This is a genomic window from Megamonas sp., from assembly GCF_986095205.1.
This window is the reverse complement of sequence record NZ_CFQVBI010000071.1, coordinates 1-57,671: the sequence shown is the minus strand read 5'-3', so window position 1 is coordinate 57,671 and position 57,671 is coordinate 1. Positions and strand designations below refer to the sequence as shown.

Here is a 57,671-nt window from a genome sequence, read left to right as displayed (position 1 = left end):
AATTTTTTTTTGCGTTTTTTCTTGAAAGAATTGGAATAACGTTCTTCTTCACTGAAGATACAACCACAATAAGGTTGACGATATAATTCTAAATCAATGCTTGTTTGTGTTCCTTCAGCAAATCCTGGTCGAAAATCTTCATAGAAGAAAGGAATACCTACCGCTTGAGAAATTTTTTGAGCGACATCTTTCATCATTTCATGGTTTTGATAAGGACTGACAAATAAAGTTGATGAGAATGCATCAAAATTATTTTCTTTAGCATAGATTGCTGTTTGATGAAGTCGCCAAGCATAACACATACGGCAGCGTCGATTATCTAAATTAAGACCATCTGTATTTTTTTCGATAGTTAAAGCACGTTGTAAAAAATCTCGTAATTGATAATTTGTATCTACGATAAGTTTTAAATCAACTTTTTGTGCATATTCTTGTGCAGTTGCTAAACGGTGCTTAAATTCTTTATAAGGGTGAATATTAGGATTGAAAAAATATCCTGTAATATCATGACCTTCTGAGCGAAGTTTTGGCACTGGATAACAAGCGCATGGACCACAACACATATGAAGTAATATATTCATTTATAAACTCCCTAAATAAATATAAATTATTCCGTTTTTGTTAAACCAAGATGTTCATAACCAAGCTTGGTAACAACTCGCCCTCTAGGAGTGCGATTGATAAAGCCTAATTGAAGTAAATAAGGCTCATAAACATCACCGATAGTATCTGTTTCTTCGCTTACTGCTGCAGCTAATGTTTCAAGACCAACAGGGCCACCACCGAATTTATTAATCATAGTGAGTAAAATATTGCGGTCGATATGGTCAAGTCCCATCTTGTCAATTTCAAGCATAGCTAGAGCTGTATCTGCGATTTCATCAGTGATGATACCGTCGCCTTTTATTTGAGCGAAATCACGAACTCGTTTTAAAAGGCGATTAGCTACTCGAGGTGTTCCACGAGAGCGACGCGCGATTTCCAAAGCTCCTCTATCTTCGATAGGTATATTTAAGATTTCAGCGGAGCGCTTGATAATAAAAACTAATGATTCAGGCGTGTAATATTCTAGGCGAGAAATAACACCAAAGCGATCACGTAGTGGAGAAGCCAAGGCACCAGCTTTAGTAGTCGCTCCAATGAGTGTAAATGGTGCAATGTCAAGACGAATAGAGCGAGCGCTTGGCCCTTTACCGATGATGATATCCAAGGCAAAATCTTCCATAGCGGAATATAAAACTTCTTCTACGCTGTGAGAAAGACGGTGAATTTCATCAATGAATAATACATCTTTTTCGGTGAGATTCGTAAGTAGTGCCGCTAAATCGCCAGAGCGTTCAATAGCTGGCCCAGAAGTTACACGGAAGTTTACTCCCATTTCATTAGCGATAATATTGGCAAGTGTAGTTTTACCGAGTCCAGGAGGTCCGTATAAAAGTACATGGTCAAGAGCTTCATTGCGATTTAAAGCTGCTTGAATGAAAATAGATAAATTATCTTTGACTTTATCTTGTCCTATATATTCTTGTAATTTCTTAGGGCGTAGAGAATACTGCCAATTATCAATATCCATCTCGCCACCAGAAACTATGCGTTCATTAAAGTCTTCCATTAAATAAAATTTGCCTCCATAAATAAAATTTTAAAAGATTATTTTATAAGTGGTTTATTTAAAAAATCTCGACCAAAGACTTTAATTGTATAGTAAAAACCAATGAGGAAAGGTATATATTCAGCGATTAAGCGCCATGTAACAGCTACAATACCGACAGTACCTTCTGGCAACATAGAGTTGAACAATAATATAAAGCCACCTTCGGCGATACCAGAACCCCCTGGCGTTGGAGAAAAGTAAAGTAAGATATTTAAAATTATCATACGTCCCATGGCTAAGACACCATCAAAATCATCAGTTAAACTAAACATTAAAATTGGTACGATAGCATAGATAAAAAGTAAACTTAAGCCCGACGTAATATAGACTTTAAGCATTTTTAAAGGTGAAGCTAATAAAAGTTTTATAGCTAATTTATTATCTCGATAAAAAGAAAGAAATGCTTTTGCTTTTTTATAAGAAAGTCGACGAACAAATTTAATTACTAGATAATCTAAGTAATTATGCTTGAAACACCAAATCAACATTAAAATGACTAAAAAAGCCAAACTAGAGATAATCATTAAAGTTTCATCAGAAATCCATGGGATTATACCTGCATCATGCATAAAGATGAATGGCATGCACATGATTAAAAACATGATAGATAAAATTGTGCGGACAATGACAATTATAGTGGCCTTTCCGACAGGTATTTCAGCATGACGTAAAAAGAGTACTTGAGCAATTGCACCACCGCTGAAACCAGGTGTTAGCAGTGCTAAGAAATAATTGCCAAATACTACATGTAATGCTTGTGAAAATGAGATTTTTTCGTTGGAGATATTAACTAACTGGACAAGTCTTAAACCATCTAAAAATAAACCAAAGCTAATGGAAATCAAAGCTGCGATTATTGCTAGAGGATTGAACTGTGTCAAACTAGATAAAGTATTAATATCCACTGTGAAATAGATGACTCCAGCAGAAATCACAGATACGAAAAAAATTAAGACACAAAGTCTTTTATGGAATTTGTTCATTAATATAAACCTCATTAATATGGGATAATTTGATAATCATTATGTTATATTGTACCATTTTTTTAGATGAAGTGTAAAGCAAAGCAATAAATACTAATCTAATAAATAGATGATAAATATTGAGTAAAAAATAAAAGGACAAGCACTTATTAAAAATAAATGCTTGCCTATAATTTATCTTTTAGCTTGATTTTTGATGCGATTTACAGGGATATTAGCTAATAATGCAACAGAATTATCATCATTTTCTAGCGAAATTTCCATTTCATTTTTATTTATATCCATGTAATGAGAAATTACCTCAATTATATCGTTTTTTAAAGCTTGCATAACTTCAGGAGAAATATTAGCACGGTCATGAATTAATACAACTTTTAATCTATCTTTAGCAATTTCTTTAGATGTTTTTTGATTTCTATTTAATAATTTCATTACAACCTCAAACATAATATTATGCTCTCCTTAATTAAAATAATTTTTTTAATCTATCAAAGAAAGACTCTTTAGTACGGAAAGTCATAAATGGAACATCTTCACCACAAAGACGTCTAGTGATATTTTGATAAGCTATACCAGCTTGAGATTTTGTATTAGCGATTACAGGTTCACCACGGTTAGTAGAAGATACGACCATTTCATCATCTGGAATTTGACCGATACATTTTATGGCTAAGATATCGTTGATATCATCAAGGTCTAGCATTTCACCTTTAGCTACCATATCAGGACGAATTCTGTTGACGATTAATAAGATATTTTCTTTATCAGCGCGGTTCAATTCACCAATAATTTTATCAGCATCACGAACAGCAGAGATTTCAGGCATAGTAACAACTAAAGCGATATCAGCAGCAGCTACAGCTGTTTTGAAACCTTGTTCAATACCAGCAGGGCAGTCAATCAAGATGAAATCAAAATCTGCACTCATTTCTGAACATAAAGCGACAACTTGTTCAGGAGATACGGCGAGTTTATCTTTTGTCTGGGATGTAGGCAATAAGAATAATGTCTCATATTTTTTATGGCGAACAAGGGCTTTTTTGTAAGGAATTTTACCAGATGTTACATCTACTAAATCATACATAATGCGATTTTCTAAACCTAATAATAAATCAAGATTGCGAAGCCCTGTATCTGTATCAATAAGTGCGACTTTATATCCTTTCATGGCAAGACCAGCACCTATATTGGCTGTAGTAGTAGTTTTGCCTACACCACCTTTACCAGAAGTAATAACAATGATTTTACAATTTGTATTAGTTTGGGTCATATAAGATTACTGTTGCCTTTTTGCACTACAAGACAAACAGAAAAGCACCTCTCTTTACAATTATATACTTTGTGCAAATTAATTTTCTCGATTGAATGGCTCTAGGATAATGGTATTATCACAGATAATAGCTTTTTCAGGAGTTGATGATTTTTTATTATCAGTAATGTTTTCACTATTATCTGGTGCTCTAGCAATTAAATGTGCTATGCGTATTTGCAGTGGCGATAATTTATCAGCAATTATATAAGAATTAATATCGCCATAGGCTCCAGCATAGACAATGCCACGACAATGACCATGAATATCAATATTTCCACCAGCTATGATTTTAGCACCAGGATTGACATTTCCTTCAATGACGATAGAGCCTTTAGAAAAAATTTCTTCGCCTCCACGTACAGTGCGTTTGATGATTAATGGCGGATTTTGTGCTGAACAATGTTGGTTTGTAGCTGTCTTATCAACAGCTACAATTTTTAAATTTAATTGATATTGTTTTAAGATATCAGCTAAGATATTTTGCTCTTCTTGAGAGAATTTATCATCTTTGAGCAATATAGTAGTATTAGCTTCAAAAAAATTGGAACAAGAAGCTAATTTTTTACTTAATGCTTCTTTAATTTGATTGAAATTAGCTTTTTTTGTTATGACTAAAATTAAGCCATCATTAGAACCTTTAAACGTTATTAATTCATTCATATAATCACTTCATTTTATTATTATTGTTGTGCAGGAGCTGGTTGATTTTCTGGAGTTTTCGGCTTATCTAAACCAAAAGCAGCACTTAGAATTTTATATCCAATAGGTACGGCAGAAGTAGCACCATAACCTGCATTTTCTACGATAACAGCTACAGCAATATTAGGATTATCAAATGGACCGTAAGCTACAAACCAACCATGTTCACGACCATGAGAGTTTTCGGCAGTACCTGTTTTACCAGCAATTGGCACAGGGAAGTCTTTAAACATGGCAGCTGCTGTACCGACAGTACTAACTTCATGTAGACCTTCTTGAACAAGACTGATAACAGATGGATCGATATTTAAATCACGTTCAACTACTGGATCAAAATGTTTGATTACCGTACCATCTGGAGCAATGATATCTTTTACTAAATATGGGCGATATTTTTTACCACCATTAGCAGCTTCACTCATAACTAAAGCCATTTGTAATGGTGTAGCAAGTGTAAACCCTTGACCTATGGAAGCGTCAAATGTTTCAGCAAGATACCAATCTTCATCAAATACCTTACGTTTGTATTCAGGGCAAGCGACATTACCTACAGCTTCATATGGTAAGTCTATGCCTGTTTTTTCACCAATACCAAAGATACGAGCCCATTTTGCTAATCTATCGATGCCTAAACGGTTACCCATTTCGTAGAAATAAACGTTATCAGAATGAGCTAAGGCTTGTTCAAAATTGATATAACCTAAAGCTTCACCATCAGCATTTGTTTTTGGAATTATCCAGTGCTGACCAGAGTCAAAAATCAATTCATCAGGAGTTACTACTTTTTCCATTAAAGCAGCGGTACCTGTGATGATTTTGAAAGTGGAACCAGGAGGATATTCACCAGTTACAGCTTTATTATCAAGAGGATAATGTGGATTATTATTTATAGCATTCCAGTCTTTAGTGGAAATACCAAGAGCAAATAAATTTGGGTCATAAGTTGGACGACTAACCATAGCTAATACTTCGCCAGTTTGAGGATTTAATACTACAGCGGCAGCAGCCTGCGCATTGATGCCAGACATTACTTCGTCCATGGCTTTTTCTGTAGCTTCTTGAAGATTGTGGTCAATAGTCAAAGTAAGACTTGCACCACTTACAGGATTTTTCATGCCTAGACGTTGAACAGGACGACCGGTAACGTCAACTTCGACTTGTTCACCACCAGGAATACCACGAAGGTATTTATCATAGTATTTTTCAAGACCGAATTTACCAATGATATCACCTAATTTATAGGAATCATCACCAGCTTTTTTCTTGTCTTCAAGTTCACTATCGCTGATTTCACTTACATAACCAAGAGCATGAGCTCCTTCATATTTATAGATATAATTACGTACTGGTTTTGTATCGATAAATACACCTGGGTATAAATCTTGTTGTTCTTCAATGATAGTTACTATTTCAGGTGGCACATCTATTTTTAAGGTAACAGGGTCAAAACCAGAGTGATGAGCAATTTTTTCATTTATTTCATCAACACTGATATTTAATAAAGTAGCCAAACGAGCCACTACTTCAGGAGATACAGGCTCTAAAGATGGCAATAATTCTACAGTAAAAGCAGGTCGATTATTTACTAATTGTACACCATTGCGGTCATAGATAATGCCTCGAGGTGCAGACGTGGAAACAAGACGAATGCGGTTACCATCTGCTAATTTAGAAAAATATTCGCCTTGATAGATTTGTAAATAAACTAATCGACTAATGAGTGCAACAACTATAAGTGTTACAATAGCAGCTAAAATTTTTAAACGTTTATCAAGAAATTTCAACTTTAATTTACTCCTATAATAAATTAAGACACCCTTAGGTGTCTTAAAGTCATTTAATATCGTATAGATATAAAAATATGCTTACCTAAAAGTTAATATAATTATATCATACTCTTTTAGATTTTTTATAAATTATTTATGATTGTGAGCTATTCATCACTCTAAAATTAATTGCTAACCTAAGGTTAGAATTGTTCAGATCTTTTTATCCAATATTGAAGTTTAGCGTCGATTTTAACAACGATAAAATATACAGGATAAGCAAATACTAGATTATAGATAAGAGCGATAATCATATTGTTTATGACAAGCCAGATATTATAACTATAACCTAATAAAAAGATGAATAAAGCAATGATAAAATAATTTAAAAAAGTAGAAAATACACTAGCTACAATAGGTAAAAATATATTTTCTTTGTAGATTAGTTGAGATATCTTATGGATTAAGATACAGATGATAACAAGACTTAGAGTATGAATACCAAGGAATGTACCAGAAGCTAAATCTTGAAATAATCCTGCACAAAATCCATATAAAATAGCATATTTATCATAAATAATGCTAAAGAAAATAACTAATAATAAGATTAAATCTACAGAAATTCCATCATAAGCAATAATGTTAAAAACAGATGATTGTAGAATATAGGCAATGAATATTAATAAAAAACATGGTATTACTGTTTTCATTTTGTATCACCTGTAGTAGGTTGAGCTGGAGTTTGAGCATTTGCTTGAGCTGGTGCTGTAGGAGCTGGAGTTGCAGCAGGTTGAGCTACTTCACGATGGTTAATGATAACAGCAACATTTTCAAGTTTTTGAAAATCTACACAAGGGTATAAAGTTGCATATTGTAATAATCCACCAGAATCATTTTTTATAGCAGCTACAGAGCCGATAGGAATTCCTTTTGGATAGATACCACCAAAACCAGAAGTGATGATAGTATCGCCTTCTACGATATTAGCGTTTTGTGGGATATTAGTCATATTGATTGCTGAATTGGAATCAGCAGAACCTTTGACTATACCAGCTACTCGAGAATCAGCACGTTGAACAATAGAACCAACAGCAGAGCGAGGGTCAGTGATAAGTTCAACTTCAGAATAAGAAGCATAAGCTTCATGAATATTACCTACAAGACCATCAGGAGTAATGACAGTCATATTTTTTTGTACACCATCATCTGTACCACGATTGATAATGATATGACTGCTCCAAGTAGCACTATCACGACCAATAACGTTGGCAGGTAATAAATCAAATTGCAAATTAGCTTTTTTATAATTTAATAATTGACGCAGATTAGCATTTTCTGCTTCAAGCTCAGCTGTACGAGCAACCTTGAGTTTTAAATCATCGTTTTGAGCTTTTAATTCTCTATTTTGGTCGTAAACATAAAATACATCATAGACATAGTTACGAAAATCATTACATTTACTTGAAACTGCGCTAGTAACAGATTGAAATGGTGCTAAAACGTTTACAACAATAGAATTAGCAAGTGGTGCATTAAATCTACCAATAGCAGCAAAAAAGAGAATACAAATTATGCTTATAATGATAAATAAGACGATTAATGAACGTTTAGAGGGTGATTTCATTATTTATTCAACTTCTTATCACTAATAATTACATTGTTTAAGAGATTGATATTTTCTAAAGATTTACCAGTACCTTCACCAACACAAGATAATGGGTCTTCAGCAATGATTACAGGCATACCTGTTTCTTGAGAAAGTAATTTATCTAAATTGTGTAATAAAGCACCGCCACCAGTTAGCATGATACCACGGTCTAAGATATCAGCAGCAAGTTCAGGTGGTGTTCTTTCAAGTGTTACTTTTACAACATCAACAATTTTCTTAACTGGTTCTTTCAAAGCTTCAGTGATTTCTTCAGCATGAATTTTTAATGTTTTTGGCAAGCCACTAACGAGGTCACGACCACGGATTTCAAAATCTTTTTCCATGTCATCACTAACCATAGCATTACCGATAGACATTTTGATTTCTTCAGCAGTACGTTCACCAATCATGAGGCTGTATTTACGTTTTATATATTGAATGATAGCAGTGTCTAAAGCGTCACCAGCAACACGAAGAGAACAGCTTGTAACAATACCACCAAGGGATATAACAGCGATTTCTGTAGTACCACCACCGATATCAACTACCATACTACCAGTAGCTTCTTCAACAGGTAGACCAGCACCAATAGCAGCAGCCATAGGTTCTTCAATTAAATATGCTTCTCTAGCACCTGCTTGAATAGCAGCATCTATAACAGCACGTTTTTCTACTTCAGTTACACCAGATGGTACACCTACAACAACACGTGGTTTGCTAAAGGAAGAACCATTTCTAGCTTTATTGATAAAGTATTTTAACATTGCTTGAGTAACTTCAAAATCAGCAATTACGCCATCTTTCATTGGGCGAATAGCTACGATATTGCCTGGAGTACGACCAATCATGCCTTTGGCATCAGAACCAACAGCAAGAACTGCTCCTGTATCCTTTCTAATAGCAACAACAGATGGTTCTCTAAGCACAATACCTTTTCCTTTTAAATGCACAAGGGTATTGGCTGTTCCTAAATCGATACCGATATCTTGGGAAAAACCACCAAATAAATTCCACTTCATGTTAAAACATTCTCCCTTCAATTTTATAACAATCTGACTACTTATTTTATCATACCTTGTTGTTTTAAGCTAGTAAATTTATTATCTCCAACAATAATATGATCTAAAATTTCTATATCAAGTATTTTACTGCCTTCTATTAGCTTTTTTGTTATATGAATATCTTCCATACTTGGGCTAGGATCGCCACTAGGGTGATTGTGTACAAGTATCATAGATGAAGCAAAATGATTGATAGCACAGCGAAAAACTTCACGAGGGTGAACTATAGAAGCATTTAAGCTTCCTATAGAAATATCTGGAAAAGCAATGATTTGATTTTTAGTATCTAAAAGTAAAATGGCAAAGTGTTCTTTTTTCTCATAGCGAAGTCTAGGCATTACATAATTTACTACATCTAAAGGTCTTTTTATCGCCAATTTTTGTGCAGAAGGTTTTTTTGCTAGACGCAAACCTAATTCAATAGCAGCTAACAGCGTAGTAACTTTAGCAAGCCCTAAACCTTTTATGGAAATCAATTCTTTTGGTGAAGAATTCACAAGAGAAGCCAAGCCATCTTCTTTATATTTAGCTAAAATTTCTTGAGATAATTCAAATACAGATTTTTTTCGTGTACCAGAATGTAATAATATAGCTAATAATTCAACATTGCTTAAAGCTTTGGCTCCAAGAGTTAAAAGTTTTTCGCGGGGTCGTTCTTCATCAGGTAAATCTTTGATACTTGTGCTCATAAATCAACATCAGCTTTTTTACATAAATTATATAAACAATTTAAAGGTAAACCTACTACATTAAAATAACAGCCATTGATTTTTTCAATAAAAATAGAAGCTAATCCTTGAATAGCATAAGCTCCTGCTTTATCTTGTGGTTCTTTTGTTTTAATATAATTTAAAATTTCCTCATCAGATAAATTTTTCATGGTAACATCAGTAGTGCAAACATCAGAAAATATTTTTCCATTTTTTATCAATGCGATACCAGTGCAAACTTGATGTGTTTTTCCTGAAAGATTTTTGAGCATACAAAAAGCATCATTATCATCTTTAGGTTTACCATAAATTTTGTTGTCTAAGGCAACTACAGTGTCAGAACCTAAAATTATTTCATCTTTATGATGGTTATCAATGCTGGCTTTTGCTTTTAAAATAGCATTTTGCATAACTAATTTTTGTGGATTGGGTTCATCGCGAAAAGTGAGTTCTTCACAACTGCTAGGACGACAAACGAATTTGCAACCGATTTGTGCTAATAACTCTTTACGACGCGGTGAAGATGAAGCTAAGATTAACATAAAAAATCCCTTCTATAAATAATTTTGTTTATTAATATGCTTTTACATATGAATACTAATCATACGATATAAGATAACTATTGTATTAGGATTTATATAAAAATAAAAAATAGCATATTATGAATGGTTAAGTTCATTATAGCAGAGAATATAAAGCTTTTCATCTAATTTTACTAAATTTTAATTTTGCATAATATTAAAATTAAACTGTATAAATATTCTGATTATCTATAATATTGGCTTGACTGAAACACAACCTCAATGGTATAATTCTGGATATAACTTGCAAATTTTGGAAATCGTTGTTATTTTCACAGAGGAGATAGTGCGATGGAGATAAATAATAGTAAAGAATTAGAAGAAAAAATTAAATGTCTAGATAAAATGACTGATGAAGAAATTGTAATGCAGATAAAAGAAAAGCATGATGATGTCGCACTAGATTATATCATAAAAAAATATCGCAATTTAGTTAGAGTAAAGGCAAGAGCGTATTTTTTAATTGGTGCTGATAGAGAAGATATCATTCAAGAAGGAATGATAGGACTATATAAAGGTGTCCGAGATTTTCGCAGTGATAAATTATCTTCATTTAGAGCATTTGCCGAAATGTGTATTACACGACAGATTATAACGGCAGTAAAGACAGCTACAAGACAAAAACATATACCATTAAATTCATATGTATCGCTAAATAAACCAATTTATGATGAAGAATCAGACCGTACCTTGCTAGATATAATTTCTGGCTCTGTTGTTATTGACCCTGAAGAGATGATGATTCATCGTGAAGAATTCTTAGATATTGAAGATAAGATGGAAAAATTATTAAGTGATTTAGAATGGAAAGTCTTAATTGCATATCTTGATGGTAAATCTTATCAAGAAATTGCTGTAGAATTACATAGACATGTAAAATCAATTGATAATGCGCTACAAAGAGTAAAGAGAAAACTAGAAAAATATGTAGACGGTCATGGTAACATAGACATAAAAGGCAGTATGAGTGATTTTGGTTCTGTAGGTAAATATTTAAGAGATATGTATTAATTAAAAAGCTGTAATTTTTAAGTTTTTATGCTTAAAAATTACAGCTTTTTTTAAATGTATTCGCCAATGAAAACTTTATCGCAATCGTCAGTATCAGTTAATTTTACTGCAATAGCTTCTTTTGTAGCAGTAGGAACATTTTTACCTACATAATCAGCACGAATAGGTAATTCACGATGTCCTCTGTCGATTAAAACAGCTAATTGAATTTTTTTAGGTCTGCCTAAATCAATTAGAGCATCTAAGGCAGCACGGATAGTTCTACCTGTGTATAAAACATCATCTACTAAAACAAGAGTTTTATTAGTGATATCTTCATCAATATGAGTTTCTTGAATTAGTGGCTGATAAGACATATGAGCTAAGTCATCACGATATAAAGTGATATCTAAAACACCGATAGGAATATGAACACCTTCGATATTTTCGATAATAGATGATAATCTTTCAGCTAAAGGCACACCACGTTTTCTAATGCCAACAATGATGACATCTTTAGTGCCTTTATTTTTTTCGATTATTTCATGTGCGATACGAGTTAAAGCACGTTCGATAGCTTTACCGTCCATAACAACAGTTTTTTCAATTAGTTTAGCCATTATTAATCACATCCTTAAATAAACTTCATGATATTGATGATTTAAATAAAAGTTTAAATGGTTTGACGAAAATATTTTAATAAGTTTTCCATATCTTCAGGAATTGGTGCAGTAAAAGTCATTTCTTCTTTTGTGCGTGGATGAATGATTTTTAAATTTAAAGAATGAAGAGCTTGTCCTTCGATATTGAATTTATTTTTACTATTGCAATATTTAGGATCACCGATAAGTGGGTGTCCGATATATGCCATATGAACACGAATTTGATGTGTTCTACCTGTCAATAATCGACATTGCACGAATGTACAATTTTTATAGCGTTCTAGTACGTGAAAAACAGTAGTTGCTGGTTTTCCGCCATTTGTTACAACTGCCATTTTTTTACGGTCAATAGGGTGGCGACCGATATTACCATTGATAATGCCTTTTTCTTCTGTGATATTACCATGAACTAAAGCTACATATTCTTTAATAGCTGTTTTACTGCCTATTTGCAAGGCTAAGTCATTATGAGCAAAATCATTTTTGGCAACGACCATAACGCCTGAAGTATCTTTATCTAGGCGATGAACAATACCAGGACGAATTTTGCCATTGATACCGGATAATTCATCATGACAATGATAAAGTAAAGCATTTACTAAAGTTCCGCTGTAAACTCCAGCAGCAGGATGAACTACCATACCACGAGCTTTATTGATGACGATAATATCGTTATCTTCATAAAGAATATCAAGTGGAATATTTTCTGGTTTTACTTCAATTTCTGTAGGTGGTTCAAATACCATAGTGATTTGGTCATTAGCTTTTAATTTATAATTAGCACGTTTTACTTCATTGTTGACAGTTATAGCACCATCAGTAATCATTTTTTGAATACTAGCACGAGATGGATTATCTTCTTGACCGGCAAGAAAAACATCTAATCTAGTGCCTATTTCATCAGAGATTGTATATGTTTTTATCATGAGTTTGTTCCTTTATCTGTAATAAATAATAGTTCGTAAATGATGATGATACAGCCACAAACAATAGCAATATCAGCAAGATTGAAAATAGGCCAAATGCGAAAATCGATATAATCGACTACTTTACCGATGAATATACGGTCAATCATATTACCGATAGCACCACTGAAAAGCATAGCTATACCTAACTGAAATAATTTATTTAGTTTTATGATTTTAGAATAAAAATAAACGATAGCGAATATCAAAATTACAGCGATAAGGATAAAAAAGAAACGCTGATTTTCTAAAATACCAAAGGCTGCACCTGGATTTAAAATATAAGTGAGATGCAATAAATGAGGAATAACAGGAATGGACTCACCTAAAAACATATTGTTTACAACTAAATATTTAATTAATTGGTCTAAGACGATGATTAAAATAACAAAAGAGGATAAAAAAAACACAAATAAGTCTCCCATTTTTAAAGATAACGTTTTAATAAAACAACAGTACGTCCTTTTTTTGTAGTTCCACGAACTTCAGCTACTTCTAGGCGACCACGTCCACGAATAGAAATGATATCACCTTGTTTTACCATTTGGGAGGCACTTTTCACAGTCTGCCAATTTAATTTGAGTTTTTCAGCATCGATCATAGAAGACATTTTACTGCGAGAAGCTCCAAATCCAGAAGCTGCGATAGAATCAATACGTAAAGAGGCTACAGTGGAAGTTATTTCTTTGCAACGTTCTTCACGAGGAGCGATAGTTTCAAGGTTATCTAATTCACAACTAACTTTAGCTGAATCGATTTGTGTTAAATTTTGTAAGATGAAATCAGCCATTTTAGTAGTGCAAATAATTTTTACCATACCTAAAGTTATCAATAAATCACCAATTTGCTCACGTTTGATGCCAAGTCCCATGAGAGCACCTAAAACATCACGATGCGAAAGGCGATAGAATTTATCATTCCATGTAGCTTTGACAACAGAGATATTATAAGAAGGTTTTCCCATAAAATCTTCATGCACAAAGTTAGCACATTGTCTTTCTGCACCGATATATCCGCCAAAGAAATCAACAGATATACCATCATAGTGAGCGACTACAGTTTCTGCTATTTCACAGCCATAAGGGTCAAGAAAATCTGTAGCACGGAATTTTCTTGTTTTGTTTACAGCTTCTACTGCGTCTATTAATTTTATAACAATTTCTTCGCCTTCAGTTCCTTTATAAAAGCGAATAATCTTTTCACGGTCTGCCATTATAAAAAAATCAATCCTTTTTGTTTATTCTTCCCAAGGCATAGTTGTTGAAGAAGATGGTTTTTTCAATTCTTCAGTAAAGTTAACACTAACATTATTTGGGGCACACATAAATACATTTTTACCAACTTTTTTGATATCGCCGGATAAAGCGTAAGTAGTACCACTGATAAAATCAATAATGCGTTTAGCAATATCGCTACTAGTGTTTTCAAAGTTGACTACAACTGGTTTATGGTTGCGAATGTGGTCAGCTACTTGCTGAGCATCGTCAAAAGAAACTGGTTCAATTACCATTACTTTTAATTGGTTATTTTTAGCTTTATTTTTAAAATCTACAACATTATCAGGATTTTGATAAGTTGTTGCTTGTAAATCACTATCATCAGTGTTATCTACTTCTTCAATATACTCTTCAGATTCAGGATTTTGTCCCATCTTATTGCGGATTTTGTCGACAATTTTCATAATATATATTTCTCCTTAATATTGACGTGGGCCGAAGATACCTGTGCCAACACGAACGATATTAGCACCTTCTTCAATAGCTATTTGATAATCATGTGTCATGCCCATAGATAGATATTTTATTTCTGATGTAGCAAATGTTTTAGCTTGAACTTGTTTAAAGAGTTTAAACATTTGAGCAAACATAGGACGAACATCTTCTAAATTATCTACTTTTGGTGCAATAAACATTAGCCCCATAAGTTTTAAATTGCTTAATATATCAATTTTCGCTAAAAGCTCGTCTAATTCCTCTAAATAAACCCCAGTTTTTGAAGCTTCTTTGACTAAATTAACTTGTACTAATACCTGTTGAACTTTGTCGATTTTTTGTGCTTCTTTATTTAGAGCTTCAGCTAATTTGATACTATCTACTGATTCAATCATATCAAATAGTTTTACAGCATATTTAGCTTTATTAGTCTGTAAATGACCAATTAAATGCCATGTTACATCACGATTTAAAGTTTCATGTTTTTGCAAGGCTTCTTGTACTCGATTTTCACCGATTACATTAGCACCAGCATCAATAGCTTCTTGCATAGAAGCTACATCATGATTTTTAGTTACTGCTACTAATAAAACATCTTCACTAGCAGCATTATGTCTTTTTGCTATACTTTCTTTAATATGTTCTTGAACAGTTTTTAAATTTTCTTTAATCATAGAAATTCATCCCCTGAAAATCTTATAATCTATTTAATAATATAATAATTTATGAAAATTATCCATAGTTTAGGTAAAATTATTTATTTAAGTGAAATAATCGAAGCTATTCTACCTGTTTTGCCATTATCTGCGCGATAAGAGAAAAATACATCTTTGTTACAAGATGTGCAAGTATTAGCCATATCAATATTATCAGCTAGAACTCCTGCTCTTTGTAAGATAATAGCATTTGCTTGCCAAAGGTCTAAATGATATTTTTTACTATCGTGATTAAAATGCAAGATTTTATCGCTATCATTTTGGAAGACTTCGTTAAACTTTGCAACTACCTCATCACCTATTTCATAACAACATGCTCCTATAGATGGACCTATGGAAGCTAGGCAATCACTCGGATTAGTGTGATAATGTTTAGTCATTTCTGCTACTGTATGCTTGGCAATTTCGCCTACAGTGCCACGCCAACCGCCATGAGCTACGCCAATAGCATTATTTTTAGGGTCATAAATCATAATAGGTGTGCAATCTGCAAAAAACAAAGTGAGTGGTACATTTTTTAGATTGGTAATTAGGGCATCTGTATCGTCGATGGAATTTGTAAAAGAAATAGCACCACTACCGATATTTTCTTCAGTGATACAAGCTACTTTATTGCCATGAACTTGCTTACAAGTAGTCATTTTATGACTATCTAAATTTAAACCTTCACAAAATAATTGGCGATTGGCGATGACATCATCTGGGTTATCATTTACATGAAGAGCTAAATTTAAGCCATCAAATGGTGCTTTACTATGACCGTTAAATCTAGTAGATATGGCATGAATTACTTTATCTTGAGGAAAAATAGAAAATTGTCCATACCATAAATTATTTTGAGCGTGAATTAATTTGAACAAAAATATCAACTCCTAAATATACATATAAAGGATAAAAGATAATAGATATGGATTATTTGCAGACACCACAGCGCTTGCAACCATCAAAACATTGTATAGTGTGTTTTTCTTGAAGTGCTGTTTGCAATTCTTTCCATAAATAATCTTTAGTAAAGCCCATATCTAAGCTATCCCAAGGAAGTAATTCTTCTTTGTCAAAATTGCGATATAAATAATCATCAGCATTGATTTTGAAAGTTTTTAAGGCACGTTTAAATGCTTTGCTACCGCCATTTAAATGAGCTTCATAAATTACTTGAGAAATTTTTCTATCTCCTCTAGCTAATATACCTTGGATAAATGATTCTTTAGTGGATTCAAATTGAACTTCAATATTTTTATATTTTTTTAGTTCAGATTTTATATATTTAAAATATTTTTCCGTTTGTTTTAAATCTGCCATAGCACTCCATTGAAATGGTGTGCATGGTTTAGCGATAAATGGATTGATACTCAAGGTTAAAGTGCCTTTAGAACCAAGTTTTTCCATATATTGTTTTAAGCGAATAGTCATATCGACAATGGCTTTGATATCATTTTCATCTTCATTAGGAAGACCTACCATGATATATAAGCGGTAATTTTTAACGCCAGCATTTATACCCATAGAGATGGATTTAAAGAGATGTTCTTCTTCTATGCCTTTGTTGATGATATGGCGGATTTTTTCACTGCCTGCTTCAGGTGCTAGCGTCAATGTTCTTTGTCCACTTTGAGCAAGAGCATCTACTAATTCTTGTGTTACAGAGTCAGCACGAAAAGAAGCGACAGACATAGGCATATCTTGGCTGCGAATATGTGAGCAAAGTTCATTGATTTGCGGATAATCGGATATTGCAGGGCCCATTAGACCTACTTTTTTATTCAGATTTTTTGCCTGTGGTAAATATGATAATAATTTATCTAAACTGCGATGGCGAGGTTTTCTAAAGCAATATCCTGCCATGCAAAAACGACAATGACGACCACAGCCACGAGATGTTTCGATTAGAAATAAATTGAATTCTGTATTTTCTGTAGTGATGACAGTTTTACCATCATAAGCATCTAAATCTCTTATCCATTGACGAGAGACTTTTTGAGGAACGTCATCATTTGTTTTGATGGCGGAAAGTTTATTATTTTCATCATATATATGGTCATAAAAACAAGGTACATAGACACCTGGCACTTGAGCAAGTTTAAATAATAATTCTTTGCGGGATAAATTTTCATTAGATGGATCATTATATACATCTAAGAAATTATTGATAGTTTCTTCACCTTCGCCAATGATGAAAGCATCGATAAATAATGAGAGTGGTTCAGGATTAAATGTAGCACAAGGGCCACCAGCGATGACAATTGGGTCTTTTTCTGTGCGTTCGTTAGCTAATAATTTTACTTTACCTAAAGAGAGCATTTGTAAAATATTGAAATAGTCCATTTCAAAAGAAATAGCAAAGCCAATTAAAGCAAAATCATGGAGTGGTGTTTGTGTTTCCATACTCATAAGCGGAGTATGAGTACGTGTGTAATCATCTATTAAATTTTTATCAGGCAAAAAGAAACGTTCACAAGCACTGTCATTGCGGTTGTTTATTTGGTCATAAATTATATGAAAACCTAGATTAGACATACCAACAAAATAAGAATTTGGATAAGCTAGGGCAAATCGTTTGCGAAAGCCACCAGGAAAGATTTTATATCCTTGTTCTTGTTTGAGCATTTCTTGTAATTGTTGTTTTAATTTCCAATTCAAAGTGGGCGTATTCTCCTTTATCTTATAGTTAAATTTATGATAATAAATAAGAAAAAAGCTCACAAAAGTGAGCTTGAATAAATTTATTTTAGTTTATCTTTATTCATAGAATTAAGATTTTCTAATTCTTGCTTGAAATTATCGATATCTGAGAATTTACGATAAACAGAAGCAAAACGAATATAAGCAACTTTATCGAAAGTCTTGAGATGTTTCATGACGATTTCACCAATAATCTTGCTGGGAATTTCATGTTTCATCGTATTGCAGATTTCGCGTTCAATATCATCAGCTAATTTGATGATTTTTTCAGTAGGTATATCTCGTTTATAACAAGAGCGAATAATACCTTGAAGAATTTTTTCTTTAGCGAATACAGCACGACTACCATCATTTTTTATGACCATTAATGGTACTTTTTCCACAGTTTCATAAGTGGTAAATCTTTTCCCGCAAACTGTACATTCGCGGCGTCGTCTTATAGAATTACCATCATCAGTAGTACGGGAATCTACTACACGGCTGTCGGGAGCTGCACAGAATGGGCATTTCATAATATCACCTCTAAGTAAGTCTGTAAATTTTTAATTATTTTGCTTGTTGCTGAGTAGCATTTTGAGCATTGGCAGCAGGTGCGTTTTGTGCATTATTAGCAGGAGCTGGATTTTGTGGTTGAGCTGTAGCTGGTTGCTGATTTTGAGCATTTTGTGCATTTGGAGCAACGAAGGACTTAGTTACAACAGCACCGATATCACCTAATTTGCCAACTGGTTGATTGTTGAATGTAATATCAATAGCACCAGCATTACCTACAGTAATATCTATTTGATTATTACCTTTCCAATTTAAATTGCTACCTTTTTTTACAGTTTCAGAAAGAACAACGTTACCATCAACTTTTACTTCAGTCCAACAATCTTCATTGAATACAGCTGTTACTTCAGCGCCACTTACAACTGGAGCTGGAGCAGGTTGTTGAGCTTGTTGCTCTGGTTGTTGTGTAGATTCCTGCTGTGTAGTATGTACAGGAGCTTTAGTATCAGAAGTATCTTGGCTAGATAAAAAGAATACTGCACCGCCGATTATAACAATTAAGATGATAATAACGAGAAAAATATTTTTTTTGCTATTGGATTTAGTTGGTTGCAAATATGCTTGATTGCTAGCAAAAGAGTCTATTTTAGGAATGTTTTTTTCTTTAGTTGGTTCAGCAGTTTTTTCAGTTATTTTTTCTTCAACTTTTGGAGGTTGAGCAGGAGAAACAGGTTGTTCTTGAACTTGATTAGTTGGTTCTACTTCTTTTTCAGAGGTAGACGCATTTTTTTCTTTTTTGTATTGCTCAATAAGTTCTAGGCTGTTTAAACCTAAAAATTTACCATATGTTTTGATAAAACCTTTTAAAAATACTTCACCTGGAAGCTTATCATAATCACCATCTTCAATGGACTTTATATATAATTTACGTATATTAGTACCTTGTTCTACATCTTCTAATGATAATTTCTTTTGTTCACGTGTTTCACGTAATAAATCACCTAACATCATGGTTCTCCTTCTCTAAGTGTAATTTAATTATAAACATTATACAATAAGCTTGTTTATAAATAAAGTTCTTCTTTACGAATATATTGCTGAACTTGTTCTGTAGTTATATATTGTATAGAATATCCTTTTTTTATACGTTGTCTAATATCTGTAGAAGATATTTCAAGTTCAGGTGTTTCTAGAAGTGTTATATTGAAATTTTTAAAGTGTTGTTGAATGGTAGTTAAATCTAAAGTATAGCTTGGTCGTTTTGTAGCAATGAATTTGCAACTTGCAAGCAGTTCATCAATTTTATGCCATGTAGGTAAATCGTTGATACAATCAGCACCGATAATAAAATAAAAATCAGTATCTTCACCATAGATAGTTTTAAGTGCTTTTATCGTATCTATGGTATATGATGGACCAGAACGTTCCATCTCAATAGAAGATACTTCAAAATGAGGATTGGAGCAAGTTGCAAGTAATGTCATATTAAAACGATGTTTAGCCGAGGTCATTACACTGTGTTTATGAGGGGGATTAGCTGAAGGAATGAAGATAACTTTATCTAGTTTAAATTCATCCCAAACAGCTTCCGCTATCATTAAATGTCCGACGTGAATTGGGTCGAATGTACCACCCATAATACCTATTTTTTTCATGATAAATATCTCCAAACTTTAATAGTTTTAATAGAAAATATATATTAAAATAAGGGAAAAAATTATAGATAAAAATATAAATAAGAAAAAAGCACGACTATAATCTAAAATATCATGATGACCTTTTGGAGTGGAATAATATTGTTTTAATAATTTTAGACAATTAGATAAATATTTAAACATTAACGAATTTGACCTTCACCATAAATTAAATATTTCATGGTAGTTAAAGCTTCTAGTCCCATTGGTCCACGTGCATGGAGTTTTTGTGTACTAATGCCGATTTCTGCACCAAAACCAAATTCATTTCCATCAGTGAAACGTGTAGAAGCATTTACATATACAGCAGAAGCATCTACTAATTTTTGGAATTTCAAAGCGTTATTATAATTAGTTGTGATGATGGCTTCAGAATGACCACTGCCATAAGTATTGATATGAGAGATAGCCTCATCAATATTTTCAACTATTTTTATAGAAATGATTAAATCTCCATATTCAGTAGACCAATCTTCTTTGGTAGCTGTTTTTAATTCAGGGCAAATAGCCAAACATTTTTCACAGCCACGAATTTCAACTTTAGCCTCTGATAATTTTTGACAAATCATAGGAAGATATTCGTTGGCAATTTTTTGGTCAATTAAAACTGTTTCTATAGCGTTGCAGACTGCAGGACGAGAAGTTTTGGCATTGAGAATGATTTTTGTAGCTAATTCTAAATCAGCAAATTCATCAACAAATACATGACAAATGCCTACACCAGTTTCAATTACAGGAACAGAACTATTTTCAACTACACGTTTTATTAAGCCAGCACCACCGCGTGGAATGATTACATCAACGTATTTATTTAAACGCATCATCACATCTACAGCCTCATGTTCTGTTATGCTGACAAATTGAATAGCTCCATGAGGAATACCTGCACTATAAGCAGCTTCAGCTAAGATGGAAGCTAAGATTTTATTTGAATGAATAGCTTCTGAACCGCCACGTAAAATCACAGCATTACCAGATTTTAGGCAAAGTCCTATAGCATCAGCTGTAACATTTGGACGAGCTTCATAAACTATGCCAACAAGACCAAGTGGTACACGAATACAGCGAATATCTAAGCCATTAGGACGACGGCAAGACATGATGCCATTACCAACAGGGTCGTTTAAATTAGCAATTTGACGAAGACCATCAGCCATTTGAGCAATTCGTTCTGTAGTCAAAAGCAATCTATCTAGCAAAGAAGCAGATAAGCCTTTTTGGCGACCATTTTCCATATCAATATTATTTTCTTCTAAAATAATTGGAGTTTTTACTTCTAAAGCATGTGCCATAGTGAGCAATGCTTTATTTTTTTCTAATGAAGATAATGTAGCCAATTTTTGAGAGGCTTTTTTGGCCATCATTGCTTGATTAGTAATGATTTCTTTTATATCTATTTGTGCATTTGAACTCATATAATCACCTTTTTTTAATTAGACCATAATAACCATATTATCACGATGAACAGCTTCATCAAATATTGGTGAATTGTCCAATAAAATATTTTTAAATTCGTCGGAGTGTAAACCTTTTAATTTTTGTAGCGTTTGAGAACTATAATTTACACTGCCACGAGCAATTTCACGACCAGATTGAGATAAAATACGTACAGTATTTCCCTGTTTAAATTCACCTGCTATAGCTAAAATGCCTACAGCTAGTAAACTAGAACCAGAAAGCACAGCTTTTTCACAGCCTTTGTCGACAATGATATCGCCAGCTATTTGTTTGCCAAAAGCAAGCCAAGATTTGCGTTGTTTAAGATGAGTTTCTTTAGCAGGGAAGATAGTGCCTAGCTCTTCACCTTTTAATAAACGACGTAAAACATCATGTTCTGAACCAGAAGCGATGACCATTGTACAGCCGGAATTAATAGCTATTTTAGCTGCTTTGATTTTAGTACTCATTCCGCCTGTTCCCATAGATGTACCAGCACCACCAGCCATATTTTCAATTTCAGGAGTGATATGTGGTACTTCATGGAGAAGTTTTGCGTTTTTATCTTTGCTTGGATTAGCAGTATATAATCCATCAATATCGGATAAAATTATTAAAGCGTCAGCATCTACTAAAGTTGCAACAGTTGCAGACAAAGTGTCATTATCGCCAATTTTTAATTCATCAACAGCAACAGCATCATTTTCATTGATGATAGGAATTACCCCCATGGATAATAAAGCCATCAAAGCGTTGCGTGAATTTATATATTGAGAATATTGACGAGAATTTTCTTTAGTCAATAAAACTTGAGCTACTATTTGGTCATATTCTGCAAATAATTTTTCATATATATGCATCAATATTCCTTGACCTACAGCAGCCATCGCTTGTTTTTCGGGAATACTTGCTGGTCGAGTATTTTTCTTCATACGTTCAAGACCTGCACCTACAGCTCCTGAAGAAACGAGAATTATTTCTTTTCCTTGATTAGCTAAATCGGAAAGTTCACGTACTAGATGTTCTATTCTTGAGATATTTAATTTTCCTGTATCATAATTTAAAGTACTAGTGCCGACTTTGATTACAATACGTTTGGCTTTAGTTAATTCTTGACGAGGTAACATAATCTTTACTCATTTCATTATTTATATTTTTATTTGTTAAATTATATTATTTAGGAAGTTCGATTTTTGGTTTTTTGAAATTGCGACGCCATAAAAGACCGTTACGACCAATGACTTGAACTAAATCACAATTAGTGCGTTCTGCTAAAGTAGTGATAGCAACTTCAATATCTTCTGGGCAGTTTTGAAGAACACGAACCTTGATGAGTTCACGTTTTTCAATAGCTTCATCAGCACTGTTTACAACAGCAGGAGTGATGCCTTCTTTGCCGATTGGAACGATTGGCTCTAATGTCATACCTAAAGAGCGTAAAAATCTTTTTTGTTTACCTGTGAGTGTGTTTTTTATCAATGAAAAATCCTCCTATAAATAAGTTTTAAAATTAAATAATTTTTTAGTGGGTATAATTAAGTTTTTACCTAATTAAAATACCCACTAAAATAAAAATTCTTTATGTGATTTGCTAATTTAGAAATTTAAATTAAAACAATAGCGATATATTATTGTCTATATTCAAATTCCATTTCACCAATATATACAGTATCGCCTTCTTTAATACCTTTAGCGCGAAGTTTTTCATCGATACCTTTTAATCTCCAAATATATTGGAAACGACGAATTGCTTCATCATTGCCAAAGTTAGTCATGGCAACGAGTTTTTCTAAAGATTTACCAGAAACGATAAAGCCTTGACCTGTCATATCACGTTTGATAGTGATATCATCAGCGTCATCTTCTTGAGCATTGTAAATTTTTTCTGCATTATCTTCTTCATCTACTTCTTCAACATAATCTTGAAGCATTTGATATACATAACGCATTAAATCTTGAAGACCTTCTTTAGTTGCTGCAGATACAGGGAAAACTTTTAAGCCTTCTTTTTCAGCCATTTCTTGAATTCGAATTAAGTTTTCACTAGCTTGTGGTAAATCAAGTTTATTAGCTGCGATTACTTGACTGCGTTTAGCAAGTTTTGGGCTGTATAAAGATAATTCTTTATTTATTTTGTAGAAGTCTTCTACAGGGTCGCGTCCTTCAATGCCAGAAGCATCTAAAACGTGAATGATAACTTTTGTGCGTTCAATATGACGTAAGAAATCATGACCAAGACCAACGCCTTCAGAAGCTCCTTCGATAAGACCTGGGATATCAGCCATGACAAAGTTTTGAGCATCTCCAAGACTTACTACACCTAAAACTGGAGTTATAGTAGTGAAGTGATAATCAGCAATTTCAGGGCGAGCTGCTGATACACTTGCGATGATACTAGATTTACCAACACTTGGATAGCCTACTAAGCCGACATCAGCTAATAATTTTAATTCTAAAAGAAGTGTTCTACCTTCACCAGGTTCACCGAGTTCAGCAAATGTAGGAGCACGATTAGCACTAGTGGCGAATTTAGCATTTCCACGACCACCGCGACCTCCTTTAGCAACGATTGCTTCATCACCTTCATTTACGAGGTCAGCTAAAACTTCACCTGTTTCAGCATCTTTGACTAAAGTACCAGCTGGTACTTTGATAATGCATTGAGGTGCATTTTTACCATATTGATTTTTTATATCACCATTGCCACCGTTTTTACCAACGAATTTGCGATGATAACGGAAATCTAAAAGTGTATTCATATTGCGGTCAACTTTTAAAATGACGTCAGCACCACGACCGCCATCACCGCCACTTGGTCCACCTTTAGGTATGAATTTTTCACGGCGAAAAGCAGATTTTCCGTGTCCACCATCGCCTGCTTTTACAATAATTTTTGTTCTGTCAATAAATTGCATTTTTTCCTACCTTATTAAAATAAAATTAATATTAAATTACCAAAAAATATTCTATGGCACTAAACATACCAAAAAAATAATAATTTGTAAAGAGTATAGCAAATTTGTAGTATAATATAAATAGGATAGGTTTTGCAAGTATAATTGATAGATATTTCATTGATGTATATAATTCTTTATGCTAAAATATATATTTGTGAATTATGGACTTTATCATAAAAAGTTATAAAAAAGGAGAGTTTCTCTTGGAGTTTCGTAAAGCAGATATATTAGGAGTGAGAGTCGCAGCTTTGACCATGGGTGAAGCTGTGAAAACAGCTGAAGCTTTTATGGACAGTGAAAAACCGCATTTGATAGCAACTGCTAATGCAGAGATGATTATGCGAGCAACACATGATACTGAATTGAAAGAAATTTTAAACACTGCTGATTTAGTAGTTCCCGATGGTGCAGGTACAGTTTGGGCTTCTAATTATTTAGGAGTGCAAATGCCAGAGAGGGTAGCAGGTTTTGATTTAGTACAAGCTTTATTTGCTAATGCTCCTGCGAAAAAAAGACGTATATTTTTCTTTGGTTCTGCTCCAGGTGTAGCAGAAAAGGCAAAAGCAAAAGCAGAAAAAGATTATCCAGGCATTCAAATAGTAGGAACACGAGATGGATTTTTTACAGCTGAAGATGAGGCTGAAATAATTGCTCAGATTAAAGATGCTAAGCCAGATTTATTATTGGCAGCTTTGGGCGTGCCAAAACAAGAAAAATGGCTAAAGGCGCATATGCAGGAATTGAATTGTCCACTATGTATAGGCGTAGGTGGCACATTTGATGTTATGGCAGGTGTTATGAAAAGAGCACCACTTTGGATGCAAAAAGCCAAATTAGAATGGTTATTTAGGGGTATGCTACAGCCAAAACGCATAGGCAGATTGATGGCTTTGCCACGATTTGTAATGGCGGTGAAAGCTTCTAAAAAATAATAAATAATTAATTAAATAAATATATAAAATATAAATAGTCTAGATAGACAAACATTTTAGGATAGCATATAATGTTTTTAAGGGTTTTTAGTAATTTTTCATAGGAGGGGTTGGAGTGTTAAGATTGCCCATTGTTAAAGAAGGGTTTCCGTTCATTGGTATTGGTGTAGTAATTACCTTTCTTTTGGGTTATTTTGTGCATCCTGTAGTTGCTGTTTTTCCTGCGGTATTAACGTTATTTTTCACGTATTTTTTCCGCAATCCACGTCGTAATATTCCACAAGGAAAAGATATTTTAGTATCTCCGGCAGATGGGACAGTGATGGAAGTATCAGATGTAGATAATGATGAGTTTATAAAAGCTCCAGGTCGAAAAGTAGTAATATTCTTATCAGTATTTAATGTACATGTAAATCGCAGCCCAATTGCAGGCGAAATAAAATGTCAGCAATATAGTTGTGGAAGATTTGACCCTGCATATAAAAAAGATGTAGGTTTTGAAAATGAACGTCATATGATAGGTATTGAAAATGAGGATTTGCGTATAACAGTAACGCAAATTGCAGGTATTTTAGCTCGCAGAATTGTTTCTTGGGTTACTTTAAATGATGGACTTTCTAAAGGCGAATTATACGGTATGATTCGCTTTGGTTCTTGCACAGAAGTTGTTGTACCAAAAAATGTAGAATTATTAGTAAAAAAAGGCGACAAAGTTGTCGGTGGAGAAACAATTATTGGGAGGATTAAAGAGTAATGAATTATAGAGTAATCATACCAAATCTGTTTACTTCTAGTAATTTAGTTTTTGGTATGTGTTCAATTATTTCCACATTTAATGGAAATATATTCTGGGGTGCTGTATTCATCTTATTGGCATTAGTAGCTGATGGTTTAGATGGTAGAACAGCTCGTTTTTTTGGTGTTAGCAGTGAAATGGGTAAAGAGATGGACTCTTTATGCGACTGTGTTTCCTTTGGTGCAGCACCAGGTTTTTTAGCATATAGTTTTGTTATTCATGAATTTAGTTATTTTGGTTGGATAGCTGTGATTTTTTACGCTGTGTGTGGCATGTGGCGATTAGCTCGTTTTAATGTAAATGCTTCCGTAATACATGGCTATTTTATGGGAGTACCTATTCCAGCTGGCGGTTGTTTAATCGCCACATGGATTTTATTATCCACTCATTTAGGTATTACACCAGCTATGCAAATTGATACATTGGGATATTTTTTACCTATTTTAATTATGTTTGTAGGATATTTATTGGTTAGTACTTTTAAATATCCAGATTTTAAGGGCAAAGGCGAAAAAATTAGCAAAGTAGCATTAGGTATAATAGCTATTTTTGCTATTTGTGTATTGTATTTTGGTCGCGATGCTATAGGATATGCAATTTTGTTTGATATCTTTATATCTTATGCATTGTTAGGTATTTTAAATACTATATTTTCTTTAGGTCGTAACTAAAATAAATAGCTAAAAGGGGATTTAAATGTATATTCTCGATTGGATTATGGTGCCAATTCAGATAATAATTTTCTTATTTACAGTTTATTATTTTTTAATAGGTGTAAATGGTCTGTGGCGCAAAAAGGAAAAGAAAATTTTAACACCACAAAAAACTTTTGCAGTAATTGTGGCAGCACATAATGAATCTGCAGTAATTGGTCAATTAGTGGATAACTTAAAAATGTTAGATTATCCAAAAGAACTATATGATATTTTTGTAATTGCTGATAACTGTACAGATAATACAGCTCAGATTGCACGCGATTGTGGAGCTATTGTTCATGAACGTTTTAATGATAAAGAACGTGGTAAAGGCTTTGCAATGGAATGGATGTTTGCTAGATTATTTGAAATGAAACGCAAATATGATGCAGTAGCAATCTTTGATGCAGATAATTTAGTAGATAAACGCTTCTTATTAGAGATGAATAATCGCTTATGTAAAGGGGATAAATTAGTACAAGGTTATCTTGATGCGAAAAATCCTTATGATACATGGGTTTCCGGAACTTTTGCGATTGCCTTTTGGGTTATTGACCATATTTGGCATTTAGCAAAAACAAATATTGGTTTATCTTCTGTACTTGGTGGTACAGGTATGTGTATTACAACAGACGTTTTGAAAAAACATGGTTGGGGTGCTACTTGCCTTGTTGAAGATATGGAATTTACCATGAAATCTTTAGCAGAAGGTATAAAAACAACATGGGCTCATGATGCGATTGTTTATGATGAAAAACCACTTACTTTTAAACAATCTTGGAACCAGCGTAAACGTTGGGCACAAGGTCAATTTGACGTGGCACATCGCTTTATTCCGAAGATGTTAAAAGAAGGTATTCGTCGTCGTGATATTCGTATTTTAGATGGTTGTCTACATTTATTACAGCCTCATTTCTTATTGATTTCCACATTCTTTGTCATCTTATCATATGTGCAGATGGGATTAGGTTATCCATTATTTACAAATATATATCAATTTTTACCATCTAGTTTGCTAACTGTAATTACTATGGGGCAATATATTTTACCTATTATTATTTTGGCAAAGATACATGTTAAATGGAAAGCATGGTTTTACTTAATTTTATATCCAGTGTTTATTTATAGTTGGATCCCAATTGTATTTTTAGGATTTTTAGATAGAAATAAACATGAATGGTCACATACAAAACATACTCGTGCAGTTAGTTATGATGAATTGACTCGTTAATTTAAGAAAAGAACTATTAGATTAAACTAATAGTTCTTTTTTAGCTATATAAATAAATTATTATAAAATTTTTATAGTAGATAAATATATGGTATAATTTTTATATTAATTTTATTAATTATTAAGGAGGAAATTTTTTTGTTTGAATTAGTAGTAAATGGAGCTTTTGAAGCAGCTCATCGCTTAGTAGATTATCCTGGAAAATGCAACAGATTACACGGTCATAGCTGGACTGTAGAGATGTCTGTCAGTGGAGATAAATTAGATAATATTGGTATGGTTGCAGATTTTAAAGTATTAAAATCTATGTTAATGGAAGTATTAGATGCTATGGATCATCAATACTTAAATGAATTACCTCAATTTAAAGAATTAAATCCTACAGCAGAACATTTGGCTAAATATATTTATGAAACAATTGAAGCAAATGATTTGTTTAAAACTAATTGTAAATTAAATTATATAAAGGTATGGGAATCACCAAAAGCAGCAGTTATATATAGAAAGGATGCTTAATTTGCAAGCAGGAGTATCAGAAATTTTTTCTTCTATTCAAGGCGAAGGAAAATATGTAGGTTGCAGACAATTATTTATTCGTCTTATTGGTTGCAATATGGATTGCCCTTATTGTGATACGGATAAATTGGCACATAGTAATTTAGTTCCATGTGTTTTAGAAAAATGTGAAGGATATGAAGGCGATTTAGAATTAAAAAATCCTTTGGATTTAAATGACATCATGCCTTATATCAATTATCGTTTACAACAGCCACATCATTCTATCAGTATTACTGGCGGAGAGCCGTTATTATATCCACAGATTATTTTAGAATTGGCTAAGAAGCTAAAGCCACTATCTATACCATTATTTTTGGAAACAAATGGTACTTTGGTTAAACAATTAGCTCAAGTTATTGATGAAATAGATATAATCAGCATGGATATGAAATTGCCAAGTGATATTGGTAAAGCTTATTGGCAAGAGCATGAAGAATTTTTGAAATTGGCTAGTAAAAAAGATGTTTATGTAAAAATTGTAGTTTCCAATGAGTCTACAGTTGAAGATTTTGAAAAAGCATTATCTATCATAAAAAATATTGATGAAAATATTTTATTAGTTTTACAGCCAATTACACCATTAGGAGGATTGCATGAAGCTCCTCCGGAAAAAATGCTCAAATGGCAAACTAGAGCAATGCAAGTATTGAAAAATGTTAGAGTAATACCACAAACTCATAAAATGATGAACCAATTATAATATTGATGAGGTTTTTATGAAGATTTTATTAGTTAACGATGATGGCATAAAAGCCGAAGGCTTAAAAGCTATAGCTAAAGAATTATCTTTAAAACATGAAGTTTTTATTGTAGCACCGATGACAGAGCAAAGCGGAATGTCGCAGGCTTTGACTATGGGTGTTCCTTTGCGTGTAGAAACTGTGGATATGAAGATGGAAAATGTAACGGCTTATGCTGTGGAAGGAACACCAGCAGATTGTACTAAATTAGCTTTGGAATTTTTATTAAAAGAAAAACCAGACTTGATAATTTCAGGTATAAATAATGGAGCTAATTTAGGAACAGATGTGCTTTATTCAGGAACAGTAGGAGCGGCTTTAGAAGGATATAATCATAAAATATCTTCTATAGCCGTTTCTGTATCTAGTAAATCAAATGTATCATTTTCAACGATTGCAAAAGTAATGGCAGATAGGATTAGTTTTTTTTATAATACTGATAAATTATTTATGTATAATATAAACTTCCCTAAAAGCTTGAAAGATAATAAAATAAAATTTGTATTTACTAAACATGGGCGTCGCATTTATGAAAATGAATTTGATGCTGTGATTTTAGATGATGGCTCTATAGCGTATAAAATGCAAGGGCGAGCTAAAGATATAGGCAATGATGAATTTACAGATATTGAAGTTGTAAAAAATGGTTATATATCAGTTACGCCTTTACAGATAGAGCGTACAGATTTTAGTAAATTAGAAACTTTAAATAATTTAGGAGGAATTCTTAATGGAATCAATGATTAGAGATATTAAACTTGCACCATCAGGTCATGATAAAATTGCATGGGTAAAAAACTTTATGCCTGTACTTCGTTCTATAGATGAAGAGTATAGCAAAACAAAACCTTTTGCTGGTAAAAAAGTAGTTATCACTATGCACTTAGAAGCTAAAACTGCATATTTAGCTTTAGTATTTAAAAATGCAGGAGCAGAAGTTATCGCTACAGGCAGTAACCCACTTTCTACACAAGATGATGTCGTAGCTGCACTTGTTGAAGACGGCGTAACAGTATATTCTTGGTATAATTGCACAAATGAAGAATATGATATGTTCATTGATAAAGCATTAGATTGCAATCCAGATATGATTATTGATGATGGTGGCGATTTAGTAGCACGTATTCATAATGAACGTCCTGAATTAATTGATAGAATTATTGGCGGTAGTGAAGAAACTACAACAGGTGTTATTCGCTTAAAAGCTTTAGCTGAACAAGGAAAATTAAAATTCCCTATGATTGCAGCAAATGATGCATATTGTAAATATTTATTTGATAATCGCTATGGTACAGGTCAATCTACTTGGGATGGCATCATGCGTACCACAAATTTAGTAATTGCAGGCAAAACAGTAGTAATTGCTGGCTATGGTTGGTGTGGTAAAGGTGGAGCTATGCGTGCTAAAGGTCTTGGTGCGAATGTAGTTATCACTGAAGTTGACCCAATTAAAGCTATTGAAGCAGTATTTGATGGTTTTAGAGTAATGCCTATGGAAGAAGCTGCAAAAATTGGCGATATCTTCTTGACTCTTACAGGCTGTGATAATGTCATCAATGAAAAACATTTTGCACTCATGAAAGATGGCGCAATGATGGCAAATTCTGGTCATTTTGATGTAGAAATCAACAAAGTAGACTTACTCAAAAATTCTGTATCTCATCGTCCTGTTCGTAAAAATATTGAAGAATATGTGCAAAAAGATGGACGCAAATTATATCTTTTAGCTGAAGGTCGTTTAGTTAACCTTGCAGCAGGTGATGGACATCCAGCAGAAATCATGGATTTATCCTTTGGTGTACAATTCTTCTCCGCACTTCATATTTTGAATCATCATCAAGAAATGGAAAATAAAGTATATTTAATGCCAGAAGAAATCAATACAAAAATTGCTCAAATTAAATTAAAAGCTCTTGGTGTAGAACTTGATGAATTGACAGAAGAACAAAAAGCATATTTAGCAAAAGCATAATTAAGAGGTTTAAATATGAATATTTTAATAAAAAATGCTAATGTTTTATTAGCTGATGGTAAAGTAAAAATTGCAGATATTGCAATTAAAGATAGTGAAATTTTAGCTATAGAAAATATACCAGAAACATTTAAAGCAGAAAAAGTAATTGATGGTACAGATAAATTAGCAACAGCTGGTTTTGTTAATGCGCATACACATGTATCCATGACTTTATTGCGTAGCTATGCTGATGATATGAAGCTTATGGATTGGTTAGAAAATAAAATATGGACAATCGAAGCTAAAATGAAAAAAGAAGATATTTATTGGGGTGCTATGCTTGGTATCGCTGAAATGATAAAGAGCGGTACAACTACTTTTGCTGATATGTATGGCGATATGGACCAAGTAGCACAGGCTTGTATTGATACAGATATTAGAGCAGTGCTTTCTCGTGGTATTATTGGTGTAGCTCCAAATGGCAATCAAGCATTAGAAGAAAATAAAATCTTATTCAGAGATTTTAACAATGCTAATGATGGTAAAATAACAGTTATGTTTGGCCCTCATGCACCATATACTTGCCCTCCAGATTTTCTACAAAAAGTAGTGAAAGCTAGTGAAGAATATAATGGAGAAATTCATATTCATTTAGCAGAAACTAAAGGTGAAGTAGAAAATTGTTTAAAAGAATATGGCAAAACACCTATAGCTTTAATGGAAGAAGTAGGTATTTTAGACCGTGGCGTATTAGCTGCTCATTGTGTTCATTTAACAGATGAAGATATTCAAATTATGAAAAAATACAATGTACGTGTAGCGCATAATCCAGGAAGCAATATGAAACTTGCCAGCGGTGTTGCTCCAGTTCAACAATTATTAAAAGCAGGAGTTTGTGTAGGTTTAGGTACAGATGGAGCTTCTAGTAATAATAATCTTGATATGTTAGAAGAAATTAATTTAGCAACTTTACTGCATAAAGTAAATACTTTAGACCCATTAGCTGTGCCAGCTCTTGAAGGTGTAAAAATGGGAACAGAATACGGTGCTAAAGCTGTAGGATTAAATAATGTAGGCTTAATCAAAGAAGGATATAAAGCAGATATCGTTTTATTTGATATGTCTGCTCCACAATGTTATCCACGTCATGATTTAGTATCTTTATTAGCGTATAGCATGAATGGCTCAATGGTTGATACAGTATTAGTAGATGGTAAAGTTTTATTAGAAAATAGAGCTTTTACTACTATTGATGAAGAAAAAATTAAATATGAAGCTAATCGTTGTGCCATGAATTTAACATTGCGTTAAAATTTTTATAAATTATAAGTTTTTTTTAATAAATAACCATAGTTTATTGATTTGTGCTATACTAAAACCATAAATAAAAATAAATAATAAAATATTATTTAGTATTTAGATAATGAGATGTATGTTTTTGATTACAAACAAAGCTACTTTTTATTTGCAATTGGGATTATTCACCCCATTATCCAATATTGAAAGGAAGCTTTGTATTATGACAATTAAATATAATATTTGCGAAAAAAGACATGAAAAAAAGATGACTCAGAAACAATTAGCTATGAGAGCAGGTATTAGTACAGCTATGGTTAGCTTTATAGAAAATGATAAACGCCAACCAACTTTTTTAGTAATAGCGTCTATTGCAAAAGCTTTAAATGTAAAATTAGATGAATTAGTTGAGATAAAAGACAATTATCATTACTTTAGACAATAAGATGTGAAATAGAAAACAGCACCTTTTAAGGTGCTGTTTTTTTGATAATAAAAAGGAGTTAGTTTTAAACTAACTCCTTTTGTTATTTGATTGATATATCTTTTATTATTTATCAAAGATATTTTTGAGAGCTTGTTTATTTACATCACGGTTTAACTGAGCAAGGTAAGTAGTTAATTTGATGTGTTTTGGACAAGCTTCTACGCAGTTTTGGCTGTTACCGCAGCTAGTGATACCGCCTTTTTCCATAAGAGCATTAAGACGTTTTTCTTTGTCAAATTTACCATATGGATGTAAATTGAAGAGATAAGCTTGAACTGTTGGAGCAGGTCCGATGAAGTCAGACTGAGGACCAACGTTAGGGCAAGCTTCTAAGCAGCAACCACAAGTCATGCAGTGGGAAATTTCATATGCTGTAGCAGCAGTATATGGGTTTTGAATTGGAGCTTCACGATTTTCCCAGCTACCATCAACATTAATCCAACCTTGGATACGTTTGAGGCTTTCAAACATAACGCTACGGTCGATTAAGAGGTCACGGATTACAGGGAAAGTACGAGCTGGAGCAATGCGGATTGGTTGAGGAAGTTTGTCGATAAGAGAAGCACAAGCTTGACGTGCACGACCATTAATAACCATCATACAAGCACCACATACTTTTTCTAAGCAGTTGCATTCCCAAACTACAGGAGTAGTTTTTTTGCCATCTTTAGTTACAGGGTTTTTCTGAATTTCCATTAAAGCTGCAACTACGTTAAGTGCAGGACGATAAGGAATTTCAAATTCTTCTGTGTAAGGTTTGCCAGTAGGGCTATCTTGACGTTCAATAATCAAATGAACAGTTTTTTTAGTATCTGCCATTATTTTTTGCCTCCTTTAGTAACATCATAACGACGTGGACGAGGTTTAACTAAGGAGTGATCAAAATCGATATAGCTGATTTCTGGTTCACAAGTTTCAGGGTTCATTCTAACAAGTGTAGTTTTTAAGAAATGCTCGTCATCACGGTTAGGGAATTCTGGTTTGAAGTGAGCACCACGGCTTTCATCACGCATACGAGCTGCTTTACAAATAGCAAGAGCGTAGATGATCATGTTGCGAAGCTGACGTACGAACATAGCTTCTTGGTTAGCCCAGCGACTAGTATCAGTAAGACCGATATGATCCCATTTTTTGAGGATTTTCTTAACTTCTTCATAGCAATATTCAAGGTCTTTGTTAATACGTTCAATTGTGCAGTAACGAAGCATGAGTTCGCCTAATTCCATATGGAGTTTATGAGCGTTAACGTCGCCTTTCATATTCATGATTTTTTCAAATTCATCAACAGTCTGTTGTTTTGCTGCAGCAAGTTCTGCATCAGTAAGAGCAGCACCATTGTCTTCAGCAATAGTTTTACCTTCAATTGTCCAAGCGGAATCACCGTTAGCCCAACGAATAGCTTCTGGACCAGAAATAGTACCAGAATGAGCAGCGGAAAGAAGGGAGTTAGCACCAAGACGGTTAGCACCATGGTACTGATAGTCACATTCGCCGGAAGCGAATAAACCAGGGATATTTGTTCTGTGTTTACGGTCTACCCAAATACCACCCATGGAATAGTGAACGGAAGGGAAGATCTGCATAGGAACTTTACGAGGGTCGTCACCAACGAATTCTTCGTAGATTTCCATGATACCAGCGAGTTTACGGTTTAAGTAATCTGCATCAATGTGGGAAAGATCGAGGTATACACGATTTTCGCCATTGATACCAAGACCCATGTGTACGCAAACTTGATAAATTTCACGAGCTGCGATATCACGAGGAACGAGGTTACCATAAGCTGGATATTTTTCTTCGAGGAAGTACCAAGGTTTGCCATCTTTGTAAGTCCAAACACGACCACCTTCACCACGAGCTGCTTCAGACATAAGACGGTTTTTATCTTCACCTGGAATAGCTGTTGGGTGAATCTGAATGAATTCAACGTTACCGAGGTAAGCACCTTCTTGGTATACATCGGAAACAGCAGAACCGTTACAGATTGTAGAAGCTGTACATTTACCAAAAATAACACCAGGACCACCTGTTGCTAAGATAACTGCATCAGCTGGGAAAGCTTCAATTTCCATGGAATTCATGTTCTGAGCAGTAATACCACGGCAGATGCCTTCTTTGTTTTTAATGATGTGAACGAATTCCCAGAATTCGTATTTTTTAACTTTGCCTTTTACTTCAAGTTTGCGAACTTGTTCATCAAGAGCATATAAAAGCTGTTGACCAGTAGTAGCACCAGCGAAGCAAGTACGTTTATGTTTTGCACCACCGAAGTTACGAAGGTCAAGGTTACCTTCTGGTGTACGAGTGAAAGGAACACCCATGCGGTCGAACATTTTAATAAGTTTTGGAGCGTTTTCGCACATACCTTTAACTGCTAATTGGTCAGCAAGGAAGTCGCCACCATAAATTGTATCATCGATATGATCCCAAACAGTATCATGTTCACCTTTGGAATCCATACAAGCATTAATACCACCCTGTGCACAGAGGGAGTGGGAACGTTTTACTGGGCAATAAGAGAATAAGTCTACAATACCGCCAGATTCACAAATTTTAATCGTAGCCATAAGACCGGATAAACCGCCACCGACAACGATGATTTTTTTTGTAGATTTCACGTGAGTCTCTCCTTATATCAGAATTTATAGATTAAAACCAGTACATGCTCATGAAAGCAATTGTTAAAAGGGATAATACTACAAAAATTGCCATGAATACACGAGAGAAGAAAGTCTGGATACGAGGACCTTTTGCAATACCCCATGTCATAGTGAATGTAGTAAGACCGTTAAAGAAGTGGAAAATAGATGCAATCATAGCGATTGTATAAGCACCCCATACAAGCGGATTTTGGAAATAAGCTTGTAATAATTCGAAGGAAATAGGAGTACCGCCACCTTTTACCATAATGCGGAGATAAACAACATGCCAGATTAAGAAAAGGAAGATAATAACAGCAGTTATTCTTTGGAAATAGAAATTCCAGTTGCGAGCATAACCATAGCTTTTTACGTTGTTTTTAGCTTGCATTAAAATGTACAAACCATAAAGACCATGGAAAAGGAATGGAACTAAAATGAAGCAAATTTCCAAAGGAAGCATAATTTCATGTGGAATAGATGCAAGATGCTCAACTGCTGCATTGAATGGAGCTGGTCCACCTAATACCATAGAGTTTGTAAAGATATGTTCGAGTAAGAATAAACCTACAGGAACAATACCGCAGAGGGAATGTAATCTGCGAATATAAAATGTTGTGTGAATCATCCTTGAACCTCCTGTACTTTTTAATTTTCATAGGGAAAATTTACACACCTTATGACATGCTTAAAAAAGCTTCCATATATTAATTATATGTAATATAAATGATAGATGGCTATCCCCGTGTGTCCCACGGTTCGCAAAATAAACTGAGCTCCTCCTAGAAGATAATAAAGGAGCTCAGGATTTTGTTAATTATTAAAGTTTATCCATATCTAAAGTGCGATATGGAGCCTGACCCATTTCATAGAAATTATTACCTTCAGAGTCAATAACTACGATTGCAGGGAAATCTTCAACAGTAAGAGCTGCAAGTGCTTCAGGACCAAGTTCTGGATAAGCGATTACTTCATATTTTTTTACGCATTTGGAAATAAGTGCAGCAGCACCACCAACAGCGGCAAAATAAGTAACACCATTTTTCTTCATGGATTCGATAACAGCTTTATCACGAGAACCTTTACCAATCATACCTTTAATACCCTGTTCGAGCATTGTAGGAGTATAAGCGTCCATACGACCAGAAGTTGTAGGACCGCAAGAACCAATTGGATTACCAGGTTTAGCTGGAGTTGGTCCAAGATAATAAACAATTTGATTGTTCCAATCAATTGGAAGTTTTTCACCACGAGCAAGTGCTTCTGTCATAACTTTATGAGCAGCATCACGTGCGCTATAGATAACGCCAGAAATAAGAACGCTATCGCCTACTTTTAATTTACGAGACTGTTCTTCAGTCAAAGGTGTTGTAATGCGAATTTTATCAGCCATTTAAATGTACCTCCCGAATAAATTATAATACGCGTTTAGAATGACGGCATGCATGGCAACAAATTGTTACAGCCACAGGAAGGCCAGCGATATGAGTAGGACCCCATTCGATATTAACAGCAAGAGCACTTGTTGTACCACCGAGCTGTGGACCAATACCTGTCTGGTTGATTAATTCTAAAAGCTCTTCTTCAAGTTTTGCATATTCAGGATGAGCATTACGAACATTAGTTGGACGAAGTAATGCTTTTTTAGACATAACAGCAGCACGGTCCATAGTACCGCCAATACCAATACCAACAACCATTGGTGGGCAAGGATTGCAGCTAGCATGAAGGATAATATCCATAACTGCTTTTTTAACGCCTTTTACACCATCAGCTGGTACAAGCATTTTTAAGCCAGATTTATTTTCGCTACCGAAACCTTTTGGTTCAACTTGGATAGTTAATTTATCGCCAGGAACGATTTCTGTGTAGATAACAGCTGGTGTATTATCTTGAGTATTTTTACGATCGAAAAGTGGTTCAGCTACAACGGATTTACGTAAATAGCCTTCAGTATAACCTTTAGCTACACCAGCATTGATAGCGTCATTTAAGTTGCCGCCTTCAATGTGAACATCTTGACCTAATTCAACAAAAACAATAGTCATACCAGTATCTTGGCAAATAGGTCTGTCTTCTTCTTTTGCAATTTTTGCATTTGTGATAATTTGGTCGAGTACTTCTCTTCCTACTGGAGATTTTTCACTAAGTCTACCTCTTTCTAATGCGGCAAACACATCTCCTGGTAAATAGTAGGCAGCTTCTTTACACATCTGCGCTACTTCTTGAGTGATTTGTTCTGCTTGGATTGTACGCACCATAACCCCTCCAATGGATTAAAATATTTAGTCATTGTTTTATTAAACTTCCTAAATTTAGGCAATCCCCATTAATGACTAACGGTTAAGGACATATTTTTACTTAATAAGTATATATTTTTTAAGTAGAAAATTTTTAAATAAATAAGAATTTATCTATTTTGAGATCTGTCCCATCTCTAATAAATTAACTCTCACCACTGGTTAAAAGTAGTGGGGGATTTATCACGAACAAATTGGATAAAAATATCCTCATGTAATGAAAATTTTAGCATATTTTTGAATGTCTTTCAACACCTAAAATGGCTGGAAGCCTTAATATTATTAAAGTTGAAGGCTGTTCACTTTTATAAATAAAATATATTTATAGACTAAAAAATATAAAAAGTTATTTATTTTAGTACATAATTTTATTAAATAAATATATAAAATCATTATAAATATTTATCTTAAATATAAAAAACTTTTATTTTAAAAATATGCGTTGAAGATTTATTTTTTCATTATTTATATCAATTATCATGAAAGAAGGGTCTAGACCATCTCGAGGTTCAGAAACACTTCCTGGATTAATGATTATTTTATCATTTACATGCTCTTCGTTACCTACATGACTATGACCATAAACTATTATATCTGCACCTAATTTAGAGGCTTGTTCATATAGATATTTAGTTGTCCATTTTACATTATATTTATGACCATGGGTCAAAAATATTTTTTTGCCAGCAATTTCTACTAATATTTCTTTTGGCTTAGTGGAAAACCAATCTATATTACCAGGAACAGCATATACAGGTTTTTTAGATACATCAGCTAAATAGCCAGCATCATCAATACTATCACCAGCATGAAGCCAACAATCTACATCGTCAGCTAGACAAATTGCATCATCAATAGCAGATAGATCATGATGACTATCACTCATAATTCCTATTTTCATTTTAAATATTCACCTAGTTGGATTTCCATTTCACGTAGTGCTTTGCCACGATGACTAATATTATTTTTTTCTTCAATAGTTAATTCAGCCATAGTTTTTTGCAAATCAGGAACAAAAAAATATGGGTCATAACCAAAGCCATTATTTCCTTGAGCGAAAATGCGAATGATACCTTCACATTTTTGAGTACAAGTTAATGTTTTGCCATCAGTATCTACAAAGACCAAAGAACAAACATATTGAGCAGTTGATTGCTCTACATTTTTTTTCTGTAGCTCTTCAATCATTTTTTTATTATTAGCTAAATCGTCTGCATGATAACCAGCAAATCTAGCTGAATAAATACCAGGAGCTCCATCTAAAATATCAATGGTTAAACCTGAATCATCTGCTAAACAAGCATAGCCTGTTTTTTGAGCGTAAAATTTTGCTTTTTTGATAGCATTTTCTTCAAAAGTAGTACCATCTTCAACAGCATCAGGTAAAGGGCCAAATTCACTTAAAGAATGAAGTTCTACAGGTAAATTTTTAAATGCATTTATCATTTCTTTTATTTTGCCTTGATTTTTTGTAGCTACAATAATTTTTTTCATCATGGAATCCTTCCTATTTTCCAAACTAAGTCATTACCTAAAATATCTTTTTGATAAGAGATTAATTCATCAATACCTTTTTGAGCATAGGCGAGCATTTTGCTGAATTGTTCATGTGTAAAAGGTTGTTTTTCACCAGTACCTTGAATTTCTACAAAATGCCCTTCGCCTGTCATGACGATATTCATATCAGCTATAGCAGTAGAATCTTCTTCATAACATAAATCTAATATAGGTTCATTATCTTTAGAGATACCTACGCTTATAGCAGCCATGAAATCTTTTAATGGAAATGGTTTTTTAGGGTCGTAGATAGTGGCTAAAGCTTCAGCTAATGCAACAAAAGCTCCAGTGATTGAAGCTGTTCGCGTACCACCATCGGCTTGAATTACATCACAGTCAATAATGACTGTTCTTTCACCTAAAGCTTTAAAATCCATAACACTGCGAAGACAGCGTCCTATAAGACGTTGGATTTCCTGTGTTCTGCCATTTTGTCTACCACGAGAGGCTTCTCTAGGAGAACGGGTCAATGTCGCTGATGGAAGTAAAGAATATTCAGCATTTAACCAGCCTGTACCGCTACCACGTAAAAATGAAGGAACGCCATCTTGAATAGTAGCAGCACAAATTACTTTAGTATTGCCTGTTTCAATTAAAACAGAGCCAGCTGGATATTTTTGAAAGTATTTTGTTATTTTAAAACGACGCAATTGGTCTGCATTTCGTCTATCAATTCTAGTCATATAAATAAAAAGTCTCCAAATGAAATCATAAAATTTAAGTTATTTTAAACTATCAAGATAGCCCTGTAAAATAAATACAGCAGCCATTTTATCAATAACTTTTTTGCGTTTTGCACGACTGACATCAGCTTCTAATAAATAACGGTCAGCAGCAACAGTAGATAAACGTTCATCCCAAAAGATAATTTCAGCATCAGGAATATCTTCTAGGATTTTATCTGTAAAATGTTTTACAATATCGCATCGTTCGCCAACTGTACCATTCATATTTTTAGGTAAGCCAACGACAAATTTTTTAGTTTCGTATTGTTTGCTTAATTCACGAATACGAGCTAAATCATGTTTATAAGATTTACGGCGAATTGTTTCCACACCTTGTGCTGTGAATAAAAGTTCATCACTTACGGCAATGCCAACAGTTCTATCACCGATATCAAGGGACATTATTCTCATAAATATTTATTCACCTTTTTTTATATTCTCATTGTTTTCTAAATAGAAACGTACAAGTTCTTCTAGTAATTCATCTCGTCCTAGTCTACGAATTTCATTTCTAGCATTTTTGTTACTTGTAATATAAGCTGGATCATCAGATAAAAGATAACCAACTAATTGATTGATTGGACTGTAACCTTTTTCAAGCATAGCACGGCAAGATAAGCAAAGTGCTTTTGCTGCTTTATCATCATCTGCACCAAAATTAAACATCATAGTTTCATCTTTAATGTTGGACATAATAATCACCTCAAATATCTATATATTGTCATATAGTAGATTAATCTATAATCTATGTACTAATTATAACAAAAAAATAGTTTTAAAAACAGTCAATATTACTTTAAGAAAACAAAAGGAGGCTAGATAATTAGCCTCCTTGCTAGTTTAAATATAATTATTTAATTTGAGATTGAATTACTTCATGAGCTTTAACAAAAGCATCATTTAATTTTTCTGGCTGTTTACCACCAGCTTGAGCCATATCAGGGCGACCGCCACCGTTACCGCCAGCCATCATAGCTACTTCTTTTACGATTTTACCAGCGTGTAAGCCACGAGCTACACCGTCTTTATTTGCTTTTACAACGAAGTTAACTTTATCGTTGAGTATAGCACCGAGAACAACTACACCAGCTTTATCGAATTTGTTGCAAAGAAGGTCTGCATTGTTGCGAAGTTCATCCATGTTAGCAGCTTGAATTTTACCAACAATTACATTGACACCATTATATTCTTTTAATGCCATTAATAATTTATTGGAATCAGCTTTAGCACGTTCAGCTTGAACTTTAGCAATTTCAGCTTTCATTTCTTTATTTTCTTGAAGAAGGTTTGCAATTTTATCGCAAAGATTGCTTTCGTTAGTTTTTAAAGTTGTTATAGCTGTTTGTAAAAGTTTAGCTTTAGCATTCATATAATCAATAGCAGCTTTACCAGTGATAGCTTCAATACGTCTAACGCCAGCAGCTACACCAGATTCGCCGATGATTTTGAACATGCCGATTTGACCAATATTTTTAACATGGCTACCACCGCAAAGTTCCATACTAAATCCAGGTACAGTAACTACACGAACGATATCGCCATATTTTTCACCGAATAATGCCATAGCACCAGCTTTTTTAGCATCTTCTTGGTTCATATGAGAAATTTCTACATCTTTACCTGTTAAAATTTCAGCATTTACCATTTCTTCTACTTGTTGTAATTGTTCAGCAGAGATTGGTTCAAAGCTAGAGAAGTCAAAACGTAAATGATGAGCATTTACAGCAGAACCAGCTTGATTGATATGGTCGCCAACAACACGTTTTAAAGCAGCTTGTAAAAGATGTGTTGCTGTATGGTTACGTGCAGAAGCGAGTTTATTTTCCATATCTACAGTTATTTCTACAGTATCTCCAACATGAAGACTACCTTCAGTTACATGAACAATATTATAAACAGAACCATCAGGTAATTTTTTAGTATCGATAACTTGGGCTTTACCCATATCTGTTTTTAAGCTACCAATATCGCCTTCTTGTCCGCCACCTTCAGCATAAAATGGTGTAACGTCTAAGATAAGACCAGCTTCATCGCCGTCTTCAAGGCTATTTGTAGTTTTAGCATCTTTCCAAATGCAAACGATTTTAGCTTGACGAGCAGTTTCATCAACTTTTAATTCACCGATATTGCTATCACGTAAATCAGGAATATCCATGCGTTTGTTTTCGCCACGAGCATTACGTGCACGAGTGCGTTGTTCGTTCATAGCTTTATCAAAAGCTTCTTTATCTAAAGTCATATGATTTTCATGGAGAATTTCATCTGTTAATTCCCAAGGGAAACCATAAGTATCATAGAGTTTGAAACCAACTTCACCATCAAGAACAGTTTTATTTTCAGCTTTTAGTTTTTCAACTTCAGCATTTAATAAATCCATACCTTGAGTTAATGTAGTTGCAAAACGGTCTTCTTCTAAGCTGATTACTTTTTTGATGTAATCTTTTCTATTTGTGAGTTCATCATAAACACCACTGTAGATTTCAGCAACTACATCAACAGCGCCAGCTAAGAATTTATCTTCGATGCCAAGCATACGAGCATGACGTACAGCACGACGTAATAAACGACGAAGTACATAGCCACGACCTTCATTAGAAGGTAAGATACCGTCCATAACCATGAAGGAAATACTTCTAGCATGGTCAGCAATAACTTTTAAAGAAATATCTGTTTCTTTATCTTTGCCATATTCTTTATTAGCAACTTTGCTAGCATATTCAATGATAGGGAACATTAAATCTGTTTCAAAGTTAGATGGTTTATTTTGTAATACTGAAGCAAGACGTTCAAGACCACAACCTGTATCAATGTTTTTATGTACAAGTGGATTGTATTTTCCATCTTCAGTACGATCAAATTGAGTAAATACAAGGTTCCAAATTTCAAGATAACGGTCACAATCGCAACCAACGCCACATGTAGGGCTACCACAACCACGTTCTTCACCGAGGTCAATGAAAATTTCAGAGTCAGGACCACAAGGACCGCTACCAATTTCCCAGAAGTTATCTTCTAATTTAACGATATGTTCTGGATTGATGTCAGTTTCTGTTGTCCAAATTTTATATGCTTCTTCATCATCAGGATAGATTGTAGCCCAAAGTTTATCTTTTGGAAGTTCTAATTCTCCAGTTAAAAATTCCCAAGCCCATTTAATAGCATCATATTTGAAATAATCACCAAAGGAGAAGTTGCCAAGCATTTCAAAATAAGTATGATGGCGAGCTGTACGACCTACGTTTTCAATATCACCAGTACGAACGCAACGTTGACTTGTAGTGATACGAGTGCAAGGTGGTGTCATTTTACCTGTGAAATAAGCTTTGAAAGGAGCCATACCAGCACCAATCATCAATAAGCTAGGGTCATCTTTTGGAATTAAAGATGCACTAGGAAGTTCTAAATGTCCATTTTTGACAAAAAAGTCAAGGTATCTTCTACGGAGTTCTTTTCCGCTCATATACTTCAAACTAATCTACCTCCAATATTTTAAGTTGAAATTTTTGATTATTTACTAATAAAAAACTTCTATAATTATATATAATAAATTATTTTAAGTCAATTTATCAAGGTTTTTAAAGCTTTTGTAGATTAAATCGTTTAGCAAAAGTTGGGGAATTTTTTATATCTATTTTTTGATTAGGTAAAGATAATAATTTAATTTTATCTTGATTTATCGTTAAAATGTTAATTTCACTTAAAATAATCAGGCATTGTTTTATACTGTAATCAGATAAATTTAGATTGTAAATTTGTTTTAATAAAGATTGACAATCTTTAAGGGAAAATATATTTTGACCATATTTTTTTTCTTGATTGCGCAGACAAAGATATATTTTACCGATTGTGTCATAAGCAGGAAACTCTTCTAGATAAGAAATTTTTTGTTTGCTTTGACGTAAATCACTCAATTTAAATTGTAGATAAGTATGGTCATTCCAGTGGTTTAATTCAGGCTGGAATAAAATATCTACATATTTATTATTTATATCATCGGCAACATCTGCCATATGCCAACCAATAGCAGTATATTGTGTATTATTATAAGCAAAATTAAAACGTAAATGATTATTTTCTTTGCCCATTTTCATGCTTTTAGTGACTAAGAGATTTTGACAGACAAATTGTGGTTTAGGATTTCCCATGCCAAAAGGTTCAAGTAAAGATAATTCATCAATAAAATCCATGGTTATATCTTGAGGTGTTAAAACTGTTTCTACTTGATAAATTGGTATTAAATCTTCATCTGTTAAATGTTCATTAGCATATGTTTGCATATGTGAAATAAAATCATCTAATTTAGCTAAATCAATCGTAAAACCTGCTGCTTTGGAATGACCTCCATAAACCATTAAATCTTGTTCACAATAAGTGAGGGCATTTTTCATATGGAGTCCATCTATGCTACGGCAAGAGGCTTTACCAATATTATCTTTAGTAGCTATGATTATTATAGGTCGATAATATTTTTCTTGTAGGCGAGAAGCTGCTATACCGATAACACCTTCATGCCAATTTTCGCCAATAACAATGATGATTTTATTTTCTTGAAGATTATTTTCTTCAATTTTTTTGACAGCTTCGTGAAAAATATCTTCTACAATTTCTTGGCGTTGTTTATTTTCTTCATCTAGATATAATGCTTTTTGATGAGCTGTTTGTTTATCAGTGGCTAATAATAGTTCAACAGCAATACTAGCATGAGTCAATCTTCCAGCAGCATTTAAGCGAGGAGCTACACCAAAACCAATATGACCTGTATTTATATTATTTTCATCGTAATGGCAGATTTCAATTAAAGTTTTTATACCTAAGTTTTGAATATTAGCTAATCCTTTTTTGACAATGCGACGATTTTCGTCAACAAGAGGTACAATATCGGCTATAGTGCCTAAAGCTACAATATCCAAATAATTTTCTAATTCATGAATATCTTTATTTAAGCTTTGATATAGTCCTTGACAAAGTTTGAAGGCTACCCCTACACCGCAAAGATTTTTATTGGGATAACTGCATTGTGTTTGTGTAGGATTGATAATAGCAAAGGCGTCAGGAAGAATTTCACGAGGTAAATGGTGGTCTGTGATAATCATATCGATTTTATCTTTGGCATAATCAACTTCATCAAGAGCTGTAATACCGCAGTCAACAGTGATTAATAAATCATATTTAGGTATTAATTTTTGTAAGGACTCGATATGAAGACCATAGCCTTCACTATGGCGGTCAGGTAAATAATAGTCTATATTAAAGCCTAATTTAGTAAAAACTGTCATTAAAAGGGCAGTGGAGCTGACACCATCTACATCATAATCGCCATAAATGCAGATTTTTTCTTTATTTTTTAAAGCTAATAAAAGTCTTTGGCAAGCTTTTTCCATATCCTTTAGCAAAAAAGGGTCATGATAGGGAATTTTTGTGGGATTGAGAAATAATTTAGCTGAGTTTTCATCAAGATTTTTTCTAGTTAAAATTTCAGCTAGACTAGAAGATATATGCAAATTCTTTTCTAATAAGATTTGTTTTTTTTCATCAATGGGTAGAATTTCCCAACGTTTATTCATAAATAAATATTACCTCCTATACTTGATTTTTATAGATAGTATTTAATTTATTTTTTACATATAATTAATAGCTATTTGTTTTACAGTATAAAATGAATATGATAAAATGTAAATTATTGCAAGTAATAAGAAGACTTTAATACATATTTAACAAATTCGAAATTAAAATATGATTGAACTAAGTTGATAATCTGGGGGAAAATATATGTCAGGTAAAAATATTCTAGTGGTTACAGCATCAATGGGGTCTGGTCATAATAAGGCTGCCAATGCTGTTGCAGAGGCGATAAAGAGAAAATATCCTGTCAATAAAATAAATGTTATTGATTTTATGTCAACAGAAACAGCCTATTTCAATAGTCTAGTTAAAGATATATATTTAAAGATGCTCGACCATACACCAAGCGTGTATGAATTTTTCTATAAATTTACATCAGATTCTACAAAAGGAAGTACAATACAATCTGTTTTTGCTCATGCTATGAAAAAAGATATGCGTGAGCTTATAAAAAAATATGAAGCTGATATGGTTATTTGTACACATCCTTTTCCATGTGCAGCTGCATCTTATCTAAAGCAAACAGGAGAAATAAATATTCCTTTAATCACAGTGATGACAGATTTTTGTGTACATCAATTTTGGTTATATAAAAATATTGATATTTATTTTACTGCTAATGAGTTATTGAAAAAAGAAATGGTAAATCAAGGTTTATTAGAAGAACGTATTTTTGTTACAGGTATACCTGTGGGATATAATTTCCGTGTAGATTATAATCGAGATGATTTATTGGCAAAATTCAAATTGGAAAAAGATAAACCTGTAGCTTTGATTATGGGTGGCGGTCTCGGTTTAGGTGGCGTAAAAAATGCACTTTGCCAATTAGAACGCTTGAAAAAAGATATTCAAATTCTCGTAATTACAGGAGCAAATGTAGCGCTTTGGTCAGAGATGAATGAATATGCACAGCATTCCAAGCATAAAATTTTCGTATGGGGATATTCGCATAATATTCAAGAATTTATGTCTGTGGCTACATTTTTAATCAGTAAACCTGGTGCGCTTACAATAAGTGAAGCATTGACTAGAGAATTACCAATGATTTTACATGACCCAATACCAGGGCCAGAGGTGGATAATGCAAAATTTGTTTCTGATAATGGAGCTGCCATTTGGGTGAAACATCAAGATACCTTAGATGCGGTAGTACGTGAAGTATTATCTGATGCAACTATTTTGCCAAAACTTAGAAATAATGCTAAGGTGTTAAAGAAACCATATGCTTCCGATAATATAGCAGATGTTATTGCAAATATGTTAGGTTTAGATTAGTATTAGGGAAATATAAATTAATAGGTGAAAATATGTTCAGAAAAATAATGGAGCGGTTTATAATATTCGCTTTTGTGATAATGATTGGTTATCTGGGATTTATAATTATTAAACAAGAAGTATATTTAAGCCAAGTAGAAGAACAGACTATTATAGCCGAAGAGCGATTAAATAAAGCAAAGCAAATAAATGAAGAATTAAGTAGAGAAAAAGATAATTTAAATAAGCTTGAATATGTGGAAAAAGTAGCTCGTGAAGAGCTAGGTATGACAAAACCAGGCGAAGTGCCATATATTTCTGAAGAAAAAGAATAACATTTTATTGACACTATTTGTTTAGCAAGGTTATAATAATAAAAGCTTAAAGCTAATTATCTTAAGGAGGACATAAAAGTAGTATGTCAATCGAAGTTGGCAATATCCTAGAAGGTGTTGTAACAGGTATTACTAAATTTGGCGCTTTTGTTGAATTACCTGGTGGAAAAGTTGGTTTAGTACATATCTCTGAAGTTGCAGATGTTTACGTTAAAGATGTAAATGATTTTTTGAAAGAAAAAGACAAAGTCAAAGTTAAAGTACTAAGTGTTGATGACCATGGAAAAATAGGTTTATCTATTAAACAATTACAGGAGAAAAAAGTCGAAGAACAAAATACTCGTTCTGCACAGAGTAGTAATTATCGTCCTGCTCCTCGTAAGCAATTTAATAATGACTTCCGTAAACACAATAATAGCGGCGCTTCTTTTGAAGATAAATTATCCAAGTTTTTAAAAGATAGTGATGAAAAACTTACTGATTTACGTCGTAAGACAGATTCTAAACGTGGTGGCCGTGGTGGCGGTTCTCGTAAATATGAATAAAACTAAGAAGCACTCTTTAATTTTTTAAAGAGTGCTTTTTGTTAATAGCTGGAAAATTATATGAATATGAATTTAATCTTGAGGTAATTTTTTTATGAGCGTAAATAATAATGTAGATGTAATAAATATAATGGAAATAATTGAGCGCGTAGAAAATTTTGCTAGAGAATATGATTTATTTAAGGCTCATGATAAATTATTGATTGCTTGTTCTGGTGGGCCAGATTCCATGGCACTTGTGGATATCTTCCAAAAACTCAGTGTTAAATATAAATTAGAGATTATTGTAGCTCATGCTGAACATGGTATTCGCAAGGAAAGTTCATTAAATGATGCATGGTATGTAAAAAATTATTGCGAGCAAAAAAATATTCCTTTTTTTATGGAACATTTAAATGTATTAGAGCATCTTAAAACAGAAAAATTATCTGTAGAAACTTTGGCTAGAAAATTGCGCTATCAATTTTTACGCAAAATAGCGAAAGCACAAAATGTCACAAAGATAGTAACAGCACATCATTTAAATGACCAAGCAGAAACTGTATTACAGCATCTTTTAAGAGGTGCAGGAACAGCAGGTCTTAGCGGTATGAAAGCTAAAAATGAAGATATTATACGACCATTTTTATGTTTATATCGTGAGGAAATTGAAGCATATTGTTCAGCTGAAAATATCAATCCTTGTTTAGATGAAACAAATAATTGTTTAGATTATGAACGCAATCGTATACGTTTGGATTTAATCCCTAGATTAAAAGCATATAATCCAAAAGTAGTAACAGCTATTTGCAATAGTGCCAAGATTATTGCTCAAGAAAATGATTTTATAAATTACTATGTAAAAAATTTTTATCAAGATAAAGTCATAGTAGATATAGATAATCAAGGCAGAAAATTTATAAAAATAGATATCAAAGTATTGAAACAAGAACATAAGGCAATAAGAAATGCTTTATATAGGTATATTATAAAAGAATTTAAAAGGAATTTAGAAAATATTAGTTTTGTTCATATTGATAAAATTGATAAGTTTTTATACAATGGACATACTGGTTTAATTTTGCAATTACCGAAGAATTTGCAAGTAAAGATAAATTATGATAGATTAACTTTTAGTGAAAAAGAAATTTTGCCAATTGAAAATTCTGAGGAAAAAGAGCAAAATATATCCATAAAAATAGATTTAGGTTTACTTTTGACGAAAAAAGAAATAAAATTGCCTTATGAACAATCATTGATTATAGATAAAATTTGTGGGCAAGATGAGGTCATGAAATTATCTGGTCGAGAACATTGTTTTATTGATATGGATAAGATTAATGGAGATTTATTTATTCGCAAAAGACAAAATGGAGATAGAATAACTCCTAAAGGCATGACAGGTAGTAAAAAAGTAAAAGACATTCTAATTGATAGAAAGATACCGGCAGAAGATAGAGATAAAATTCCTTTGGTTTGTGATGAAAAGGGAATTATTTGGATAGCTGGTATACAACAAGATAATAATTATTTAGTAAATAAAAATAGTAAACATATACTATATTTAAAATTAAAAAAATAATAATTAGGTGGGTTTTAAATTATGAAAACAATGAAAGATGATATCCAGAGTGTACTTTATACAGAAGAGCAATTACGTGAAGGTGTAAAAAGAATTGCAGCTGAAATCAATCGTGATTATGCTGGAAAAGAAATTTATGCTATTGGTATTTTAAAAGGTGCTATTATTTTCTATGCTGATTTAGTGCGTGAAATCAATGTTCCTGTATCTTTTGATTTTATGGCAGCATCTAGCTATGGTAAAGGTTCTACTAGTAGCGGTGCAGTTAAAATCTTAAAAGATTTAGATTTTAGCATTGAAGGCAAACATGTTATCATCATTGAAGATATCGTAGATTCTGGTCTTACTTTATCTTATTTATTGAAAAATATGGAATCTCGTCATCCAGCTAGCGTAAAATTATGTGCATTATTAAATAAACCTGAACGTAGAGAAGTTGATGTAAAAGTTGATTATGTAGGATTTGAAGTGCCTAACGAATTTTTAGTTGGCTATGGTTTAGATTATGATAGCAAATATCGTAATTTACCATATATTGGTATTTTAAAACCAGAAGTATATACAAAATAATGATAATTAACATAGAATAACTATTAATTAACGTGTTTATATGATATAATTAATCATTATGATTTGAAGACAATGCTATGAGGAGGCATAAGATTGAATAAATTTTTGAGGAATGTGGGTTTTTACTTGTTAATCATTCTTGTAGCAATAACTGTAATCGACCATTTTTCAGTAGATACAAGCAATAAACAAGAAATAAATTACACTGAATTTGTAAAACAAGTCGATGACAAAAATGTAGCTAAAGTTGTTATGCAAAATAGCAATATTAAAGGTACATTGAAAGATGGTACAGAATTTACAACTATTACTCCAGGATATCCAAATAGCGATGAAGAACTTGTAAAAACTCTTCGCGATAATGGCGTAGATATAAAAGCAGAAAATCCGCCTGAAACACCATGGTGGACAACATTATTTTCTTCTTTACTTCCTATGCTTTTACTCATTGGTGTATGGTTTTTCATCATGCAACAGTCACAAGGTGGCGGTAGCCGTGTAATGAGCTTTGGTAAAAGCCGTGCCAAAATGATGGGTGATGGTAAAGTAAAAGTTACTTTCAGTGATGTTGCTGGTGCTGATGAAGCAAAACAAGAACTTGCTGAAGTTGTAGAGTTCTTAAAACATCCAAAGAAATTCAATGACCTTGGTGCAAGAATTCCAAAAGGTGTATTATTATTTGGCCCTCCAGGTACAGGTAAAACTTTACTTGCTAAAGCTGTAGCTGGTGAAGCTGGCGTTCCATTCTTCACTATCAGTGGTTCTGATTTTGTGGAAATGTTCGTTGGTGTTGGTGCATCTCGTGTTCGTGATTTATTTGAACAAGCTAAGAAAAATGCACCATGTATCGTATTTATCGATGAAATTGATGCTGTTGGTCGTCAGCGTGGAGCAGGTTTAGGTGGCGGTCATGATGAACGTGAACAAACACTTAACCAATTACTCGTTGAAATGGACGGATTTGCAGCTAATGAAGGTATTATTATCATCGCAGCTACAAATAGACCAGATATCTTAGACCCAGCTCTTTTACGTCCAGGACGTTTTGATAGACAAATCGTTGTTGATAGACCAGACGTTCGTGGTCGTGAAGCTATTTTAAAAGTGCATACAAAAGGTAAACCTGTAGATAGTGATGTTAATCTTGATGTATTAGCTCGCCGTACACCAGGTTTTACAGGTGCTGATTTAAGTAATCTCGTAAATGAAGCTGCGCTTTTATCTGCACGTAGAAATAAAAAGACTATTTCTATGAATTCTTTAGAAGAATCAATAGAACGTGTAATTGCAGGTCCTGAAAGAAAATCTAAAGTAATCAGTGATCGTGAAAAACGTCTAACTGCATATCATGAAGGCGGTCATGCGTTAATCGGTTTATTATTACCAAATGCTGATCCTGTGCATAAAGTAACAATTATTCCTCGTGGTAGAGCTGGCGGTTATACTTTAATGTTACCAAAAGAAGATCGCTCTTATGCTACACGTGGAGAGTTACTTGATAGATTGAAAACTATGCTCGGTGGTCGTGTTGCTGAAGAAGTTGTACTTAAAGAAATCAGTACAGGTGCTTCTAATGATATTCAACAAGCTTCTGGTTTAGTTCGTAGTATGATTACTCAATATGGTATGAGTGATGTATTAGGTCCGATTGCTTTTGGTGATGGACAAGATCATCAAGTATTCTTAGGTCGTGATTTCAATAATCAACGCAATTACAGTGAAGATGTAGCTTGTGCTATTGATAAAGAAGTTCGTCGTTATATTGAAGAAGCTTACGATGAATGTCGTAAATTATTAATCGAAAATATAGATAAACTTCATTTAATCGCTAAAGCTTTGATTGAAAAAGAAACTTTAGAAGAAAAAGATTTAAAAATTATCATGGAAACTGGTAGCTTAGAAGGCGTTTGCGAAATCAAAGAAGCAAATAGCGAAGAAAAAGAAACTTCCACTACAGAAGAAGTGAAAAATGCTGAAGTAGTAGAAGAAAAACAAGCAGATGCTGTAGCTAAAGAACCTGCTATTTCCACTACTGAAAAAATCTAAATATATTCACCTTGTTTGTAATATAAAAATAGGGTAAGCTAAAAGTGTGTAAGAAAAAGTTTTTACTTTATCTTATGCACTTTTTTTATAAACTTTTAGAATAAAAAATATAGATATAAAGGGAGTTTTTTTATGAAGGTTTTGATTGTAGATGATAATAAACAAATTATTTCTATTTTAGAAGCTTATGCTAGAAAGGAAGGATATCAAACTGTTATTGCTGTAGATGGACAAGAGGCTTTAGATGTATTTCAAAGGGAGAGACCAGATATTATTTTATTAGATGTCATGATGCCTAAAATAGATGGTTTTGAAGTGTGTCGAGTAATTCGCAAAACTTCTAATGTGCCAATTATAATGATTACTGCTCGTGGTGAAGATTTTGAAAAGATTATGGGACTGGAAATCGGTGCTGATGATTATATAGTAAAACCTTTTTCGCCAGGAGAGATAATGGCTAGAATAAAGGCTATTTTAAGACGTATTCAGCCTAAAACAGAAAATTTACAAGTTTTTAGTTATGATAATTTACAGATAAATTTAGCTGATTATACAGTGAGTATAGATAATAAAGTATTATCACTTACAAAAAAAGAAATTGAAATCTTATGGACTTTAGCTACAAAAAAAGATAGAGTTTTTTCTCGTGATATGTTATTGAATAAATTATGGGGATATGATTATATCGGCGATAGTAGAACAGTAGATAGCCATATAAAGAGATTGCGTGCTAAATTGGAAAAATATCCTCATGATAAGTGGGAAATAAAAACTATCTGGGGAGTTGGCTATAAATTTGAGGTAAGTGATGATGTTAAACAATAAAATAGCTCTAAAATTAAGCTTAAGTTTTGCACTAGCCTTGATAATTTTTTCCATTATAATCAGTGGTGTGTTTTTAGTATTATTCAAGCAATATACTGTGGATTTGCATAAGATGCAATTACAAAATTATGCGCAATCGCTAGCACAATCATTATCAACAGGTAGACGATATAATGGTATGGGATATGGCGCGCATTTATATTTTAGTAGTGAAATTATGGGCTATAATGTCTGGATTGTAGACGAGAATATGAATGTCATCACACCAAGAAATATGCAACATCATAAAATGATGCATGCAAATTATACTTTTTCTGAGTTGCCACCAAATGCTAGTGAAGTTATCAGAGAAGTCTTTCAAGATAAAACAGTATTTAGTGAAGGATTTAGTGATGTTTTATCGCAATTGACATTAACTGTAGGTGTACCGATAAAAGATGCAAATGGAAAAGTATGGGGAGCTGTATTGTTGCATTCGCCTGTAGAAGGTACCACTGATGGGATTTATCAAGGGCTTATGATTTTGGGCATAAGTATAATTTTAGCACTTATTATTGTTTTAGCTTTAGCAATATTATTTTCATATTTTTTCACTAAACCTTTGACAAAGATGAAATCTGTGGCAATGCAATTAGCCGAAGGTAATTATCAGGCTAAATGTAATATAAAACAGAAAGATGAAGTTGGAGAATTGGCAAATGTAATGGATTTATTAGCTGGACGTTTAGATGAAGCTAGTAAAGAAAGTTTAAAATTAGAACAAATGCGAAAGGATTTTGTGTCTAATATATCACATGAACTTAGAACACCAGTAACGGTTATTAGAGGCTCTTTAGAAGCACTTTGTGATAAGATTATTACAGACCCTAAGCAAATTGATGAATATCATTTACAGATGTTAAATGAAGCTAAATTTTTGCAAAGATTAGTAGGGGATTTGCTTGATTTATCCAGATTACAAAATCCAGATTTTGCGATTGAAAAGCAGGAGTTAAATTTAAATGATGTAATTTCTGATGTAGTTAGAAGTGCAAGACAGATTGCTAAAAATAAAAATATTAATATAAATATTAATTTAAAAAATCCTAATTTAAAAATTTCTGGTGATTATGGAAGACTCCGTCAAATGTTTTTGATTATATTAGATAATGCCATCAAATTTTCTTTTGAAAATAATAAGGTAGATGTTTTGGCTAAAAATGACACAATTATTATTCGTGATTATGGCATAGGCATAAATGAAAAAGATTTGCCACATATTTTTGATAGATTTTACAAAACTCATGGTGAGCATAATAAAGTAGGTACAGGCTTAGGTTTAGCTATAGCAAAACAGATAGCAGAAAGACATAATATAGAATTAATTGCTCAAAATAATTTTGATGGTGGGGCAAAATTTATTTTTAAAATACCATTAAAATAAAACAAAAAAGACATAATTTTGACAAAAAGTCTTGCTATAATATAATCAAAGATAAGAGATAAGTAGGGAGGAATAAATATGAAAAACTTAAAGAAAATTATCGTTACAGGATTATTAGCATTGAGCGTTGCAACTACAGCTTTTGCGACATCTGCTTATAATAATCCAGCAGAAATAGTTGCTGGACTCACTGGTCGTAGCGTAGAAAGTGTTATTGATGAAAGACACGATACAGGTAAATCTTTTGGCACTATCGCTAAAGAAGCTGGCAAATTAGATGAGTTTAAAGCAGAAATTTTAGAACTTAGAAAAGATCAATTAGCAGCACGTGTAGCAGATGGCAGATTTACTCAAGAACAAGCAGATAAAATTTTAGCTTCTATTGAAGAAAGACAAGCTCTTTGTGATGGCGAAGGCTATGGATATGGTTGTGGCTATGGTCGCGGTTACCGTGATGGCAATGGTGATGGCTATCGTGATGGTGGCAGACATCATCATAACCGTTGTGGCGATTGCAGATGGTAAAAGATTACTTAAATTGACAGATTAAATTTAATAAATATATATTAATGATATAAAAAAGACTTAATTTTGGGTGCATATCACAGATTAAGTCTTTTTTTATAGTAAATTTTGAAATTAAATTGCAAAAATTAATGATGATTTAGAATATTTATTGCAATGTAATACTAGCTTAGTATATAATAAATAAAAAACGTAAGTAGTATGTTTAAGATTTTGGAGGATAAATAAATGGGATTATTTTCAAAACTATTTCAGTCTAATGAAAAAAATTTTGTTTCACCGATGACAGGTAAAGTGGTGGCTATGAGCGATATTCCAGACCCTGCATTTGCTCAAAAAATGATGGGTGATGGTTGCGGTATTGAATTAACAGATGGTACAGTTGTTGCACCTTTTGATGCTAAAGTAACAGCTGCTTTCCCTACTGGTCATGCTTTTGGTTTGGAAGCTAAAGAAGACGGCACAGAAGTATTAATTCATATTGGAATTGATACAGTTGAAATGGAAGGCGAAGGTTTTTCTTCTAATATAAAAGTCGGTGATGAAGTAAAACAAGGTGATGTTTTAGTAGTTGTGGATTTAGAAGCTGTACAAGAAGCAGGTAAATCACTCGTATCTCCTATTGCTTTTACTGGCAATAATAAAGTTGAAGTTTTTAAAATTGGACAAAATGTTGTTGCTGGTGAAAAAGGTCTTTTAAATTACAAATAAAATAGTGTATAATAGTAACATCTATTTGTACTATTAATAATTAAACCCTGTAGGAATAGAAAACCTACAGGGTTTTTAATTAATTACCTTATTTGATTGATGGAGGGAATTAAAATGAAAACAAATTCACAGCAAAGTCTAAAGCGTGGTTTGAAAAATCGTCATTTACAGATGATTGCTTTAGGTGGCGCTATTGGTACAGGTCTATTTTATGGTTCGGCTTCAACAATTCAATTGGCTGGGCCAGCTATTTCACTATCTTATTTAATTGGTGGCTGTGTAATATTTTTTATCATGCGCATGTTAGGAGAAATGGCTGTAGATAATCCAGTTTCTGGCTCATTTAGTTCATATGCAAATACTTATTGGCATGAATTCGTAGGTTTTTTATCTGGTTGGAATTATTGGATGAATTATGTCATCGTTAGTATGGTAGAATTAACAGCTGTAGGTATTTATATAAATTATTGGTTGCCAGATGTACCACAATGGCTTTCTGCTCTTATTTGTTTAATTATCATCACAGTGATTAATTTAATCAATGTAAAATTATATGGTGAATTTGAATTTTGTACAGCTATTATTAAAGTAGTTGCTATTTGCTGTATGATTATTTTTGGTATATATATTATTTGTACAGATATGGGAACATTTCCTGAAAATCTCAGCAATCTTTGGAGTCATGGCGGTTACTTGCCAAATGGCTGGTGGGGTCTTGCTCTTTCTTTAGTAGTAGTTATGTTCTCTTTTGGCGGTATAGAATTAATCGGTATTACTGCAGGTGAAGCAGATGAACCACAAAAATCTATTCCTAAAGCTATAAACCAAGTTATTTGGCGAATTCTTATTTTTTATATTGGTACTTTAGTCGTTTTAATGATTTTATATCCATGGAATGAAGTGGGATTAGAAGCAAGTCCATTTGTACAGATTTTCTCTAATATTGGGATACCTGCTGCAGCAAATTTATTGAATATAGTAGTATTAACAGCGGCTATATCTGTTTATAATAGTGCTATTTATAGTAATTCACGTATGTTATATGGTTTAGCTAGTCAAGGAAATGCTCCTAAGATTTTAACTGCTTTAACTAGAAATGGCGTGCCAATGGTTGGCATTTTTATTTCTTCAGGAATTACATTAATCGCAGTAGTTTTAAATTATCTTTTCCCTGGAAAAGTATTTATGTATCTAGTTTCTATTGCAGTAGCAGCGGTACTTGTTAGTTGGTTTATCATCATTGTTACACATTTGAAATTTAGAAAAGCTAAAGCTCGTTTAGGGCAAGATAAAGATTTACATTTTAAATCTATTGGTTATCCAATCATCAATTATTTATGTATTGTATTTTTGATTTTTATTGCATTCATGATGTATCAAATTCCTGATACTAGAAATGCTTTGTATATTTTACCTTTATGGATTATTATTTTAGCTATAGGTTATATGCTTAAAAAGAAAAAATAAATATAAAAATAGAAATCTAAATATAAACAGAAATAAAAAGAGTACAGATAAATTCTGTACTCTTTTTATTTAGGCTCTGTCACAACAAATGGTTGATTTTTGACGAGAAATAGCGTATAATAATAGTAAGAAACAGTACCACCGAAGGAGGTAATT

The 57,671-nt window shown here is 33.1% G+C and carries 61 protein-coding genes (1 of these 61 running past the window's edge); 22 read left to right on the top strand and 39 right to left on the bottom strand.

The annotated features are described in order from the left end of the window. The 12 genes from AC5LAX_RS10425 to AC5LAX_RS10370 form a co-directional block, all read right to left on the bottom strand. Nucleotides 1-581 carry the 5' portion of an epoxyqueuosine reductase QueH gene (locus AC5LAX_RS10425; RefSeq protein ID WP_117584721.1) on the bottom strand. 34 nt of this gene lie to the left of the window's left edge, so the window shows 581 of its 615 coding nt (coding positions 1-581); its start codon is at nucleotides 579-581; its stop codon lies beyond the left edge, outside the window. A 26-nt stretch (nucleotides 582-607) separates the two neighbouring features. Beyond that, on the bottom strand, nucleotides 608-1,612 hold the full coding sequence (ruvB, locus tag AC5LAX_RS10420) for a Holliday junction branch migration DNA helicase RuvB (RefSeq protein ID WP_008537196.1): 1,005 nt from the start codon (nucleotides 1,610-1,612) through the stop codon (nucleotides 608-610). A gap of 38 nt (nucleotides 1,613-1,650) precedes the next feature. Next, nucleotides 1,651-2,637, bottom strand: a complete 987-nt coding sequence (locus AC5LAX_RS10415) for a lysylphosphatidylglycerol synthase transmembrane domain-containing protein (protein ID WP_008537197.1) — start codon at nucleotides 2,635-2,637, stop codon at nucleotides 1,651-1,653. Between the two features lie 174 nt (nucleotides 2,638-2,811). After that, nucleotides 2,812-3,084 carry a cell division topological specificity factor MinE gene (gene minE / locus AC5LAX_RS10410; protein ID WP_008537198.1) on the bottom strand — a complete coding sequence of 91 codons (273 nt, stop codon included), beginning with the start codon at nucleotides 3,082-3,084 and terminating at the stop codon, nucleotides 2,812-2,814. A 19-nt stretch (nucleotides 3,085-3,103) separates the two neighbouring features. Next, nucleotides 3,104-3,907, bottom strand: a complete 804-nt coding sequence (gene minD / locus AC5LAX_RS10405; RefSeq protein WP_008537200.1) for a septum site-determining protein MinD — start codon at nucleotides 3,905-3,907, stop codon at nucleotides 3,104-3,106. A 78-nt stretch (nucleotides 3,908-3,985) separates the two neighbouring features. After that, nucleotides 3,986-4,609: a septum site-determining protein MinC gene (locus tag AC5LAX_RS10400; protein ID WP_018999456.1), complete on the bottom strand. Its 624-nt coding sequence runs from the start codon at nucleotides 4,607-4,609 to the stop codon at nucleotides 3,986-3,988. A gap of 20 nt (nucleotides 4,610-4,629) precedes the next feature. Then, nucleotides 4,630-6,432 (bottom strand): penicillin-binding protein 2, encoded by a 1,803-nt coding sequence (gene mrdA / locus AC5LAX_RS10395; RefSeq protein ID WP_193526345.1) that lies wholly within the window; start codon nucleotides 6,430-6,432, stop codon nucleotides 4,630-4,632. Nucleotides 6,433-6,617: 185 nt separating this feature from the next. Continuing rightward, the gene (gene mreD / locus AC5LAX_RS10390) at nucleotides 6,618-7,124 is read right to left on the bottom strand and encodes a rod shape-determining protein MreD (RefSeq protein ID WP_008537203.1); all 507 of its coding nucleotides are present in this window, start codon (nucleotides 7,122-7,124) and stop codon (nucleotides 6,618-6,620) included. Next, nucleotides 7,121-8,038: a rod shape-determining protein MreC gene (gene mreC, locus AC5LAX_RS10385; protein ID WP_008537204.1), complete on the bottom strand. Its 918-nt coding sequence runs from the start codon at nucleotides 8,036-8,038 to the stop codon at nucleotides 7,121-7,123. Before mreC ends, mreD begins: the two co-directional genes overlap by 4 nt. Then, nucleotides 8,038-9,081, bottom strand: coding sequence for a rod shape-determining protein (locus AC5LAX_RS10380; RefSeq protein ID WP_008537205.1), 1,044 nt, complete (start codon nucleotides 9,079-9,081; stop codon nucleotides 8,038-8,040). Before AC5LAX_RS10380 ends, mreC begins: the two co-directional genes overlap by 1 nt. A 41-nt stretch (nucleotides 9,082-9,122) precedes the next feature. Then, complete coding sequence (gene radC, locus AC5LAX_RS10375; protein WP_193526343.1) at nucleotides 9,123-9,812, bottom strand: RadC family protein; 690 nt, start codon at nucleotides 9,810-9,812, stop codon at nucleotides 9,123-9,125. Next, a complete protein-coding gene (locus tag AC5LAX_RS10370) occupies nucleotides 9,809-10,375 on the bottom strand; it encodes a Maf family protein (protein ID WP_115151964.1) in 567 nt (188 codons plus the stop codon). The genes radC and AC5LAX_RS10370 overlap by 4 nt, the downstream gene beginning before the upstream one ends. A gap of 330 nt (nucleotides 10,376-10,705) precedes the next feature. Between AC5LAX_RS10370 and sigH the strand changes: the two genes are divergently transcribed. After that, a complete protein-coding gene (sigH, locus tag AC5LAX_RS10365; RefSeq protein WP_008537208.1) occupies nucleotides 10,706-11,425 on the top strand; it encodes an RNA polymerase sporulation sigma factor SigH in 720 nt (239 codons plus the stop codon). Between the two features lie 50 nt (nucleotides 11,426-11,475). Here the strand turns inward: sigH and pyrR are convergent, their stop codons facing one another. From pyrR to obgE, 15 genes are all read right to left on the bottom strand, one after another. Next, nucleotides 11,476-12,024 carry a bifunctional pyr operon transcriptional regulator/uracil phosphoribosyltransferase PyrR gene (gene pyrR, locus AC5LAX_RS10360; protein ID WP_008537209.1) on the bottom strand — a complete coding sequence of 183 codons (549 nt, stop codon included), beginning with the start codon at nucleotides 12,022-12,024 and terminating at the stop codon, nucleotides 11,476-11,478. 53 nt (nucleotides 12,025-12,077) lie between these two features. After that, a complete protein-coding gene (locus AC5LAX_RS10355; protein WP_022228236.1) occupies nucleotides 12,078-12,992 on the bottom strand; it encodes an RluA family pseudouridine synthase in 915 nt (304 codons plus the stop codon). After that, the gene (lspA, locus tag AC5LAX_RS10350; RefSeq protein WP_018999451.1) at nucleotides 12,989-13,441 is read right to left on the bottom strand and encodes a signal peptidase II; all 453 of its coding nucleotides are present in this window, start codon (nucleotides 13,439-13,441) and stop codon (nucleotides 12,989-12,991) included. The genes AC5LAX_RS10355 and lspA overlap by 4 nt, the downstream gene beginning before the upstream one ends. Before the next feature lie 17 nt (nucleotides 13,442-13,458). Beyond that, nucleotides 13,459-14,244 carry a YlmH family RNA-binding protein gene (locus AC5LAX_RS10345; RefSeq protein WP_288909242.1) on the bottom strand — a complete coding sequence of 262 codons (786 nt, stop codon included), beginning with the start codon at nucleotides 14,242-14,244 and terminating at the stop codon, nucleotides 13,459-13,461. 24 nt (nucleotides 14,245-14,268) lie between these two features. Continuing rightward, nucleotides 14,269-14,712 carry a cell division protein SepF gene (locus AC5LAX_RS10340; RefSeq protein WP_008537214.1) on the bottom strand — a complete coding sequence of 148 codons (444 nt, stop codon included), beginning with the start codon at nucleotides 14,710-14,712 and terminating at the stop codon, nucleotides 14,269-14,271. Between the two features lie 15 nt (nucleotides 14,713-14,727). Next, the gene (locus AC5LAX_RS10335) at nucleotides 14,728-15,417 is read right to left on the bottom strand and encodes a YggS family pyridoxal phosphate-dependent enzyme (protein ID WP_018999450.1); all 690 of its coding nucleotides are present in this window, start codon (nucleotides 15,415-15,417) and stop codon (nucleotides 14,728-14,730) included. A gap of 83 nt (nucleotides 15,418-15,500) precedes the next feature. Further along, nucleotides 15,501-16,319: a peptidoglycan editing factor PgeF gene (gene pgeF / locus AC5LAX_RS10330; protein ID WP_288909244.1), complete on the bottom strand. Its 819-nt coding sequence runs from the start codon at nucleotides 16,317-16,319 to the stop codon at nucleotides 15,501-15,503. A gap of 52 nt (nucleotides 16,320-16,371) precedes the next feature. Next, nucleotides 16,372-18,099, bottom strand: a complete 1,728-nt coding sequence (locus tag AC5LAX_RS10325) for a TIGR03960 family B12-binding radical SAM protein (protein WP_288909245.1) — start codon at nucleotides 18,097-18,099, stop codon at nucleotides 16,372-16,374. A gap of 83 nt (nucleotides 18,100-18,182) precedes the next feature. Beyond that, nucleotides 18,183-18,653, bottom strand: a complete 471-nt coding sequence (nrdR, locus tag AC5LAX_RS10320) for a transcriptional regulator NrdR (protein WP_008537218.1) — start codon at nucleotides 18,651-18,653, stop codon at nucleotides 18,183-18,185. 34 nt (nucleotides 18,654-18,687) lie between these two features. Next, nucleotides 18,688-19,644: a helix-turn-helix domain-containing protein gene (locus tag AC5LAX_RS10315; protein WP_288909246.1), complete on the bottom strand. Its 957-nt coding sequence runs from the start codon at nucleotides 19,642-19,644 to the stop codon at nucleotides 18,688-18,690. Between the two features lie 53 nt (nucleotides 19,645-19,697). Continuing rightward, nucleotides 19,698-20,288 carry a nicotinate-nucleotide adenylyltransferase gene (gene nadD / locus AC5LAX_RS10310; RefSeq protein ID WP_008537220.1) on the bottom strand — a complete coding sequence of 197 codons (591 nt, stop codon included), beginning with the start codon at nucleotides 20,286-20,288 and terminating at the stop codon, nucleotides 19,698-19,700. A gap of 182 nt (nucleotides 20,289-20,470) precedes the next feature. Next, nucleotides 20,471-21,742 (bottom strand): glutamate-5-semialdehyde dehydrogenase, encoded by a 1,272-nt coding sequence (locus AC5LAX_RS10305; protein WP_118035928.1) that lies wholly within the window; start codon nucleotides 21,740-21,742, stop codon nucleotides 20,471-20,473. An 18-nt stretch (nucleotides 21,743-21,760) separates the two neighbouring features. Then, a complete protein-coding gene (proB, locus tag AC5LAX_RS10300) occupies nucleotides 21,761-22,891 on the bottom strand; it encodes a glutamate 5-kinase (RefSeq protein WP_008537223.1) in 1,131 nt (376 codons plus the stop codon). Nucleotides 22,892-22,937: 46 nt separating this feature from the next. Continuing rightward, a complete protein-coding gene (gene yhbY / locus AC5LAX_RS10295) occupies nucleotides 22,938-23,243 on the bottom strand; it encodes a ribosome assembly RNA-binding protein YhbY (protein WP_008537224.1) in 306 nt (101 codons plus the stop codon). Nucleotides 23,244-23,392: 149 nt separating this feature from the next. Further along, nucleotides 23,393-24,679 (bottom strand): GTPase ObgE, encoded by a 1,287-nt coding sequence (gene obgE / locus AC5LAX_RS10290; protein ID WP_288909247.1) that lies wholly within the window; start codon nucleotides 24,677-24,679, stop codon nucleotides 23,393-23,395. 203 nt (nucleotides 24,680-24,882) lie between these two features. Between obgE and AC5LAX_RS10285 the strand changes: the two genes are divergently transcribed. The 10 genes from AC5LAX_RS10285 to AC5LAX_RS10240 all read left to right on the top strand — a co-directional run bounded on the left by AC5LAX_RS10285 (nucleotide 24,883) and on the right by AC5LAX_RS10240 (nucleotide 33,368). Next, entirely contained in the window at nucleotides 24,883-25,653 is a 771-nt protein-coding gene (locus AC5LAX_RS10285) for a WecB/TagA/CpsF family glycosyltransferase (RefSeq protein ID WP_493263853.1), read from the top strand. Nucleotides 25,654-25,768: 115 nt separating this feature from the next. Next, nucleotides 25,769-26,407: a phosphatidylserine decarboxylase family protein gene (locus AC5LAX_RS10280; RefSeq protein WP_018999443.1), complete on the top strand. Its 639-nt coding sequence runs from the start codon at nucleotides 25,769-25,771 to the stop codon at nucleotides 26,405-26,407. Then, nucleotides 26,407-27,120 carry a CDP-diacylglycerol--serine O-phosphatidyltransferase gene (gene pssA / locus AC5LAX_RS10275; protein WP_278849414.1) on the top strand — a complete coding sequence of 238 codons (714 nt, stop codon included), beginning with the start codon at nucleotides 26,407-26,409 and terminating at the stop codon, nucleotides 27,118-27,120. Before AC5LAX_RS10280 ends, pssA begins: the two co-directional genes overlap by 1 nt. Before the next feature lie 25 nt (nucleotides 27,121-27,145). Beyond that, complete coding sequence (locus AC5LAX_RS10270; protein WP_008537231.1) at nucleotides 27,146-28,375, top strand: glycosyltransferase family 2 protein; 1,230 nt, start codon at nucleotides 27,146-27,148, stop codon at nucleotides 28,373-28,375. Between the two features lie 138 nt (nucleotides 28,376-28,513). Further along, nucleotides 28,514-28,891: a 6-carboxytetrahydropterin synthase QueD gene (queD, locus tag AC5LAX_RS10265; RefSeq protein WP_008537232.1), complete on the top strand. Its 378-nt coding sequence runs from the start codon at nucleotides 28,514-28,516 to the stop codon at nucleotides 28,889-28,891. After that, on the top strand, nucleotides 28,884-29,633 hold the full coding sequence (locus tag AC5LAX_RS10260) for a 7-carboxy-7-deazaguanine synthase QueE (protein WP_288909249.1): 750 nt from the start codon (nucleotides 28,884-28,886) through the stop codon (nucleotides 29,631-29,633). The genes queD and AC5LAX_RS10260 overlap by 8 nt, the downstream gene beginning before the upstream one ends. A 16-nt stretch (nucleotides 29,634-29,649) precedes the next feature. Then, complete coding sequence (surE, locus tag AC5LAX_RS10255; protein ID WP_008537234.1) at nucleotides 29,650-30,420, top strand: 5'/3'-nucleotidase SurE; 771 nt, start codon at nucleotides 29,650-29,652, stop codon at nucleotides 30,418-30,420. Further along, the gene (locus tag AC5LAX_RS10250) at nucleotides 30,404-31,645 is read left to right on the top strand and encodes an adenosylhomocysteinase (RefSeq protein ID WP_015563116.1); all 1,242 of its coding nucleotides are present in this window, start codon (nucleotides 30,404-30,406) and stop codon (nucleotides 31,643-31,645) included. The genes surE and AC5LAX_RS10250 overlap by 17 nt, the downstream gene beginning before the upstream one ends. Before the next feature lie 15 nt (nucleotides 31,646-31,660). Then, entirely contained in the window at nucleotides 31,661-32,938 is a 1,278-nt protein-coding gene (locus tag AC5LAX_RS10245) for an amidohydrolase (protein ID WP_288909250.1), read from the top strand. Nucleotides 32,939-33,146: 208 nt separating this feature from the next. Beyond that, nucleotides 33,147-33,368 carry a helix-turn-helix domain-containing protein gene (locus AC5LAX_RS10240; RefSeq protein WP_008537237.1) on the top strand — a complete coding sequence of 74 codons (222 nt, stop codon included), beginning with the start codon at nucleotides 33,147-33,149 and terminating at the stop codon, nucleotides 33,366-33,368. 105 nt (nucleotides 33,369-33,473) lie between these two features. On the opposite strand, the gene sdhB is transcribed toward AC5LAX_RS10240, so the two are convergent. The 12 genes from sdhB to recJ form a co-directional block, all read right to left on the bottom strand. Then, complete coding sequence (sdhB, locus tag AC5LAX_RS10235) at nucleotides 33,474-34,229, bottom strand: succinate dehydrogenase iron-sulfur subunit (RefSeq protein ID WP_008537238.1); 756 nt, start codon at nucleotides 34,227-34,229, stop codon at nucleotides 33,474-33,476. Continuing rightward, complete coding sequence (gene sdhA / locus AC5LAX_RS10230; RefSeq protein WP_051081863.1) at nucleotides 34,229-35,977, bottom strand: succinate dehydrogenase flavoprotein subunit; 1,749 nt, start codon at nucleotides 35,975-35,977, stop codon at nucleotides 34,229-34,231. Before sdhA ends, sdhB begins: the two co-directional genes overlap by 1 nt. Before the next feature lie 82 nt (nucleotides 35,978-36,059). Continuing rightward, on the bottom strand, nucleotides 36,060-36,677 hold the full coding sequence (locus tag AC5LAX_RS10225) for a succinate dehydrogenase/fumarate reductase transmembrane subunit (RefSeq protein ID WP_008537240.1): 618 nt from the start codon (nucleotides 36,675-36,677) through the stop codon (nucleotides 36,060-36,062). Between the two features lie 192 nt (nucleotides 36,678-36,869). After that, nucleotides 36,870-37,442, bottom strand: a complete 573-nt coding sequence (locus AC5LAX_RS10220; RefSeq protein WP_015563110.1) for a Fe-S-containing hydro-lyase — start codon at nucleotides 37,440-37,442, stop codon at nucleotides 36,870-36,872. Between the two features lie 22 nt (nucleotides 37,443-37,464). Continuing rightward, nucleotides 37,465-38,310 (bottom strand): fumarate hydratase, encoded by an 846-nt coding sequence (locus AC5LAX_RS10215; protein WP_008537243.1) that lies wholly within the window; start codon nucleotides 38,308-38,310, stop codon nucleotides 37,465-37,467. Between the two features lie 463 nt (nucleotides 38,311-38,773). Beyond that, nucleotides 38,774-39,250, bottom strand: coding sequence for a metallophosphoesterase family protein (locus AC5LAX_RS10210; protein WP_008537244.1), 477 nt, complete (start codon nucleotides 39,248-39,250; stop codon nucleotides 38,774-38,776). Beyond that, complete coding sequence (locus AC5LAX_RS10205) at nucleotides 39,247-39,843, bottom strand: XTP/dITP diphosphatase (protein WP_008537245.1); 597 nt, start codon at nucleotides 39,841-39,843, stop codon at nucleotides 39,247-39,249. The genes AC5LAX_RS10210 and AC5LAX_RS10205 overlap by 4 nt, the downstream gene beginning before the upstream one ends. Next, nucleotides 39,843-40,589, bottom strand: a complete 747-nt coding sequence (gene rph, locus AC5LAX_RS10200) for a ribonuclease PH (protein WP_091694407.1) — start codon at nucleotides 40,587-40,589, stop codon at nucleotides 39,843-39,845. Before rph ends, AC5LAX_RS10205 begins: the two co-directional genes overlap by 1 nt. 39 nt (nucleotides 40,590-40,628) lie before the next feature. Further along, nucleotides 40,629-41,042, bottom strand: coding sequence for a Holliday junction resolvase RuvX (gene ruvX, locus AC5LAX_RS10195; RefSeq protein WP_008537247.1), 414 nt, complete (start codon nucleotides 41,040-41,042; stop codon nucleotides 40,629-40,631). Nucleotides 41,043-41,048: 6 nt separating this feature from the next. Beyond that, nucleotides 41,049-41,324, bottom strand: a complete 276-nt coding sequence (locus AC5LAX_RS10190) for an IreB family regulatory phosphoprotein (RefSeq protein WP_008537248.1) — start codon at nucleotides 41,322-41,324, stop codon at nucleotides 41,049-41,051. A 157-nt stretch (nucleotides 41,325-41,481) separates the two neighbouring features. Beyond that, nucleotides 41,482-44,100: an alanine--tRNA ligase gene (alaS, locus tag AC5LAX_RS10185; RefSeq protein WP_288909252.1), complete on the bottom strand. Its 2,619-nt coding sequence runs from the start codon at nucleotides 44,098-44,100 to the stop codon at nucleotides 41,482-41,484. 106 nt (nucleotides 44,101-44,206) lie between these two features. Continuing rightward, a complete protein-coding gene (recJ, locus tag AC5LAX_RS10180) occupies nucleotides 44,207-46,195 on the bottom strand; it encodes a single-stranded-DNA-specific exonuclease RecJ (protein WP_288909253.1) in 1,989 nt (662 codons plus the stop codon). A gap of 205 nt (nucleotides 46,196-46,400) precedes the next feature. Between recJ and AC5LAX_RS10175 the strand changes: the two genes are divergently transcribed. From AC5LAX_RS10175 to AC5LAX_RS10125, 11 genes are all read left to right on the top strand, one after another. Beyond that, complete coding sequence (locus AC5LAX_RS10175; protein ID WP_288909254.1) at nucleotides 46,401-47,528, top strand: MGDG synthase family glycosyltransferase; 1,128 nt, start codon at nucleotides 46,401-46,403, stop codon at nucleotides 47,526-47,528. An 80-nt stretch (nucleotides 47,529-47,608) separates the two neighbouring features. Then, a complete protein-coding gene (locus AC5LAX_RS10170; protein WP_018999432.1) occupies nucleotides 47,609-47,842 on the top strand; it encodes an FtsB family cell division protein in 234 nt (77 codons plus the stop codon). 83 nt (nucleotides 47,843-47,925) lie between these two features. Beyond that, on the top strand, nucleotides 47,926-48,387 hold the full coding sequence (locus AC5LAX_RS10165) for a S1 domain-containing RNA-binding protein (protein WP_288909255.1): 462 nt from the start codon (nucleotides 47,926-47,928) through the stop codon (nucleotides 48,385-48,387). Nucleotides 48,388-48,481: 94 nt separating this feature from the next. Next, on the top strand, nucleotides 48,482-49,948 hold the full coding sequence (tilS, locus tag AC5LAX_RS10160; RefSeq protein WP_266286922.1) for a tRNA lysidine(34) synthetase TilS: 1,467 nt from the start codon (nucleotides 48,482-48,484) through the stop codon (nucleotides 49,946-49,948). 21 nt (nucleotides 49,949-49,969) lie between these two features. Beyond that, nucleotides 49,970-50,518 (top strand): hypoxanthine phosphoribosyltransferase, encoded by a 549-nt coding sequence (hpt, locus tag AC5LAX_RS10155; protein WP_115151951.1) that lies wholly within the window; start codon nucleotides 49,970-49,972, stop codon nucleotides 50,516-50,518. A gap of 93 nt (nucleotides 50,519-50,611) precedes the next feature. Beyond that, entirely contained in the window at nucleotides 50,612-52,564 is a 1,953-nt protein-coding gene (gene ftsH, locus AC5LAX_RS10150) for an ATP-dependent zinc metalloprotease FtsH (protein WP_008537257.1), read from the top strand. A gap of 132 nt (nucleotides 52,565-52,696) precedes the next feature. Then, nucleotides 52,697-53,389 (top strand): response regulator transcription factor, encoded by a 693-nt coding sequence (locus AC5LAX_RS10145; protein WP_117584703.1) that lies wholly within the window; start codon nucleotides 52,697-52,699, stop codon nucleotides 53,387-53,389. Continuing rightward, the gene (locus AC5LAX_RS10140; RefSeq protein ID WP_117584702.1) at nucleotides 53,373-54,812 is read left to right on the top strand and encodes a sensor histidine kinase; all 1,440 of its coding nucleotides are present in this window, start codon (nucleotides 53,373-53,375) and stop codon (nucleotides 54,810-54,812) included. Before AC5LAX_RS10145 ends, AC5LAX_RS10140 begins: the two co-directional genes overlap by 17 nt. Nucleotides 54,813-54,890: 78 nt before the next feature. Continuing rightward, a complete protein-coding gene (locus AC5LAX_RS10135; protein WP_117584701.1) occupies nucleotides 54,891-55,337 on the top strand; it encodes a DUF2680 domain-containing protein in 447 nt (148 codons plus the stop codon). 228 nt (nucleotides 55,338-55,565) lie between these two features. Further along, nucleotides 55,566-56,048: a PTS sugar transporter subunit IIA gene (locus AC5LAX_RS10130; RefSeq protein WP_018999428.1), complete on the top strand. Its 483-nt coding sequence runs from the start codon at nucleotides 55,566-55,568 to the stop codon at nucleotides 56,046-56,048. A 114-nt stretch (nucleotides 56,049-56,162) separates the two neighbouring features. Beyond that, nucleotides 56,163-57,515 carry an amino acid permease gene (locus AC5LAX_RS10125; RefSeq protein WP_008537265.1) on the top strand — a complete coding sequence of 451 codons (1,353 nt, stop codon included), beginning with the start codon at nucleotides 56,163-56,165 and terminating at the stop codon, nucleotides 57,513-57,515. Nucleotides 57,516-57,671: the final 156 nt, after the last annotated feature.

Bases quoted from the DNA above. Each gene is read 5' to 3' on its own strand.
- sigH (WP_008537208.1), top strand. From the start codon at position 10,706: ATGGAGATAAATAATAGTAAAGAATTAGAAGAAAAAATTAAATGTCTA.
- AC5LAX_RS10380 (WP_008537205.1), bottom strand. From the start codon at position 9,081: ATGAAGTGGAATTTATTTGGTGGTTTTTCCCAAGATATCGGTATCGAT.
- AC5LAX_RS10210 (WP_008537244.1), bottom strand. From the start codon at position 39,250: ATGAAAATAGGAATTATGAGTGATAGTCATCATGATCTATCTGCTATT.
- AC5LAX_RS10135 (WP_117584701.1), top strand. From the start codon at position 54,891: ATGAAAAACTTAAAGAAAATTATCGTTACAGGATTATTAGCATTGAGC.
- pssA (WP_278849414.1), top strand. From the start codon at position 26,407: ATGAATTATAGAGTAATCATACCAAATCTGTTTACTTCTAGTAATTTA.
- AC5LAX_RS10315 (WP_288909246.1), bottom strand. From the start codon at position 19,644: ATGATGTTAGGTGATTTATTACGTGAAACACGTGAACAAAAGAAATTA.
- ruvX (WP_008537247.1), bottom strand. From the start codon at position 41,042: ATGAGAATAATGTCCCTTGATATCGGTGATAGAACTGTTGGCATTGCC.
- AC5LAX_RS10190 (WP_008537248.1), bottom strand. From the start codon at position 41,324: ATGTCCAACATTAAAGATGAAACTATGATGTTTAATTTTGGTGCAGAT.
- AC5LAX_RS10165 (WP_288909255.1), top strand. From the start codon at position 47,926: ATGTCAATCGAAGTTGGCAATATCCTAGAAGGTGTTGTAACAGGTATT.
- radC (WP_193526343.1), bottom strand. From the start codon at position 9,812: ATGAGCACAAGTATCAAAGATTTACCTGATGAAGAACGACCCCGCGAA.
- mreD (WP_008537203.1), bottom strand. From the start codon at position 7,124: ATGAAAACAGTAATACCATGTTTTTTATTAATATTCATTGCCTATATT.
- rph (WP_091694407.1), bottom strand. From the start codon at position 40,589: ATGACTAGAATTGATAGACGAAATGCAGACCAATTGCGTCGTTTTAAA.
- AC5LAX_RS10335 (WP_018999450.1), bottom strand. From the start codon at position 15,417: ATGATTAAAGAAAATTTAAAAACTGTTCAAGAACATATTAAAGAAAGT.
- recJ (WP_288909253.1), bottom strand. From the start codon at position 46,195: ATGAATAAACGTTGGGAAATTCTACCCATTGATGAAAAAAAACAAATC.
- sdhA (WP_051081863.1), bottom strand. From the start codon at position 35,977: ATGGCTACGATTAAAATTTGTGAATCTGGCGGTATTGTAGACTTATTC.
- AC5LAX_RS10225 (WP_008537240.1), bottom strand. From the start codon at position 36,677: ATGATTCACACAACATTTTATATTCGCAGATTACATTCCCTCTGCGGT.
- AC5LAX_RS10220 (WP_015563110.1), bottom strand. From the start codon at position 37,442: ATGGCTGATAAAATTCGCATTACAACACCTTTGACTGAAGAACAGTCT.
- minD (WP_008537200.1), bottom strand. From the start codon at position 3,907: ATGACCCAAACTAATACAAATTGTAAAATCATTGTTATTACTTCTGGT.
- AC5LAX_RS10170 (WP_018999432.1), top strand. From the start codon at position 47,609: ATGATTGGTTATCTGGGATTTATAATTATTAAACAAGAAGTATATTTA.
- AC5LAX_RS10130 (WP_018999428.1), top strand. From the start codon at position 55,566: ATGGGATTATTTTCAAAACTATTTCAGTCTAATGAAAAAAATTTTGTT.
- nadD (WP_008537220.1), bottom strand. From the start codon at position 20,288: ATGAAAAAAATAGGTATTATGGGTGGTACATTCGACCCAATTCACGTC.
- obgE (WP_288909247.1), bottom strand. From the start codon at position 24,679: ATGCAATTTATTGACAGAACAAAAATTATTGTAAAAGCAGGCGATGGT.
- minE (WP_008537198.1), bottom strand. From the start codon at position 3,084: ATGTTTGAGGTTGTAATGAAATTATTAAATAGAAATCAAAAAACATCT.
- AC5LAX_RS10215 (WP_008537243.1), bottom strand. From the start codon at position 38,310: ATGGTGCGTACAATCCAAGCAGAACAAATCACTCAAGAAGTAGCGCAG.
- AC5LAX_RS10205 (WP_008537245.1), bottom strand. From the start codon at position 39,843: ATGAAAAAAATTATTGTAGCTACAAAAAATCAAGGCAAAATAAAAGAA.
- mreC (WP_008537204.1), bottom strand. From the start codon at position 8,038: ATGAAATCACCCTCTAAACGTTCATTAATCGTCTTATTTATCATTATA.
- tilS (WP_266286922.1), top strand. From the start codon at position 48,482: ATGAGCGTAAATAATAATGTAGATGTAATAAATATAATGGAAATAATT.
- AC5LAX_RS10305 (WP_118035928.1), bottom strand. From the start codon at position 21,742: ATGAGTTCAAATGCACAAATAGATATAAAAGAAATCATTACTAATCAA.
- AC5LAX_RS10345 (WP_288909242.1), bottom strand. From the start codon at position 14,244: ATGGCAGACCGTGAAAAGATTATTCGCTTTTATAAAGGAACTGAAGGC.
- AC5LAX_RS10400 (WP_018999456.1), bottom strand. From the start codon at position 4,609: ATGAATGAATTAATAACGTTTAAAGGTTCTAATGATGGCTTAATTTTA.
- AC5LAX_RS10270 (WP_008537231.1), top strand. From the start codon at position 27,146: ATGTATATTCTCGATTGGATTATGGTGCCAATTCAGATAATAATTTTC.
- AC5LAX_RS10260 (WP_288909249.1), top strand. From the start codon at position 28,884: ATGCTTAATTTGCAAGCAGGAGTATCAGAAATTTTTTCTTCTATTCAA.
- AC5LAX_RS10175 (WP_288909254.1), top strand. From the start codon at position 46,401: ATGTCAGGTAAAAATATTCTAGTGGTTACAGCATCAATGGGGTCTGGT.
- AC5LAX_RS10245 (WP_288909250.1), top strand. From the start codon at position 31,661: ATGAATATTTTAATAAAAAATGCTAATGTTTTATTAGCTGATGGTAAA.
- AC5LAX_RS10415 (WP_008537197.1), bottom strand. From the start codon at position 2,637: ATGAACAAATTCCATAAAAGACTTTGTGTCTTAATTTTTTTCGTATCT.
- AC5LAX_RS10250 (WP_015563116.1), top strand. From the start codon at position 30,404: ATGGAATCAATGATTAGAGATATTAAACTTGCACCATCAGGTCATGAT.
- proB (WP_008537223.1), bottom strand. From the start codon at position 22,891: ATGTTACCTCGTCAAGAATTAACTAAAGCCAAACGTATTGTAATCAAA.
- sdhB (WP_008537238.1), bottom strand. From the start codon at position 34,229: ATGGCAGATACTAAAAAAACTGTTCATTTGATTATTGAACGTCAAGAT.
- AC5LAX_RS10285 (WP_493263853.1), top strand. From the start codon at position 24,883: ATGGACTTTATCATAAAAAGTTATAAAAAAGGAGAGTTTCTCTTGGAG.
- AC5LAX_RS10240 (WP_008537237.1), top strand. From the start codon at position 33,147: ATGACAATTAAATATAATATTTGCGAAAAAAGACATGAAAAAAAGATG.
- AC5LAX_RS10145 (WP_117584703.1), top strand. From the start codon at position 52,697: ATGAAGGTTTTGATTGTAGATGATAATAAACAAATTATTTCTATTTTA.
- hpt (WP_115151951.1), top strand. From the start codon at position 49,970: ATGAAAACAATGAAAGATGATATCCAGAGTGTACTTTATACAGAAGAG.
- AC5LAX_RS10125 (WP_008537265.1), top strand. From the start codon at position 56,163: ATGAAAACAAATTCACAGCAAAGTCTAAAGCGTGGTTTGAAAAATCGT.
- ruvB (WP_008537196.1), bottom strand. From the start codon at position 1,612: ATGGAAGACTTTAATGAACGCATAGTTTCTGGTGGCGAGATGGATATT.
- AC5LAX_RS10140 (WP_117584702.1), top strand. From the start codon at position 53,373: ATGATGTTAAACAATAAAATAGCTCTAAAATTAAGCTTAAGTTTTGCA.
- AC5LAX_RS10370 (WP_115151964.1), bottom strand. From the start codon at position 10,375: ATGTTAATCTTAGCTTCATCTTCACCGCGTCGTAAAGAGTTATTAGCA.
- pyrR (WP_008537209.1), bottom strand. From the start codon at position 12,024: ATGGCTAAACTAATTGAAAAAACTGTTGTTATGGACGGTAAAGCTATC.
- AC5LAX_RS10355 (WP_022228236.1), bottom strand. From the start codon at position 12,992: ATGATAAAAACATATACAATCTCTGATGAAATAGGCACTAGATTAGAT.
- nrdR (WP_008537218.1), bottom strand. From the start codon at position 18,653: ATGAAATGCCCATTCTGTGCAGCTCCCGACAGCCGTGTAGTAGATTCC.
- AC5LAX_RS10340 (WP_008537214.1), bottom strand. From the start codon at position 14,712: ATGAAAATTGTCGACAAAATCCGCAATAAGATGGGACAAAATCCTGAA.
- surE (WP_008537234.1), top strand. From the start codon at position 29,650: ATGAAGATTTTATTAGTTAACGATGATGGCATAAAAGCCGAAGGCTTA.